Here is a 55868-nt window from a genome sequence, read left to right as displayed (position 1 = left end):
TGACGAACCCACCTCCGCGCTTGATCCTGAAATGATCAACGAAGTGCTGGATGTCATGGTTGAGCTGGCAAACGAAGGCATGACCATGATGGTGGTGACCCACGAGATGGGCTTTGCCCGCAAAGTGGCGAACCGCGTCATCTTTATGGATGAAGGCAAAATCGTTGAGGACTCGGAAAAAGAGGCGTTTTTCGATAATCCGAAATCAGAACGTGCGAAGGATTTCCTCGCCAAAATCCTGCATTAAAAGCCAGGCGCCTGCCCCAATCACGGGCAGGCGCTTTGCCACTTACGGCTCAAAAGGCCGACGCTGGAACTGATCGTGGCCGCATTTTGGGCAGCGCGGCAGCACATCCGGCGTGTAAATGGCCAGATGGAAATGGCACTTCTCACACACCAGATTCCCAAGCCCGACCACTTCGCCGCTGTGGTACACGCCATGATGGTTAAGATCCTGAAAAACCTCGCGCCACTCCAGCTGCGTTTTATCGGTAATATCCGCCAGCTCTTGCCAGATACTCTCTTTGATCACGCGGAAAAAGACGCTGTCGGTGACCTCTTCCTGGCTTTCGTTGTAACTGCGCGCGAACTCTTCGAGATCGCGACGAATAGCCCGCATCAATTCATCAATTTCCGTGCGAGTTAACTCACCGGTCTGCGAGACGCGCTCGCGCGCCTGTTCAACTAATGCGTCAATATCGCGTTCACCGTTGCGCAAGCGTTCGGTCAACGTGGCAACCAGTTCACGGTAAAAATGAGCAACCTTGTTCATCGTTTCGCCTCCCGGTTCAGTAACCCACTCTAATAATAGCCGTTAATTCACCAACACAGGACGAAAGTTACCGGCAAGACGCTGCGCCTGTTTCATTTACCGCTCACACAAAGGCTGTTTTGAGGCGGGCGTTTGGGCTATGCTATGCCATCTGAAAAACCCCCGTAACAGGCTACATTTGTAGCTGTAGCATAAACAGGACTACTGGCTGCCATGCAAGAGCAATACCGCCCGGAAGAGATAGAATCCAAAGTACAGCGCCACTGGGAAGAGAAGCGCACATTCGAAGTCACCGAAGACGAGAGCAAAGAGAAATACTATTGCTTGTCGATGCTCCCCTATCCTTCTGGCCGACTACACATGGGCCACGTCCGCAACTACACCATTGGCGATGTCATTGCCCGCTATCAGCGTATGCTCGGTAAAAACGTGCTGCAACCGATTGGCTGGGATGCATTTGGTCTGCCGGCAGAAGGGGCCGCGGTAAAAAACAACACCGCACCTGCGCCGTGGACGTATGACAACATCGCCTATATGAAAAACCAGCTCAAGATGCTGGGCTTCGGCTACGACTGGAGCCGCGAGCTGGCGACCTGCACGCCGGAATATTACCGCTGGGAGCAGAAGTTCTTTACCGAACTTTATAAAAAAGGGCTGGTTTATAAAAAAACCTCTGCGGTGAACTGGTGCCCGAACGATCAGACCGTGCTGGCGAACGAGCAGGTTATTGACGGCTGCTGCTGGCGCTGCGACACCAAAGTCGAGCGCAAAGAGATCCCGCAGTGGTTTATCAAAATCACCGCCTATGCGGATGAACTGCTTAACGATCTGGATAAGCTCGATCACTGGCCGGATACGGTTAAAACCATGCAGCGCAACTGGATTGGCCGTTCTGAAGGGGTAGAGATAACCTTTGATGTTCAGGGCAGCGATCAGAAGCTGACCGTTTATACCACCCGTCCTGACACCTTTATGGGCGCCACTTATCTTGCGGTTGCGGCGGGACATCCGCTGGCGCAGATGGCGGCAGCCAACAAACCTGAACTGGCGGATTTCATCGCGGAATGCCGTAACACCAAAGTGGCCGAAGCCGATATGGCGACGATGGAGAAAAAAGGCGTCGACACGGGCCTGAAAGCTATCCATCCGCTGACCGGAGAAGCTATCCCGGTGTGGGCGGCAAACTTTGTGCTGATGGAGTACGGCACCGGCGCGGTGATGGCGGTTCCGGGGCACGATCAGCGCGACTACGAGTTCGCCAGCAAATACCAGCTGAATATCAAACCGGTTATTCTTAACGCAGACGGCAGCGAGCCGGATCTTTCTGCCCAGGCGATGACCGAAAAAGGCGTCCTGTTTAATTCTGGCGAGTTCGACGGCCTTGATTTTACCGCCGCGTTTAACGCTATTGCCGACAAACTGGCGGAAAAAGGCGTAGGCGAGCGTAAAGTGAACTTCCGCCTGCGCGACTGGGGCGTCTCCCGTCAGCGTTACTGGGGCGCACCGATCCCGATGGTGACGCTGGAAGACGGCACCGTCATCCCGACGCCTGAAGATCAGCTGCCGGTGATTCTGCCGGAAGATGTGGTGATGGATGGCATCACCAGCCCTATCAAAGCCGATCCTGAGTGGGCAAAAACCACCGTTAACGGCCAGCCTGCGCTGCGTGAAACCGACACCTTCGACACCTTTATGGAGTCCTCCTGGTATTACGCGCGCTACACCTGCCCGCAGTATAGTGAAGGCATGCTGGATTCCAAAGCGGCCAACTACTGGCTGCCGGTGGATATCTATATTGGCGGTATTGAACACGCCATTATGCACCTGCTCTATTTCCGCTTCTTCCATAAACTGATGCGCGACGCGGGCATGGTGAACTCCGACGAGCCAGCGAAGCAGTTGCTGTGTCAGGGCATGGTACTGGCCGATGCGTTCTACTATGTGGGTGAAAACGGCGAGCGCAACTGGGTCTCTCCGGTAGATGCCATTGTTGAGCGTGATGAAAAAGGCCGTATCGTGAAAGCGAAAGACGCGGCGGGCCATGAGCTGGTCTACACCGGCATGAGCAAAATGTCCAAGTCGAAAAATAACGGTATCGACCCGCAGGAGATGGTCGAGCGTTACGGCGCGGACACCGTGCGTCTGTTTATGATGTTTGCGTCCCCGGCGGATATGACGCTTGAGTGGCAGGAGTCCGGCGTGGAAGGCGCGAACCGCTTCCTCAAACGCGTCTGGAAACTGGTTTACGAACATACCGCGCAAGGCCCGGTTGCCGCGCTGAACGTCGGTGCGCTCAACGAAGATCAGCAGGCGCTGCGCCGCGATGTGCATAAAACCATCGCGAAAGTGTCTGATGACATTGGCCGCCGCCAGACCTTCAACACCGCCATTGCCGCCATTATGGAGCTGATGAATAAACTGGCGAAAGCGCCGCAGGCGGACGAGCAGGATCGGGCGCTGATGCAGGAAGCCCTGATGGCCGTGGTACGTATGCTTAACCCGTTCACCCCGCACCTGAGCTTTACGCTGTGGCGGGAGCTGGGCGGCGAAGGAGATATCGACCTCGCGCCGTGGCCGGTGGCGGATGAGCAGGCGATGGTTGAGAACACCACGCTTGTCGTCGTGCAGGTTAACGGCAAAGTGCGCGGTAAAATCACTGTTCCGGTTGATGCAACCGAAGAACAGGTGCGCGAACGCGCGGGCCAGGAACACCTGGTAGCAAAATATCTTGAAGGCGTTACCGTGCGTAAAGTGATTTACGTACCGGGTAAACTGCTCAATCTGGTCGTTGGCTAAGCGCGGGAGGAAGCGTGCGATATCTGGCAACATTGCTGTTATCACTGGCGGTACTGGTTACCGCCGGGTGTGGCTGGCATCTGCGTAATACCACGCAGGTACCGGACAATATGAAAACCATGATCTTCGACTCCGGGGATCCGAATGGTCCGTTAAGCCGTGCAATCCGCAACCAGCTGCGTCTTAACGGCGTCACATTGCTGGATAAGAGCACGCTGCGTAAGGATGTGCCTTCGCTGCGTCTGGGCAGGGTTTCCTTCGTGAGCGATACGGCGTCCATCTTCCAGGATGGCCGCACGGCGGAGTATCAAATGATACTGACGGTTAACGCCAGCGTACTGATCCCGGGGCATGATATCTACCCTATCAGCACCAAGGTTTACCGTTCGTTCTTTGATAACCCGCAAACGGCGCTGGCGAAAGACGCCGAGCAGGAGATGATCATTCAGGAGATGTACGAAAGAGCGGCCGATCAGCTGATCCGCAAACTGCCAAGTGTGCAGGCTGCGGAAAACAGTAAAACCGCCGCGCCGGACGTCATCGCTGATACTAACGACAGTTCCCTTTCCAGCCTGCCGGGTAAATAATGCTCAGGTTGTATCCGGAACAACTCCGCGCGCAGCTTAATGAAGAGCTGCGCGCGGCCTATTTGTTGCTTGGCAACGATCCGTTGCTGTTGCAGGAAAGTCAGGACGCCGTGCGCCAGGCCGCCGCAGCGCAGGATTTCCTTGAACACCACACCTTCACCCTTGATGCCAGCACTGACTGGGACGCGATATTTTCCGTCTGCCAGGCGCTCAGCCTGTTTGCCAGTCGTCAGACGCTGCTGTTACAGCTTCCGGAAAACGGCCCCAACGCCGCCATGAATGAACAGCTGGCAAAGCTCGTTACGCTGCTGCATGAGGACATTATCCTTATTGTGCGCGGTAATAAGCTGACCAAAGCGCAGGAAAACGCGGCCTGGTTGACCCGGCTAAGCAGCGCCGTGCAGGTCAGTTGCCAGACGCCGGAGCAGGCAAACCTGCCGCGCTGGGTGGCGGCGCGCGCTAAACAGCTAAAACTGGAACTGGATGAGGCGGCCAACCAGCTGCTGTGCTATTGCTATGAAGGCAATCTGCTGGCGCTGGCCCAGGCGCTGGAGCGGCTGGCATTACTGTGGCCGGATGGCAAACTGACCCTGCCCCGCGTAGAGCAGGCGGTGAACGATGCCGCGCATTTTACACCGTTCCATTGGGTGGACGCGCTGCTGGCAGGGAAAAGCAAACGCGCCCTGCATATATTAAGCCAGCTACGGCTGGAAGCCTGTGAGCCGGTGATCCTGCTGCGTACCGTGCAGCGTGAACTGCTGTTGCTGGTAACGCTTAAGCGCCAGTCAGCGCATACGCCGCTGCGCGCGCTGTTTGATAAACACCGTGTATGGCAAAATCGCCGCGCGGCCACCACCGAGGCGCTTAATCGCCTGAGCCACGATCAGCTACGCCAGGCGGTGCATTTGCTGAGCCGTATAGAGCGGGTGGTTAAACAGGATTATGGTCAGTCGGTGTGGGCCGAGCTTGAAGGGCTTTCTCTGCTACTCTGTCATAAGGCATTAGCAGACGTATTTATTGATGGTTGATATGACTCAGTTACAGGCACTGTTTGGCGGTACGTTCGATCCTGTCCATTACGGGCATCTCAAACCGGTAGAAGCGCTGGCCAACCTGATTGGCCTGTCGCGGGTGATCATCATGCCTAACAATGTGCCGCCGCATCGCCCGCAGCCGGAAGCCAACAGCCAGCAGCGCAAAGAGATGGTCGAACTGGCCATTGCCGACAAACCGCTGTTCACCCTTGATGAGCGCGAACTTCACCGGGATACACCCTCTTACACCGCGCAGACGCTCAAAGAATGGCGCGAAGAACAAGGCCCGCAGCTCCCGCTGGCGTTTATTATCGGCCAGGACTCCCTGCTCACCTTCCCTACGTGGCATCACTACGAAACCATTCTCGACAACTGCCACCTGATTGTTTGCCGCCGCCCTGGTTACCCGCTCGCCATGGAGCAGGCTGCCCATCAGCAGTGGCTCGACGCGCACCTTACCGACAGCGTCGAAGCCCTGCATACCCTGCCCGGCGGGAAAATTTACCTCGCAGAAACCCCGTGGTTCAACATCTCCGCCACGCTTATCCGCGAGCGCCTTGAGCGCGGAGAAAACTGCGACGACCTGCTGCCCCGCGCCGTGCTGGAGTATATCAACGCCCGCGGCTTATATCGTTAAGCACCTTGCCCAGCGCGGCAATCAGCCTTTCGTTTTCGATCCGGTTGCGCACGGCAACACGATAATAGCGCTCATCCAGCCCCGGATAATTTGCACAGCTACGGATCAAAATATGCTGTTGCAGTAGCGCCCGCTGGAGTTCTACGCCCGGCGCATCGCAGCGGAAAAAGAGATAATTCGCCCGTCCTTCCCACACGGTTAACCCCGGCACCGCTTGCAGCGCCGCAAGCAGCCAGGGGCGCTCCTGCGCTAGCCAGTGCAAACTGGCCTGCTGATAATCGCGGTCCTGTAAAATGATTTCACCCGCCAGCGCAGCAAAAGCGTTAATTGACCACGGCATTTGCCTGCGGCGCATCCGCGCCACATTTTCCTCATCGCTACTGAGCAAGTAGCCAAGCCGCAGGCCAGGGATGGCGTAAAATTTGGTCAGCGAACGCAGCACCCACAGATGCGGATTGCCCGCAAGCGTTGGGATCATTCCCGCCTGGTCAGTAATAAAATCCATAAAGGCTTCATCCACCACAAGCGTAATGCCCAGCGCCTGACAACGCCGGGAAATCGCCTCAAGCAGCGCTTCGTCAGGCAACAGGCCGGTAGGATTATTCGGCGTGCACAGAAACAGGCAATCCAGATCCGCTGTCAGCGCATCAAGCAGGGCATCGGTAAGCGCCCAGCCATCTTCCTCGCGCAAACGGAACTCAACAATATCGCTTCCGACAAGCGCTAACGCCCGGCGATACTCGGCAAAACCTGGCGTAATCAGCAGGGTTTTACGCGGGGCAAGCGCAGCAACGAGCGCGAAAATCGCTTCGGTTTCACCGTTTCCGGCAAGCAGCCAGGAAGAAGGCACCTGATGATGTTGCGCCAGCGCTTGATACAGGCTGGCATACTCCACATCGGGATAACGCTCGGCAAGCTGCCAGCTATTTTGCAATGCGTGTCTAAGTGTAGCGGGCATACCGGCCGGATTGATGTTGGCACTAAAATCGAGCAGATTTTCCGGCGCGATACCGAGAACCCCGGCGGCTTCACGCGTGTTGCCGCCATGTGCGCTGTGTAACAGTGTCATCTTTTGCTCCGCGCAAAAACGGTTATCTTAAACGAAAAAAACGCGTAAACCCGGCGGCGATGATAAACTTTGCGCAGAAAGCAACACAGGAGACACTGATGCGACTTTGGTTGATACGCCACGGGCAAACCCAGGCGAACGTCGACGGGCTTTACAGCGGCCACTCCCCCACGCCCCTGACGGCAAAGGGCATCGCCCAGGCGCAGACCCTGCGCGATTTGTTACAAAACGTCCCCTTTGATTATGTGCTGTGCAGCGAACTTGAGCGCGCGCAGCAAACCGCTGACTATGTGCTGCAAGGGCGCACGCTTGAAAAGCACACCTCCCCATTGCTCAACGAGATGTTTTTTGGCGACTGGGAAATGCGCCACCATCGCGACCTGACGCGCGAAGACCCGGAAAGCTACGCCGCCTGGTGCACCGACTGGCAAACCGCCGTGCCGACCAATGGCGAAGGTTTTCCGGCTTTTTCCGCCCGAGTGGAGCAAGTTATTGACCAGCTTGCCGATATAAGAGATTACAAGCATGTGTTGCTGGTCAGCCATCAGGGCGTGCTCAGTATGTTGATAGCCCGTTTGCTCAACATGTCTGCTGCATCATTGTGGCATTTTCGCGTGGATCAGGGCTGCTGGAGCGCGCTGGATATTGAGGATGGTTTTGCCGCACTGCGCGTGTTAAACAGCCGCGCGATATGGCACGCTGACGAAGGATAATATTTCCGGGCGATTCGGTGATTGACACCCCCTCACAGACTGCTATCCTCCGCGCGCAGAAATTGTTTTACAAAATTGGCAATGCAAACGTGCGGCCGTGATGGGATGATAGCCCACTTTCTGCAGGAAGCACTTGTATCCCGGCAACCATACTGTCCGGGACGTTCGTTAACACGCTACTTTTCACTCTCTCAGGGGGAACACTTGCAGGGTAAAACTCTCCAGGATTTTGTAATCGACAAAATTGATGACCTGAAAGGTCAGGATATCGTCGCCATCGACGTTCAGGGTAAATCCAGTATCACTGACTGTATGATTATCTGTACCGGCACGTCCAACCGCCATGTGATGTCCATCGCGGACCACGTGGTTCAGGAATCCCGCGCCGCAGGCATGATGCCGTTAGGCGTGGAAGGCGAAAACGCCGCCGACTGGATCGTTGTTGATTTGGGCGATGTGATGGTCCACGTGATGCAGGAAGAGAGCCGTCGTCTGTACGAACTGGAAAAGCTCTGGAGTTAATGCGTGAAGCTGCAACTGGTCGCCGTGGGCACAAAAATGCCGGACTGGGTACAGACAGGTTTTAGTGAGTATCTGCGCCGCTTCCCGAAAGATATGCCGTTTGAACTGGTAGAGATCCCTGCGGGAAAGCGCGGCAAAAACGCGGATATTAAACGTATTCTCGACAAAGAGGGTGAACTGATGCTGGCCGCGGCTGGCAAAAACCGTATCGTCACCCTTGATATCCCTGGCAAGCCCTGGGATACGCCGCAACTGGCAAGTGAACTGGAACGCTGGAAGCAGGACGGGCGCGATGTCAGCCTGCTTATCGGCGGCCCGGAAGGGTTATCCCCCGCCTGTAAAGCGGCAGCTGAGCAAAGTTGGTCACTCTCTGCGCTAACGCTTCCTCACCCGCTGGTGCGCGTGCTGGTTGCCGAAAGTTTGTATCGCGCGTGGAGCATTACGACGAACCATCCTTATCATCGTGAATAATAACAGAGTCCTGGGTAGATTAAGCAGCGGATGAAATTACAGAATTCTTTTCGCGACTATACGGCTGAGTCCGCGCTGTTTGTGCGCCGGGCGCTGGTCGCTTTTACGGTGATTTTGCTGCTGACCGGTGTGCTTGTCGCTAACCTTTATAATCTGCAAATCAATCGCTACGCGGACTATCAGACCCGCTCCAACCAGAACCGTATCAAGCTGGTGCCGATTCCGCCAAGCCGGGGCATTATCTACGATCGTAACGGCACGCCGCTGGCGCTCAACCGCACCATTTATCAGGTTGAGATGATGCCGGAGAAGGTCGATAACGTGCAGCAGACGCTGGACGCGCTGCGCGATGTGGTCGACCTGAGTGACGACGATATTGCTAACTTTAAAAAAGAGCGCTCGCGCTCGCACCGCTTCACCTCTATTCCGGTGAAAACGAACCTCACCGAAGTGCAGGTCGCGCGTTTTGCCGTCAATCAGTACCGCTTTCCCGGCGTGGAAGTGAAAGGCTATAAACGCCGCTTCTATCCTTATGGCTCGGCATTGACCCACGTTATTGGTTATGTTTCTAAAATTAACGACAAAGATGTCGAGCGGCTGGATAAAGAGGACAAACTCGCCAACTACGCCGCCACGCATGATATCGGCAAGCTCGGCATCGAGCGCTATTACGAAGATGTGCTGCACGGCCAGACCGGCTACGAAGAGGTGGAAGTCAACAACCGTGGCCGCGTCATTCGTCAGTTAAAAGAGCAACCGCCGCAGGCAGGGCATGATATCTATCTGACGCTGGATCTGAAATTGCAGCAGTATATTGAAACACTGCTGACCGGCAGCCGCGCGGCGGTCGTGGTCACCGATCCGCGCACCGGCGGTATTCTCGCGCTGGTTTCTACGCCGAGCTACGATCCGAATCTGTTTGTGGACGGTATTTCCAGCAAAGATTATTCCGCGCTGCTTAACGACCCGAATACGCCGCTGATTAACCGCGCCACGCAGGGTGTTTACCCGCCCGCCTCTACCGTGAAACCTTATGTCGCGGTTTCTGCCCTGAGCGCCGGGGTGATCACGCGCAATACCAGCCTGTTCGATCCCGGCTGGTGGCAGCTCCCCGGCTCTGAAAAACGTTATCGCGACTGGAAAAAATGGGGCCACGGCCACCTGAATGTGACCAAATCGCTGGAGGAGTCTGCGGACACCTTCTTCTACCAGGTCGCCTATGACATGGGAATCGACCGGCTTTCCGCATGGATGAGCAAATTTGGCTACGGCCAGTACACCGGTATTGATCTGTCGGAAGAGCGCTCCGGTAATATGCCGACCCGCGAATGGAAGCTCAAACGCTTTAAGAAACCCTGGTATCAGGGCGACACCATCCCGGTGGGCATCGGTCAGGGTTACTGGACGGCAACGCCGCTGCAAATGAACAAAGCGATGATGATCCTGATTAACGATGGCGTCGTCAAAGTGCCGCATTTGTTGATGAGTACCGCTGAGAATGGCAAGCAAGTCCCGTGGAAACAGCCCACGCAGCCGCCGGTTGGCGACATCCATTCCGGTTACTGGGAAATTGCCAAAGACGGTATGTACGGCGTGGCGAACCGCGCCAACGGTACCGGCCACAAATACTTCGCCAGTGCACCGTATAAAGTCGCCGCGAAGTCCGGTACCGCCCAGGTCTTTGGTCTGAAGGCGAACGAAACCTATAACGCGCACCGTATTGCTGAGCGCCTGCGCGACCATAAATTGATGACCGCATTCGCGCCGTATGACAATCCACAGGTTGCTGTTGCGATAATTTTAGAAAACGGCGGCGCCGGTCCGGCCGTCGGGACCATTATGCGTCAGATCCTTGACCACATTATGCTGGGCGACAACAACACCGAGCTACCGGCGGAAAACCCGGCAACGGCTGCGGCGGAGGACCACTAATATGACGGATAATCCGAATAAAAAATCGTTCTGGGACAAACTCCATATCGACCCAACCCTGATGCTGATAATCCTCGCGCTGCTGGTTTACAGCGCGCTGGTTATCTGGAGCGCCAGCGGCCAGGACATCGGTATGACCGAGCGTAAAATCGGCCAGATAACCATGGGGCTGATTGTGATGGTGGTGCTGGCCCAGGTGCCGCCGCGCATCTATGAAGGCTGGGCGCCCTATCTCTATATCTTTTGCGTGATTTTGCTGATTGCCGTGGATGCGTTTGGCGCCATCTCGAAGGGTGCTCAGCGCTGGCTTGACCTTGGCGTGGTGCGTTTTCAGCCCTCGGAAATTGCGAAAATTGCCGTGCCGCTCATGGTGGCCCGCTTTATTAACCGTGATGTTTGCCCGCCGTCGCTGAAAAATACCGCCATTGCGCTGGTGCTGATTTTTGTCCCTACGCTGCTGGTCGCCGCGCAGCCCGATCTCGGCACCTCCATTCTGGTCGCGCTTTCCGGGCTATTTGTGCTGTTTCTTTCCGGCCTGAGCTGGCGTCTGATTGGCATCGCGGCGCTGTTATTGGCGGCGTTCATTCCTATTCTGTGGTTTTTCCTGATGCATGATTATCAGCGCCAGCGCGTGATGATGCTTCTGGATCCGGAAACCGATCCGCTGGGCGCGGGCTATCATATTATCCAGTCGAAAATTGCTATCGGCTCCGGCGGCCTGAGCGGAAAAGGCTGGCTGCACGGTACGCAGTCGCAGCTGGAGTTTCTGCCCGAGCGCCATACGGACTTTATCTTTGCCGTACTGGCAGAGGAGCTGGGGCTGGTGGGAATTCTGATTTTGCTGGCGCTGTATGTGCTGCTGATCATGCGTGGATTGTGGATAGCCGCCCACGCGCAGACCACGTTTGGCCGGGTCATGGCCGGTGGTTTGATGTTGATTTTATTCGTTTATGTGTTCGTAAATATTGGTATGGTAAGTGGTATCCTGCCGGTGGTGGGCGTACCGTTGCCGCTGGTCAGTTACGGGGGCTCTGCCCTGATTGTTCTGATGGCCGGGTTTGGTATCGTGATGTCGATCCATACTCACAGGAAAATGTTGTCAAAAAGCGTATAAAGAGGTGCGCAATGCAAATGCGTTGGCTTGGGATCTGCATAGCGGCAGGGTTACTGGCGGCCTGCACAAACGAGGGTGGGCAGCAGCAAACAACCGTTGCGCCGCAACCGGCGGTCTGTAACGGTCCGGTCGTTGAAATCAGTGGAGCGGAGCCGCGTTTTGAGCAGCCCGTTGCCACGGCCAATCAGGATTATCAGCGCGATGGCAAAAGCTACAAAATTGTGCAGGACCCTTCGCGCTTTAGCCAGGCGGGTCTTGCGGCAATTTATGACGCCGAACCGGGCAGCAACCTGACCGCCTCTGGCGAAGCGTTCGATCCTATGCAGCTTAGCGCTGCGCATCCAACGCTGCCCATTCCGAGCTACGCGCGCATCACCAACCTGGCGAATGGCCGCATGATTGTCGTGCGCATTAACGATCGCGGCCCCTACGGTAACGACCGCGTTATCTCCCTTTCACGCGCCGCCGCCGATCGCCTGAACACGTCGAATAACACCAAAGTGCGCATCGATCCGATTATCGTTGCGCAGGATGGTTCGCTCTCCGGCCCCGGTATGGCCTGCACCACCGTCGCACAGCAAACCTACGTGCTGCCAGCTCGCCCGGATTTGAGCGGCGGGATGGGCAGCGTATCGTCGGCCCCTGCGCCTGTTCAGCCGCAGGGAGCCATTCAGCCTATCAGTAATGGTACGCTGAAAAGCGACGATACCTCCGGCGCGCCGGTCAGCGCTGGTGGCTTCCTCGGTGCGCAGACACCGCTTGCCACCGGCGTGCTGGAGAGCAGCGAAACGCCAGCACAGCCAGCGCCAGCCGCGGCTCCGGCAGCAACGCCCGCCGCGCAGAACGCAGCGCCAGCAACCTACGCATCGCCGGTTACCGCGCCGGGTTCTACGCAGGGCAGCGGTTCACCGGCACCTGCCAGCAACGCACCGGCCGCCGCCAGCGGCAGCTATATGGTGCAGGTTGGCGCGGTAAGCGATCAGACGCGCGCGCAGCAATACCAGCAGCGCCTTGCGCAGCAGTTTTCCGTACCGGGGCGAGTGACGCAAAACGGTGCGGTCTGGCGCGTTCAGTTAGGGCCATTCAGTAACAAAGCTGAGGCCAGCGCGTTGCAGCAGCGTTTACAAAATGAGGCGCAGCTGCAATCGTTTATCACTCACGCGCAGTAATCGGGTAAGGTGTCTGGCTTTGTCAATTTATGTCAGTATGATTCACAAAGTCATGCGGAAAGTCAGATGCCTGCTGATATAGCTTTTGCTATAGTTAAGCACTTTTTTAACTCCATCACGGATGTCGTTGTTCGACCATGAAGACCACTTTCTCCGCTCGTTTTGTGCAGCGCCTTGCGCTCACCACGGCGCTGACTGCAGCCTCGCTTAGCGCTGCTCACGCCGATGACCTGAACATTAAAACCATGATCCCAGGCGTTCCGCAGATCGATGCGGAGTCGTATATCCTGATTGATTACAACTCCGGTAAAGTGCTGGCGGAACAAAATGCCGACGCACGTCGCGATCCGGCAAGCCTGACCAAGATGATGACCAGCTACGTTATCGGCCAGGCAATGAAAGCAGGCAAATTCAAAGACAGCGATCTGGTCACCATCGGTACTGACGCCTGGGCAACCGGTAACCCGGTGTTCCGTGGCTCGTCGCTGATGTTCCTCAAGCCAGGTATGCAGGTGCCGGTTTCGCAACTGGTTCGCGGTATCAACCTCCAGTCCGGTAACGACGCCTGTGTAGCGATGGCCGATTATGTCGCCGGTAGCCAGGACTCGTTTGTTGGCCTGATGAACAGCTACGTTAACGCGCTCGGCCTGAAGAATACGCATTTTCAGACCGTGCATGGTCTTGATGCTGACGGTCAGTACAGCTCCGCGCGGGATATGGCGCTGATTGGCCAGGCGCTGATCCGCGACGTGCCGAACGAATACGCTATCTATAAAGAAAAAGAGTTCACCTTTAACGGTATCCGCCAGACCAACCGTAACGGCCTGCTGTGGGACAACAGCCTGAATGTGGACGGTATCAAAACCGGCCATACAGACAAAGCCGGTTACAACCTGGTGGCGTCGGCAACCGAAGGTCAGATGCGCCTTATCTCTGCGGTGATGGGCGGTCGCACCTTTAAAGGCCGTGAGGCCGAAAGCAAAAAATTACTGACCTGGGGCTTTCGTTTCTTCGAAACCGTTAGTCCGCTGAAAGCAGGTAAAGAGTTTGCCTCTGAACCGGCATGGTTCGGCGACAGCGATCGCGCATCGCTTGGCGTGGATAAAGACGTCTACCTGACCATTCCTCGCGGTCGCATGAAAGATCTGAAAGCCAGCTACGTGCTGAATACCAGCGAACTGCATGCGCCGCTGCAAAAAAATCAGGTGGTGGGCACCATCAACTTCCAGCTGGACGGCAAAACGATTGAACAGCGCCCGCTGGTGGTATTAGAAGAAATTCAGGAAGGTAATTTCTTCGGCAAAATCATTGATTACATTAAATTGATGTTCCATCACTGGTTTGGCTAATAATTGAACACTTGAAAGTGTGATTTCTGCCCCCATATACTGTTTATCCTGAAAACTCCTGCCCTTCGCGGCAGGAGTTGTTATTTTTTACACCGGAGCTGAAATGAAAACCAATCTCAAAGAACTGCTTGAATTCCCTACCCCTTTTACTTACAAAGTAATGGGCCTGGCGAAACCTGAGCTGGTTGATCTGGTGGTGGAAGTGGTACAGCGCCATGCGCCCGGTGATTACTCTCCACAAGTAAAACCGAGCAGCAAAGGTAATTACCATTCGGTATCTATTACCATCAACGCAACGCACATTGAGCAAGTTGAAACGCTGTATGAAGAGCTTGGCAACATCGAAATTGTTCGTATGGTGCTGTAATTGTTAAAGATGCTACCTGAGCCATTCAGGTAGCGTTTCTGTGATATACTCCCCGCACTCTTTTCTCCCCCGGAGATGCCGTTTTGTCTCAGGATACAATCCTCATTCGCAACCTGGGCTTACAGCCCTACGAGCCCGTGTCCAGGGCAATGCATGAATTTACCGATACGCGCGACGATACCACCCCCGATGAAATCTGGCTGGTGGAGCATTTCCCTGTTTTTACCCAGGGCCAGGCCGGTAAAGCCGAGCATGTGCTGGCACCAGGCGATATTCCCGTGGTGCAAAGCGATCGCGGCGGCCAGGTGACTTATCACGGGCCGGGTCAGCAGGTTATGTATGTTCTGATTAACCTTAAACGGCGTAAGGTGGGTGTGCGTGAGCTGGTGACTCTGCTGGAAAATTCAGTCATCAATACGCTGGCAACGCTTGGCATCACCGCGCAGGCGCGTGCAGATGCGCCGGGTGTCTATGTTGCAGGCGAGAAAATCTGCTCGCTGGGTTTACGCATTCGTAAAGGGTGCTCGTTTCATGGCCTGGCGCTAAACATTGCGATGGATCTTGCGCCCTTTATGCGTATCAACCCCTGCGGTTATGCAGGGATGAAAATGACACAGGTCAGCCAGCTTATCAGCCCCGTATCTGTTGACAGCGTTCGGACAATTCTTATCCAGGAATTTTTAGCGCTACTAAACAATCCAGCACATAAATATATGGATGCTTAATATACTCTGTATTGTGGCCCGCATTTCGTGCGGGTCTTATTTATTTGCCCGGTTAGCGCTTTACAACAGAAGCCATATTCTCTATTTTCAAGCTACCTGCCTTGTTCTGATTAATAAGCTTTTTTGATGTTTTTCAGAACGTCGCCATTGTGCTTTTGTCCAGGCATTTTTTGAGTGCATAGTCCGGCATCGCGATGAAAAATCTACGTAATGATGGTATGAGACAGGATGTTAACTCAAATTAACAATCACTAAATAAAATAAATTCAACTATCATTCTTAATGCAAATGATTATGGAGCACTAGCGTGGATAATAATAAACTGCCGGAAAAGCGAATAACCCGGCGTCCTGATGATGATAAGCCGCAAATCTTCCGAACGCTGCGTAATATTGATCTTAACTTATTGACGATTTTTGAGGCTGTATATGTCCACAAAGGGATTGTCAACGCGGCAAAAGTGCTCAATCTCACGCCTTCTGCTATTAGTCAGTCAATTCAGAAATTACGCTCAATATTTCCCGATCCCCTTTTTATTCGTAAAGGACAGGGCGTGACGCCAACGGCGTATGCTTCACATTTGCACGAATATATAAGCCAGGGGCTGGAGTCTATTCTCGGCGCGCTGGATCTTACCGGCAGCTATGATAAGCAGCGAACGATCACTATCGGGACGCCCCCTTCGCTGGGCGCGCTGGTCGTTCCCGTGGTCTACCAGGCGATAAAAGAGAGCGCGCCGCATTTAATGATGCGCAATATTCAGGTCAATGATGTGGAAAGCCAGCTGAGCCAATTTCAGACCGACTTAATTATCGATACCCATATTCCCACTTCGCGCACGCTGAGCCATCATGTGCTCTATAGCGATCGCCTGATGCTGGTTTGCCGCAAAGGCCATCCTTGTCTGGAGGGAGCAATTAATAGCGAAGTGTTACAGCAGTATGAGCACGCGTTGCTGATGCTGGAAGGGCAAAACTTAAGTAGCCTGCGCCAGCGCATGCAGGATATCTTCCCGGAACGGCAGGTCAGTTTCACCAGCTACAATATGTTCACCATTGCAGCACTGATTGGTAACAGTGATTTGCTGGGGATTGTGCCCGCGCGTTTTTTCAAAACCTTCAGCGCCAGCTGGCCGCTGGTCGAAGTGGATTTTACCCCTGTCAGCAGCGAAACGCTGGACATTTGCTTGTATTACAATAAATTAAGCCTGCGCGACCCCGTACTGGAAAACGTGATTAACGTTATCCATCGCGCTTTTTAAGTCTTACCTGCACCGGGCCTCTGTACGCTCCTCCCCTGGGCAATTTGCACAAATCAACAACTATTTTACAATTTGCCCGGTTGCCAGGCTGCTTTCTGCCGCCTGGTAATGGTATACTGCGCATAGTCTGATTCAAAAATAGTTGATAGATACAACATTGAATTGAATTGCCTGATACGTTACCCGCAACTGGAACACGCACGCTATGAGTAAACCCATTGTGATGGAACGCGGTGTTAAGTACCGCGATGCCGATAAAATGGCTCTTATCCCGGTTAAAAACGTGGTAACAGAGCGCGAGGCTCTGTTAAGAAAGCCGGAATGGATGAAGATCAAACTCCCGGCTGACTCGACCCGTATTCAGGGAATTAAAGCCGCCATGCGCAAGAACGGGCTGCACTCAGTGTGCGAAGAAGCATCCTGCCCTAACCTCGCAGAGTGTTTCAATCACGGCACGGCGACCTTTATGATCCTCGGCGCAATCTGCACGCGCCGCTGCCCGTTCTGTGACGTGGCGCACGGGCGCCCGGTTGCGCCGGATGCTAACGAACCGCAGAAACTGGCGCAGACCATCGCTGATATGGCGCTGCGTTATGTCGTGATAACGTCTGTGGACCGCGACGACCTGCGCGATGGCGGCGCTCAGCACTTTGCCGACTGTATTACGGCTATTCGCGAAAAAAATCCGACGATTAAAATCGAAACGCTGGTTCCTGACTTCCGTGGCCGTATGGACAGAGCGCTTGATATCCTCACCGCAACGCCGCCAGACGTGTTTAACCACAACCTGGAAAACGTACCGCGTGTTTACCGCCAGGTTCGCCCGGGCGCTGATTATAATTGGTCGCTGAAGCTGCTGGAGCGCTTTAAAGAAGCGCACCCGGAAATCCCAACCAAATCAGGTCTGATGGTCGGTCTGGGTGAAACGAATGCGGAAATCATTGAAGTGATGCGCGATCTGCGCCGCCACGGCGTAACGATGCTAACGCTTGGCCAGTACTTGCAGCCAAGCCGTCACCACCTGCCGGTACAGCGCTACGTCAGCCCGGACGAATTTGACGAGATGAAAGAAGAAGCGCTGGCGATGGGCTTTACCCACGCGGCCTGTGGCCCGTTTGTTCGCTCTTCTTACCATGCCGATTTGCAGGCCAAAGGTATCGAAGTGAAGTAATACCTGCTTACAAAGCAGACAAAAAAACCGGCATTTAGCCGGTTTTTTTTCGCCTGTCGCAGCGCGGTTACTCTTTGTGAGAGAGTTTCTCAGCCGTGATTTCGCCGTCGATGTTTTTCTTCGCGCCTGCGTCATCATCATTATTCATGGCTTTTTTGAAGCCTTTGATGGCTGCGCCCAGGTCACCGCCGAGTGTACGCAATTTTTTGGTTCCAAACAGCAGAACAACCAGTGCGGCCACTACCAGCAGTTTGGTAATACTAATCTCACCCATAGATACCTTCTTTCATAATACAGCTGCGTTGCTAAGACACGATTATAACCTGAATAGATTAACGGTCATTACGTGCGCGCACACAATAGCAATCTGTAACGAGATGAATCAAGCTTTGTTGAAAAAAACATCACAACAACCGGGGTGGCGCAAAGCGTCGGTTGCGTAACACCGGCAATTTTTCCCGTGTCTGCATGACGCGCTCGCGTGCCACCTCTGCCAGAATAAGTGCTGGCTCTTCGGCGGCAGCGGCAAGGGTGACACCCTGCGGGTCGATGACACGGCTCTGGCCGATGTTTTTATTGCCACACTCACCGGCCGCAATAATATAGCAGGTGGTATCCAGCGCCCGCGCCGACAGCAGCGTCGCCCAGTGCTGCTCTTTAAGCGGGCCGCGCACCCAGGCGGCGGGCAGCACCAGCAGCTCAGCACCGCGCAGTGCCAGCGACAGCGCCAGCTCCGGAAAACGCAGATCGTAGCAGGTCATCAGCCCGACCTTCATCCCTTCCACCTCAATCAGCGGCGGCTCGCTTGCCCCCGCATCCACATACGCCGACTCACGCATGTTAAACGCATCATAGAGATGCAGCTTGGCATACTGCGCAATAATTTTTCCGCCACGCAATACCACCAGCGTATTCACCGCCCTGCCATCGGAGGACGGAACATGTACCGTCAGCACTGTCGTCAGGGTATTGTGGCGGCTCTCTTCGCAAAGGCGCTGTATAAAGCCGCCATCGAGCCGCTGAGCAGACTTCACCGACAGTTGCGGGTCGTTATCATCTCGTGCCAGTAAAGCTTCTGGCAGTACCAGTAATGACGCATGGCGCTGTGCGGCTTGTGCCATTAACGTTATGCAGGTGCGCGCGTTGGTTTGCCAGTCTGGTGTCACGGCAAATTGTCCACAAGCAACATTCATCTCTTTCTCTCCCGGCCAGGCGTAGCCATCAAGCAGCGACGGCGTTAAACTCGAATACATTAATAAATCAAATAGCAGGAATTCACCGTGTTACAACTTGCATTAGCCGTTTTTATTGGCGGAGGCACAGGGAGTCTGGGGCGCTGGTTGTTAAGTATGCGCCTCAACCCAACGCATCAGCTGATCCCGATAGGCACATTAACCGCGAACCTGATGGGCGCGTTTATTATTGGTCTCGGGCTGGCGTGGTTTAACCGTATGACGCATATTGATCCGGTATGGAAAGTGCTGCTGACGACCGGGTTTTGTGGCGGTCTGACTACATTTTCAACATTTTCGGCGGAGGTGGTCTTTTTGCTGCAGGAAGGGCGCATTAACTGGGCGTTGCTGAACGTGGCGCTAAACCTGTTCGGTTCATTTGCCATGACGGCGCTTGCTTTCTGGCTGTTCTCGTCGGCCAGTGCAAACTGAGGAGATAAAAAAAACCCGCCGTGGCGGGTTTTGGGATTCTTGCTGACGCGCTGAATTAAACAGGCATTACGTTAGCAGCAGAAGGGCCTTTGGCACCGTTAGTGATTTCAAACTCTACACGCTGACCTTCAGCCAGAGTTTTGAAACCGTTGCTCTGGATCGCAGAGAAGTGTACGAACACGTCTTTGCTGCCATCTTCCGGAGTAATGAAACCGAATCCTTTGGATTCATTAAACCACTTAACGTTACCTTTAATCTTAGACATCAAAATTACCTTTACATGAAAAATCGACACAAATGCTGTGTCGGATACCAGTACAACAATTGTGAGCGGTTTTGTCCAGTCGTTATTCGCTAAAAAGTGATAAATGTCGCGAAGTTTTTTTCGGTTGACGGTTTATTCCACTATTTATCAGCTGGTTAATAAATAAACGCTTCGTCAACCTACAAACTTTAGCTAAAACTGAAAACGTAACCACGCGAAATAAACGTTGCCGTTGTTATATGTACCGGGAATGTATGTCATCTGGAATGTTGCCGGCCCATAGCCAACGGACGCCAACGGCAGCAGAACCGGTATGGGAATGTACTTCCAGTTATCCCGCGCGGTCACGCCAGCGGTGTAGCCCAGGCCCAGACGAAACGCATCATCGCTCAGCGGGCGCCAGGTCTTCTCCCAGCCATAGCCACCGATGGGTTCCCACTTGTTATAGGAGTCTTTAAAAGCCATCAGAAACAGGCCGTGCCAGTTGCCCTTTTCATCCCAACGATCCTGACCAAAACCGGCCCCCCAGGGACGCTCATTGTAGCGGTCGGTTTTATCTTTATCGTAGGCAAAGCGCGCATGCCAGGTGATGGCAGGTACATATAACTCATAATGTTCCGGTTGCTGCCAGGTTTGCTTCACATTATGGGTGAAATTATCGAACCAGGACTTTTCTTGCGCCTGTAGCATAAATACCGGTAAAAACTGGCTAAATAAAGCCAGAAAAATTGCAACGCACTTATTCTTAAAAAACACCACGTTTATTCCATTCTATAAATACGTTCATATTATCTAATATTTTACCTGAATGATTCCTTAACAAAATCTGATTAATTCTTAAAAAAACAGTGAGAATAATTTGATATGCGAAGCATCGCCCTGAATTATGTAAAGTGATGCGCTCCGTTACCGAAGCGCATATTGATTAATGTTTACGATGCAATAGTAAGTAGGCGGCAGGGATCACAAACATCGACAGCAAAGGCGCGGTCACCATCCCCCCAATCATCGGCGCAGCAATACGGCTCATCACCTCGGAACCACTGCCGCCGCCCCACATGATAGGCAACAGCCCGGCCATAATGGTCGCCACCGTCATCACTTTCGGGCGCACACGCAGCACGGCACCTTCATGAATTGCGCGCATCAATGCGCTATTTCCCTCATTATTTTGTGGTTGCTTGTATTTATCCCACGCCTGGTTGAGATAGAGCAGCATAATAACGCCGAACTCTGCCGCGACCCCCGCCAGGGCAATAAACCCCACAGCGCTGGCGACCGAAAGATTATAACCCAGCAGCCACAAGAGCCAGACGCCGCCAATCAACGAGAAAGGTAATGTCCCCATTATTAACAGGGCATCCGCAACCCGTTTAAAAGTAATAAACAATAAGATAAAGATAATCATTATCGTTACCGGCAATACCAGCTTTAATTTTGCCGTCGCACGTTCCAGGTATTCAAATTGCCCGGACCAGGAAAGCGTTACCCCTTGCGGCAGTTGCACTTGCTGCGCCACCCGCTGCTGCATCTCTTCAACGGCGGATTTCAAGTCGCGGCCACGTAAATCCACGTAGATCCAGTTCGACAGGCGGGCGTTTTCGCTTTTCAGCATCGGCGGGCCTTGCGTGATGTTTATCTCTGCCAGGTCGCCAAGCGCTATCTGGCTCCCGTTTGCGGTCACGACCGGGAGCGCGCGCAACGCGCCGATATTATCCCGCAGTTCGCGCGGGTAACGCACATTGATGGGGTAACGTTCACGGCCTTGTAATACCTCACCAATATTTTCCCCGCCCACCAGCGTGGCGACCAGCGATTGCAGCTCTTTGACCGAAACACCGTAACGCGCGGCCTGCGGGCGATTAATAGCAATATCAACATAACGCCCGCCCGCCAGCCGCTCGGCAAGGGCCGATGTCACGCCCGGCACACTTTTCACCACCTGCTCAATTTGCTGCGCCACCCGCTCGATATCGGCAATATTATTACCGTTCACCTTTATGCCCACCGGGCTTTTAATGCCCGTCGCCAGCATATCCAGGCGGTTACGAATGGGCGGTACCCAGACGTTCGCGATCCCCGGCAGGCTGACGGTTTTATCCAGCTCTTCAACAAGTTTTTCTTCGGTCATTCCGGGACGCCACTGTTCGCGGGGTTTAAAACGAATGGTGGTTTCAAGCATGGTCAGCGGCGCAGGATCGGTGGCGCTTTCCGCACGCCCGGCCTTGCCAAACACACTTTCTACTTCCGGCACGCTTTTGATTAGCCTGTCGGTTTGCTGTAACAACCGTGTGGCTTCGCGCGCAGACACGCCCGGCAAGGTCGAAGGCATATAGAGCAAGTCTCCCTCGTTAAGCGCAGGCATAAACTCGCTGCCCAAACGGCTTAACGGCCAGAGTGTTGCCAGCAGCAGCAGAAAAGCGAGCGCCAGCGTGCTCTTTGGCCAGGCCAGCACCTTGTCCAGCAGCGGCTCATAGAGACGGATTAAAAAGCGGTTGATTGGATTGGCTTTCTCATCAGGAATATTGCCGCGAATAAATAGCCCCATCAGCACCGGCACCAGCGTGATGCCTAACCCTGCCGCGACCGCCATCGCCCAGGTTTTGGTGAACGCCAGAGGAGAAAACATTCGCCCCTCCTGCGCTTCGAGGGAAAACACCGGAATGAAAGAGAGCGTGATGATAAGCAGGCTGCAAAACAGCGCAGGCCCGACCTCAATCGCCGCCTGCTCCGAAAAGCGCCAGTAGTCTGCGCCCGCGGGTTTGCGCCCGGGATTTTCGTGCCGCCACTGCTCCATCACTTTGTGCATGTTCTCAATCATCACGATCGCCGCATCCACCATCGCGCCAATGGCGATAGCGATACCGCCAAGCGACATAATGTTGGCGTTGATGCCCTGATAGTGCATGACAATAAACGCCCCCAGAATCCCCAGCGGCAAAGAGACAATGGCTACCAGCGCCGAGCGAAAATGGAACAAGAACAGCGTACAGACCAGCGCGACCACGATAAACTCTTCGATAAGCTTATGTGTTAGCGTTTGCACGGCGTGCTCAATCAATGTCGAGCGATCGTAAACCGGGACGATTTCCACTCCGGCAAGTAACGTTTTTTGTATCTCCGCAAGCTTCGCTTTTACCGCATTAATGGTTTGCAGCGCGTTTTTACCGTAGCGCATCACAATAATGCCGCCCGCGACCTCCCCTTCCCCGTTATATTCCGCCACGCCCCGGCGCAGCTCCGGTCCGAGTCGTACGGTTGCCACATCAGAAAGCATCACCGGTACGCCGTCGCGGCTGGCTATCACCACCTGGCGAAAATCCGCCAGCTGGCGCAGATATCCCGTGGTGCGCACCATAAATTCTGCCTCCCCCATTTCAAGCAATGCTCCACCGCTCTCCTGGTTCGCCGCCTGTACCGCCGCGACAATCTGCTCGTGGGTGATGTTCAGCGCCCGCATCCGCGCCGGGTCAGGCACTATCTGATACTGGCGAACCATCCCCCCGACGCTGGCAACCTCGGCCACATCCGGCACGGTTTTTAACTCAAACTTGAGCGTCCAGTCCTGTAGCGCCCGCAGATCCGCCAGATTATGTTTACCGCTTCTGTCCAGCAGCGCATATTCGTAGATCCACCCCACGCCGGTAGCATCCGGCCCAAGACCGACGCTCACACCGGCAGGCAGCGAGGACTGGATCTGGCTGAGGTTTTCCAGCACCCGCGAGCGCGCCCAGTACAGATCCGTATCATCCTCAAACAGGACATAAACATACGCGTCGCCAAACATCGAGTAGCCGCGCACGGTTTTCGCACCCGGCACCGACAGCATCGCGGTCGTGAGCGGGTAGGTGACCTGGTCTTCAATAATTTGCGGTGCTTTCCCCGGATAACTGGCACGGATAATCACCTGCACATCCGAGAGATCCGGCAGAGCATCGAGCGGAGCGCGTTGTACTGCCCATAACCCCCATCCGGTGAGCACGAGCGCCGCCAACAAGATAAGCAGGCGGTTACGCAACGAGGCGCGAATGACAGCTGCAATCATTTCATGCCCTCCTGCTGCGCCATCAGGTGAGTTATCACCGCACCTTCTTTATCATCCAGCGTGAAACTAAACATGACCTTATCGCCCGGCGCGATCCCGGCGATGGGCTGTTTTAAGGCAAAATCCATCGTCATCGCCCCCCAGTTCAGCGCCGGGATAGGCTGATGCGACAAGGTGATACTGCCCTGCCCGATAGCTTTCACCACGCCGGTTGCCTGGTATGTCTGCCTTTGTTGCGCAGCCGGTTGCTGTTCAGGCAGCGCGCTCCGTAAGCTGGCTTCTGAATCGATCAGGAACTGCCCGGAGGTCACCACGCGGTCGCCCTCCTGAAGCCCCGACAGGACTTCGGCAAAGCCCTGCGCAGTGCGACCCACAGAAACATTCACTGGCCGGAAGTGGCCCTCGCCTGTCGCCACCAGCACGCGGCTTGTCTCGCCAGTATCGATAAGCGCTTCTTCCGGGATGGCCAGCACGGCGGGTTGCTGTTGCGACGGCGGCAGGGTAACGGTCAGAAACATACCGGGCTTGAGTTTTTGTTGCGGGTTATCCAGCACGATACGTGCTTTCAGCGTCCGGGTGGTGGTTTCCAGCTGCGGCAGTAGCTCACTGACGCGACCATGAAACAGCTCGCCAGGCAACCCTGCCAGGGTCGCAATGACGTCGCTTCCCACAGCGAGCGCCTGCGCCTGAGTTTGTGGGTAATCAATCACTAACCACACCGGGTCAAGACTTGCCAGCTCAAGCAAGGTTTGCGTAGCCGCGACCTGCGCGCCTTCGCGGGCATCCAGCTTCACCACATAACCATCGCTATTCGCACGCAGCGTGAGCCGGGTTTGCGGTTTCCCGCTGCGCTCCACCGCGCGGATAATTGTTTCAGGCATAAATTGCAGCCCAAGGCGTTCACGGGCTGCGCGAGTCAGCGCGCTATCACCCAGTTGGCGGACCGCGAGAAATTCCTGCTGAGCGGTCGTCCACTGAGGAACCCAGAGTTGCACCAGCGCATCGCCTTTTTTCACCCATTGCTGCGGCGCGCGAACGAACAATTTTTCCACCACGCCAGCCGCAGGCGCAGGCACGCTCTGAATGCTGCGCTCATCCGTCGTTACCGTGGCAAAGGCGCGAAAGTCGCTTGCCAGCACACGTTTTTCCACTGCTGCGGTGGTCATGCCGAGGTTTTGCTGCTGCCGGGCGCTGACGCTTACGCCCCCGCTGGCAGGCGTCTCGTCGGCATAGCGCGGTACCAGTTGCATATCCATAAAAGGCGATTTGCCCGGCTTGTCAAAGCGCTGGTCGGGCACCATCGGGTCATACCAGTAGAGGACAGTGCGCTGCTGCGCCGGATGCGGCGTGGGCTGCTGTTGCCCGGCAAAATACCCGGCTGGCGCTGCAATACAGGCCGTTATCAGTACGGCTAAAACCGTTTTTTTCATTGATTTAACTCCTGAGGGATCAGCCAGCGGATCGCGGCCCAAATCCGCGCCATCTCTTTCTCGGCCTGGTAGGCGGCCAGCTCGCTGTCGAGCACACTACGACGCGCGTCCAGAACTTCTGTTAGCGCAGACTGCCCGGCACGGTACTGTGCCGCCAGCAACGTCGCGCGGCTGCGAACCAGCGGTAGCACCTCATCATGCTGTCGCGCCCACAGAGTTTGTGCGGCGTTATATTGGGCAATCAGCGTGCGCACCAGCGCCAGATGATCGCGCGTTGTCAGCGCCAGTCGATCGTTGGCTTGCAGAGTGCGGGAGACATCGGCAGCGTGGTCTTTGTCCTGGCGCCTGGACTGGAACAGCGGCAGATCAACCGTGAACATCACGCCTGCCATATCCTCATAACCTTCAGCGCGTCGGCCATACCACACCTCGACCTCCACATCCGGGATCGCGGCAATAGCAGACTGCGCCGATCGCGCTTTGGCACTGTTCGCTTCGCTTGCCGCCGCCACTATGTCGGGATGGCGGGTGATGGCCTGCTCCAGCGTTTTTTCATCGGCTGGCAGGCGTTGATAGTGAGGAAGTTCGCCAGACACGGCGGTGACATTTTGCCCGGTCAGTTGCATCAGGCGGGTCTGCGCAAGTTGCACATCTCGCCTGGCAAGCGTGACGTTATCGCGCATAGCAATCAGCGCAATGCGAAACGCCAGCACGCTATCCGCTGGTGCATTGCCCGCCGCGACGCTGGCATGCTGTGCCCCCTGCTGTCGCTCGGTTTCTGCCAACAGGCGGTTGGCCGCACGCAGCGCCTTTTCAGCGAGCGCTAAATCGAGCCATGCCTGGGCCGCATCACGCTGCAAATTAGCGCGCACGGCAGTTGATTTGGCGTTGATACTGCGCGCTTCGGCAAGCAGGGTGTCGGCTTTGCGATCGCGTTTTTCGGCGCTGACATACTGCTGCATGATGCCAATGCGCTGCATGGTCATGCCCTCGCGGGTCAGGCGGCGACCGTTGCCGCCCTGAACCGGAACATTATCGAGACCAAATTTCAGCTTCGGGTCCGGCAACTGGCGGGCGGACTCCGCCATCGCGTTCAGCGCGCGGGCCTCGTTCTGGTTTGCGGAAAGTTCAGCAGAGTAGCGCTCTGCGGCGGCCAGAGTTTGCGTCAGCGTGAGGGACTCCGCCTGGGCGGCGGAGCAGATCAAACCGAGCACAATCCCACCGAGCCGCAAGCTCAGTGTGTTTCGTTTCATTGCGCCCCCCTTATTCAGCAGGCGTCAATGAAACTATCTGATAACCCTCTTCATCCTGGATAAAGCTGAAGTTGACCTTATCCCCCACCTTCACCGGCGGCAGGTTGTTGCCTTGCGCTAAGCTGAATTGCATGGTCATTGGCGGCCAGTTTAGCGCCGCAATCGCCTGGTGCGCGATGGAAAGAGAGGTTGGGGAGACGTTTTTAATCACCCCCTGGCTGTGCCAGATTTGCGCGTGCATCGCGCTGTGCTGCGACATATCGTGCGCGGGGTGCATATTTTGCGCCTGAGCGGCAGAAAAAGAGAAAAGCAGCACGCCTGAGAGCATGCAGAGAAGATAAGAACGCATGATAAAACTCCTGTTAATCGTTAATTGATAAATAAATTCAATGGATTAACAGTTTTTTATTCACGAAACCGGCAAAAACGGATCGTTGCCGGCGGTCCTGCGGCGGGAGGGGTTAAAGACCAGCGTTCACGGGAAAGCGGCGCACAGACAGGTTTTGCCACCGCAAGCGTCGCGGAAACAGGCAGCGCAACCAGCGGCTGATGATCGCCCTCTTTTTGCGCCATATCCGGCACGCAATGTTTCGCGCAGAGCGGCGTTTTCATCTCAGCCGTCTGGGGCGCCTTTTCCGCCATCATCATGTGATTCATATGCTGAACCACCCGGCTTTCCTGCAACGACGGCAGCGCGCAATCATGCGAGGCGATCGCCACCTGACTCTGGATCAGCAGCCAGCCGAACGCAACCAGCAGCACCGCAAGGTGACGCCGGATAAAGCGTAATCGGTACAGCCAGGCTGCATGCATAAAAAGCCCTGATAAGCGAAGGGAGACACCCTGAGTATAGGGCGCACTTTTTTTAAACCAAAAGGCTTTTTAAACTACTTTACGCCCGGCGCGAAAATGAGACTTTAATGAAACAAATCATTAACTAAAGGGAAACAGATTTCCCTGAGCAGCGCATTCATAATTCACGATAATTATCAAATAATCACTGTGTATTTTGTAGCGTGATAACAATTTCAGGTGATTAATTGCTAAACGTAATGCTTTGTTGATTTTAATCAGCTATCCCGCTGGCGGAATTCGGCACATTGCGTCTCTTTCTTTTTTCGCGTTTGCTGCGCAACCTCAGGGTCAAATAATGCTTTTAATTTTGCTTGAATTACTGATAGGAACAGCGGTGATTGTTGGCGTCGCACGCTACATCATCAAAGGTTACTCCGCGACCGGCGTGCTGTTTGTTGGCGGGCTTGCGTTATTAATTATTAGCGCATTGCTGGGTCATAAAATTCTGCCGGGCAGCGCCACAAGCACAGGTTACAGCGCGACCGATATTGTTGAGTACGTTAAAATCCTGCTGATGAGTCGCGGTGGCGATCTCGGCATGATGATCATGATGCTGTGCGGGTTTGCGGCGTATATGACGCATATCGGCGCGAACGATATGGTGGTCAAACTGGCCTCCGGGCCGCTGCGCTTTATCAACTCGCCTTATATATTGATGATTGCGGCCTACTTTGTCGCGTGCCTGATGTCGCTGGCGGTCTCTTCTGCCACAGGTCTTGGCGTATTGCTGATGGCAACCCTGTTCCCGGTGATGGTGAACGTCGGCATCAGCCGTGGCGCGGCGGCGGCGATTTGTGCGTCTCCGGCGGCCATTATCCTCTCCCCTACTTCTGGCGACGTGGTGCTGGCGGCAAAAGCCGCTGAAATGCCGCTGGTGGATTTTGCCTTTAAAACTACGCTGCCCATTTCTATCGCGGCGATTGTTGCGATGGCGATTGCGCACTTTTTCTGGCAGCGCTATCTGGATAAAAAAGAGCAGATCGTCAGTGAAATCCTCGATGTGCAGGCCATCACCACCACAGCACCAGGCTACTACGCTATCCTGCCCTTTACACCGATTATCGGCGTGCTGATTTTCGACGGCAAATGGGGGCCGGAGCTGCACATCATTACGATTCTGGTTATCTGTATGTTGCTGGCGGCGCTGCTGGAGTTTGTGCGCGGCTTCAATACGCAAAAAGTGTTCGACGGCTTGGATGTCGCCTGGCGCGGCATGGCGGATGCATTTGCCGGGGTGGTGATGCTGCTGGTTGCCGCCGGGGTGTTTGCCCAGGGGCTGAGCACCATTGGCTTTATTCAAAGCCTGATATCCATTGCTACTTCGTTCGGTTCGGCGAGCATTATTTTAATGCTGGTGCTGGTGATTCTGACGATGCTGGCGGCGGTGACGACCGGTTCCGGCAATGCGCCCTTTTATGCTTTTGTGGAGATGATCCCAAAACTTGCGCACGAATCCGGCATCAATCCGGCTTATCTCTCCATACCAATGCTGCAAGCCTCCAACCTCGGGCGCACCATTTCACCGGTTTCAGGTGTGGTCGTTGCGGTGGCCGGAATGGCGAATATCTCGCCCTTTGAAGTCGTTAAACGCACCTCGGTGCCGGTCATGGTCGGGCTGGTGGTAGTGATTGTCGCCACCGAATTGCTGGTGCCAGGCAGCACGGTGCAGTAAATCTGAATCGACTAGCCGCTGATAAAAAGCACCTGAGCGGTGCTTTTTTTTATGCTTTAATTACCTGACGAAATTATCTAACTTCATTCATCAGGAATAGAAATGTTAAAACAGGGACTTGCCACTCTCCTCTGTGCCGCCCTGTGCTGGTTTTCGACCGCCAGCGCCGCACCGTTGCAACCCAAGCAGTATGGCGACTTCACAAGCTATGTGCTGGCGCTCTCCTGGCAAACCGGTTTTTGCCAGAGCCAGCATGAAAATGGCCGCAACGAGCCGGACGAATGTCGCCTGCAAAAAGAGCTGGACCAGAAGGCCAACTATTTAACCGTGCATGGTCTGTGGCCCGGCTTGCCAAAATCTATCGCCGCGCGGGGTGTCGATGAGCGCCGCTGGATGCGTTATGGCTGCGCCACGCGCCCTGTCCCGAATATGCCCGAAGTGAAAGCCAGCCGAAAATGCGCCGCTGCGGAAACGGGCCTGTCGCTGGAAATGGCCAACCGTCTTAATGAGGTGATGCCAGGCGCCGGGGGAACATCCTGCCTTGAACGTTATGAATACGCCAAACATGGCGTCTGTTTTGGTTTCGATCCCGATGATTATTTCAACACGATGGTGCGCATGAATAAAGAAATCAAACAGAGCGCGCTGGGGCGATTCCTGGCGGATAATTACGGTAAAACGGTGTCGCGCAGCGCGTTTAACGCCGCCGCAACCGCCGCTTTTGGCCCACAAGGCGCAAAAGCGATAAAACTGACCTGTAGCGGGAATCCGGCCTGGCTGACGGAGATGCAAATTGCAATCAAAGCAGACGCCATCAACGCGCCGCTATCAGCGAACTCCCTGCTGGCGCAGCCGCATCCTGGCAATTGCGGGAACCTGTTTGTGATAGACAAAGCCGGTTACTGACCCGTAAATCATCAGAAGATTCACAATTACGGCAAATGTGCGCCTCATCACTTCACAGTCCGGGGTGCTGCCAGTATCATCATGAGTAGACAAACCCTTGCTGCCAGACGGCGAGGGTTTTTCTTTGGATTAATCGGGCGCAAGCGCCGTTAAACGACATGGAGTAATAAATGTCCAGACCTGCCATTATTATTAATGAGCGAGACGCCGCGCGCCTCGACCAGCTGCTGGAGCAACCCGCTCACGCCAGCTTGCCGGTCGCGGATGCGCTAAATGAGGAACTCGATCGCGCCCAGATGTGTGCGCCAGAGGCGATGCCTGCGGACGTGGTGACAATGAACAGCACGGTCAGATTCCGTGAGCTAAAGAGCGGTGAAGAGCGTGTGCGTACGCTGGTTTATCCGTCGCAAATGACGGACAGCGCCAAAGAGCTGTCGGTGCTTGCCCCCGTCGGTGCCGCTCTGCTCGGTTTACGCGTCGGCAATACTATCCACTGGGAATTGCCCGGCGGAACCACCACCGACCTCGAAGTGCTGGAACTGATTTACCAGCCGGAAGCCGCAGGGGATTATCAGCGCTAACACGCCGCTGCTAATTTGTGCAGAGGATGCTCTGGCATCCTCTTTATGACAGTTTTAATTCCAGATTTTGCCAGCCAGACAGCAAAAAAACGCGCCCTTTTGTGGTTTAATTAGCATGACATAATCCACAGGGAGAAGCGTTTATGTATCAGACTATTATTATGCCGGTCGATGTGTTTGAAATGGAACTCAGCGACAAGGCTGTTCGCCATGCGGAGTTCCTGGCGCAGAGTCAGGGCGTTATCCACCTGCTGCACGTTTTACCCGCCTCCGCGAGCATGAGCCTGCACCGTTTTGCCGCCGATTTGCGCCGCTTCGAAGAGCATTTGCAGCAAGAAGCGCAAACGCGTCTGAGCACCATGACAACGCATTTTTCTATCGATCCTTCGCGGGTGCATATTCACGTGCGTTTCGGTAATGTTCGCGATCAGGTCAATGAACTGGCCACGGAGCTCAATGCCGACATGATTGTGATTGGCTCGCATAACCCGACCATCTCCACCCATCTGCTGGGGTCGAACGCCTCAAGCGTGGTGCGCTATGCGCGCATTCCGGTGCTGGTCGTGCGGTAAAAAAAGAGGCTGCCCTTCGGCAGCCTCTGTCACATTGCAGGTTTATTGTCTTGCTTTTTATTTGGAGCGAATCAGGTAATCAAAGGCGCTCAGTGACGCTTTTGCCCCTTCGCCGGTAGCGATAATAATCTGTTTGTACGGTACGGTGGTGCAATCGCCCGCCGCAAACACGCCTTTCACGCTGGTTTCGCACTTCGCATCAATAATGATTTCGCCCATGCGGTTGCGCTCAAGCGTGCCTTCCAGCCAGTTAGTGTTCGGCAGCAGACCAATCTGAACAAAAATCCCCGCCAGCGCAATCTGGTGCACGTCACCGCTAACACGGTCACGATACTCAAGGCCGGTCACTTTGCTGCCGTCGCCTTTCACTTCGGTGGTTTGCGCGTTCAGGATGATATCGACATTGCTCAGGCTGCGAACTTTATCCTGCAAGACCTGGTCTGCTTTCATCTCTGGCGCAAATTCAAGCAGAGTCACGTGCTCAACAATCCCCGCCAGATCGATAGCCGCTTCGACACCGGAGTTACCGCCGCCGATGACCGCAACGCGTTTGCCTTTAAACAGCGGGCCATCGCAGTGCGGGCAGTAGGTCACCCCTTTGGTGCGGTACATGTCTTCGCCCGGCACGTTCATATTGCGCCATTTCGCACCGGTCGCAATGATAATGCTGCGTGCTTTCAGCACCGCGCCGGAGGCGGTTTCAATCTGGTGCAGCCCGCCTTCGCTGGCCGCTGGGGTCAGTTTGCTGGCGCTCTGGCTATCGATAACGTCCACTTCATAATCAGAAACGTGCGCTTTGAGCGCGCCCGCCAGTTTCTGCCCTTCGGTTTTCGGTACAGAGATATAGTTTTCAATATCGACCGTATCCAGAACCTGGCCGCCGAAGCGCTCGCCCATCAAACCGGTACGAATGCCTTTACGCGCGGAGTAGACCGCCGCCGCCGCACCCGCCGGGCCGGAGCCAACAATCAGCACGTCGTAAGCATCACGTTTGTTCAGCTCTTCTGCCGCACGTTTTTCCGCGCCGGTGTCGATTTTGGCGACAATTTCCGTCAGCGTCATACGGCCCTGGCCAAACTCTTTACCGTTGACGAAGACCGCCGGAACACCCATCACGTTGCGATCGGTGATTTCGTTCTGGAAGGTACCGCCATCAATAGCCGTATGCTTGATGCGCGGGTTCAGCACCGCCATCAGGTTCAGCGCCTGCACTACGTCCGGGCAGTTGTGGCAGGAGAGTGAGTAGTAGGTCTCAAACTCAAAATCGCCATCGAGGTCGCGGATTTGCTCCAGCAGCGCCTGGGCTTCTTTTGACGGATGCCCACCGGTCCACAGCAGCGCCAGCACCAGTGAGGTAAACTCATGGCCCAGCGGCGAACCGGCAAAGCGCGGCCCGGTAGTGGAGCCCGGATTGGTAATCAAAAATGACGGCTTACGCACTGGTAAGCTGTTGTCTTCTTTAAAGGAGACCTTGTCCGACAGTTCAGCTATCTCCGTCAGCAGTTCTTTGATTTCTACAGATTTGGCGCTGTCATCCAGCGTCGCAATCAACTCAACAGGCTTTGTCAGTTTCTCAAGATAGGCCTTGAGTTGGGTTTTCATAGTAGTGTCGAGCATGGTTCTCCCCTTCTTAAAACATCATCATGCAAGCCGAATTAGCGAGGGCTGCATCAATGCAACTTGCATCATGGTGCTGAATAAAACGGGTGCCTGAAAAGCACCCGTATTTAAGGCTAATTCCTGAGTATTTCTTGTCAGAGCAAGGCGGCAAACTGATGAATCCCCGGGAGCTTACATCAGTAAGTGACCGGGTGAGTCAGCGCCGCCAACGCACCTGTAACGCGAAAAACGCAGCGAATTTTTAGATTTTACCAACCAGATCCAGAGACGGAGCCAGCGTAGCATCACCCTCTTTCCACTTAGCCGGGCAAACTTCGCCTGGGTGAGAAGCAACATACTGAGCCGCTTTCACTTTACGCAGCAGGTCAGATGCATCGCGGCCGATGCCTTCAGCGGTCACTTCGATAGCCTGGATGATGCCCTGCGGGTCAACGATAAAGGTACCGCGATCTGCCAGACCTTCGTCTTCACGCATGTTTTCGAAGTTACGGGTCAGGGCACCAGTCGGGTCGCCGATCATCGCATATTTGATTTTGGCGATGGTTTCAGAGCTGCTGTGCCATGCTTTGTGGGTGAAATGGGTGTCGGTAGATACGGAGTAGATATCCACGCCCAGTTTCTGGAACTCTTCGTAGTGATCCGCTACGTCGCCCAGCTCAGTCGGGCAAACAAAGGTAAAGTCAGCCGGATAGAAGAAGAATACGCTCCAGCGACCTTCGGTATCTTTCTCGGTGACTTCAATAAATTCACCGTTTTTGAACGCCTGGTTTTTGAAAGGTTTGATTTTGGTATTAATTAAGGACATCTATACTTCCTCCGTGTTTTCGTTGAGGTGTAAGTTAACGAAATTTTCCTGACAGGGCTAATGCGTTTACATTATCAAATCAATAAGTGTTAACTAACAACCCCTGCCTGATGAATTCGTGAACGATCAAATTGCGGACAATAAAAAGGCCACCAGACCGGTAGCCTTGATACCTGAAAAACGTTCAGGTGACTTCTGTGCCAGCAAACTGGCGATGTGCTGCACTCAAAGCACCTTTAATTACACCATTCCCGGCAGGCAGGAACAATGCTGCTAACCCTGGGTCTTACCTATGACTGTGATAGGTTTGCCCGTCAATTCAAATTTTTATAAGGATTTATATGTTTAAGCGCCTGTTAATGCTGACGTTGCTGCCGCTGACACTGCATGCCGAAGAGCTGCCCGCACCGGTAAAAGCCATTGAAAAGCAAGGCATAACCATCCTTAAATCGTTTGATGCGCCGGGCGGCATGAAAGGCTATCTCGGCAAATACCAGGAGATGGGCGTCACCATTTACCTCACGCCGGACGGCAAACATGCCGTGTCGGGCTATATGTACGACGCGGCGGGTAATAATTTAAGCGAGAAATTGATAGCCAAAGAGATTTACGCGCCCGCGGGGCGCAAGCTCTGGCAGGAGATGGAAAAAGCGGACTGGCTGCTTGATGGCAAAAAAGAGGCGCCGCGCGTGGTGTATGTGTTTGCCGATCCTTACTGCCCTTATTGCAAGCAGTTCTGGCAGATGGCGCGCCCGTGGGTGGAGTCCGGCAAAGTGCAGCTTCGCACGCTGCTGGTCGGGGTTATCAAACCGGAAAGCCCGGCGGCAGCGGCGGCTATTATGAGCGCGAAAGATCCGGCGCAAAGCTGGAACGAGTACGAAAAGAGTAACGGCAAAATGGCGCTTGAGCTGCCGAAATCCATCCCGCCGGAACTGATGAAAAAGCTCAATATCAATCAAAAAATCATGGATGAGCTGGGGGCTAACGCGACGCCCGCTATCTATTACATGAATGAGGACAATGTGTTACAGCAGGAAGTTGGCCTGCCGGACGCGCAAAAGCTAAAAACCATTATGGGCGAGAAATAGCCCGCGCCGCCGTGCAATATTACAGCACACATAGCCGCTTCGCGGCGGCCAGCAGCGTCGCCTCCTGTTTCGCAAAACACAGGCGAATCAGCTTATGCGGAAAGGGTTCGGCGCAAAAAACCGACAGCGGAATCGCCGCCACACCGACCTCTTTGGTCAGCCACTGGCAGAAACTCACATCATCAAGATCCGAGATAGCGCTGTAATCCGCCAGCAGAAAATAGGTGCCCTCGCAAGGCAACAGCTTCAGCTTGCTGGAACTTAATGCATCAATCAGCACATCGCGCCGGGCGCGGTAAAAATCCGGCAGCTCGCGATAATGCTGCGGCTCGGCGCGCAGCATATCTGCCAGCGCCAGCTGCGCCGGGGTATTGACGGAAAATGTCAGATACTGATGCACCTTACGCAGCTCCGCGCTGATGTACGCCGGAGCGATGCAGTACCCCACTTTCCAGCCAGTCATATGGTAGGTTTTACCAAACGACGACACAGCCACCGCCCGCTCGCGCAGCTGCGGATGTGCCAGTACGCTGGCGTGCCCCTCCTCGGCAAAACAGATGTGCTCGTAAACCTCATCGCTCAGCACAACGATCTCACGCCCGGCAATCGCCTGCCACAGCGCGGCAAAATCCTCTTTACGCCAGACCGTTGCCGACGGGTTATGCGGCGTATTAATAATCACCAGCCGGGTGCGATCGCTAAGCGTTGCGGCAAAAGCCTGCCAGTCGACGCGAAAGTGCGGCGGCTGTAGAGCAATACGTTTCAGCACGCCGCCGGACAGCGCCACCGCAGGCGCATAGCTGTCATAGCTGGGATCAAAACAGACCACTTCATCGCCCTGGCGCACCAGCGCTGTAATCGCGCCGTAGAGTGCTTCTGTCGCCCCTGCCGTCACCGTAATATCGCTGTTCACATCCGGTCTGTAGCCATACAGATCGGCGGTTTTATCCGCGATCGCGTCGCGAAGTGCCTGTACGCCGGTCATCGGCGCGTACTGATTTGCACCCTGCGCAACATGATACGCCAGGCGCTCCTGCAAATAGCGCGGGCCATCAAAATCGGGGAAGCCTTGCGACAGATTAATAGCCTGATGCTGCTGCGCCAGCGCGCTCATCAGGGTAAAAATCGTGGTGCCGGAGTTGGGAAGTTTACTTTGCAAAATCAGCGGATTACTACTCATTGTTGCGTGCCTGCTTGTAATACTTATGTTGCTGCCACTATAACATGATGCTAGCATTTAGCAATCAAGACGCTTAGACGTCTATACAATAACGATATGCTTCTCTACAGGAAGACTATGATCAATAACCTGCAACTCCACGCGCTGGTTGCCGCCTGTCACTGGATTGGCGCAAAAGGCTGGGCGCCGGCCACCGGCGGCAATATGTCTGTTCGCCAGGATGCCGACTGGTGCTGGCTAAGCGAGTCCGGCAAAGATAAAGGCAGCCTTACCGCTGAAGATTTTTTGCAGGTTGCCATTGCTGATAACCATGCGCCATCGGGGCGAAAACCCTCGGCGGAAACCGCCCTGCATACGCTTATCTACCGTCTCTATCCGCAAGCGGGTGCCGTGCTGCACGTGCACACCGTCAATGCCACCGTGTTGTCACGCGTAGAAAAAATGGCGGAGCTGCATCTTCACGGCTACGAAATGCAAAAATCTCTGCGCGGGCAGAGCAGCCACCTTGATACGGTACCGGTAGCGATTTTTGATAATGACCAGGATATCGACGCGCTGGCCAAACGCATCGAAAGCTGGGCGCAGCGCACTCCGCTACGCTATGGTTTTCTGTTGCGTGGCCACGGGCTTACCTGCTGGGGGCGCGATGTGGCCGAAGCCCGCCGCCATCTGGAAGGGCTGGAGTTTTTATTTGAATGTGAATTGCAGCGCCGCCTGCTGGAGAAATTATGATCCGCGCGATTGTCACCGATATTGAAGGCACCACCAGCGATATTCGCTTTGTGCATAACGTTTTATTTCCCTATGCCCGCGAGCGGCTGGCTAAGTTTGTCAACGCTGAGCAATACAACGAACCGGTGAGCACGATTTTACAGAATCTGCGCGAAGAAACAGGCCAGGCGCAAGCCAGCACGGAGGCGCTCATTGAGGTGCTGTTTGCGTTTATGGATGAAGATCGTAAATCGACAGCGTTAAAAGCGTTGCAGGGGATTATCTGGCGCGACGGCTATGTGAATGGCGACTTTACCGGTCATCTCTACCCGGACGTGCTGCCGCAACTGGAAAAGTGGAAAGCGCAGGGTATTGATCTCTATGTTTATTCCTCTGGCTCTGTCGCCGCGCAAAAATTGTTATTTGGCTACAGCGACGAAGGTGATATTACACATTTATTCAGCGGCTATTTTGACACGCGGGTCGGGGCAAAACGCGAGGTGCAATCCTACCAGACGATTGCCGCGCAGATTTGGCTGCCACCTTCCGCCATTCTGTTCTTGTCCGATATTCATCAGGAGCTGGACGCCGCAGAGCAGGCCGGGTTGCATACCCTGCAGTTAATTCGTGGTGAAGAAGACGCCGCCAGCCATCACCATCAGGTTACCTCTTTTTGCAACATTAAGCCGGAGCAACTTTATTCATGAGCGCACTGACTATCTATACCGATAACGACGCCAGCACCCCGGTGTGGCACAGTAGAGAAGCGCGTGAAATTCAGCAAAAGCTGAATGCGAAAGGCGTGCGCTTTGAGCGCTGGCAGGCCGACCGGGATCTGGGCGCGAACCCTGGCGCGACGGCAGTTATCACCGCCTACCAGCACGCTATCGACAAACTGGTCGCTGAAAAAGGCTACCAGAGCTGGGATGTGATTAGCCTGCGCGCGGATAACCCGCAGAAAGAGGCAATGCGGGCAAAGTTTCTCAATGAACATACCCACAGTGAAGACGAAGTGCGTTTTTTTGTGGAGGGCGCCGGGCTGTTTTGCCTGCATATTGGCAGCGAAGTCTACCAGGTGCTGTGCGAGAAAAATGACCTGATCTCTGTCCCTGCGGGCACACCGCACTGGTTTGATATGGGTTCTGAACCGAATTTCACCGCGATACGGATTTTTGATAATCCTGAAGGCTGGGTGGCTCAGTTCACCGGCAATGATATCGCGAGCGGCTACCCCAGGCTGGCATAAATAAATCCCCCGAATGTCTGTAAGCGATATTCGGGGGATTTTTACCGTTGCCTCACGGCCCTGCGTCTTTATTATGCTTACGGTAACGCCATGCTTTAAAACAAATGACCGGCGGCTGAAAAAACCAGACCACCAGCAGCATCAGCAGCAGCGAAACGCCCGCCGAAACAACCTGATTCGGCTGCCCGAACAAAATAACCGCGACAAAAAGCACCACAGCACCTACGCTCACGCTTATCACCATACGAAAGCGGTTTGCCAGTTCAAAGACCACATCCTGCACTGTGCGGCCATAGCGCGGGACATTTCTGTGCAGATACTGTATCTCTTTTGCGCTAAAACCTGATTTAACCAACGCCGCCTCGAAATCAGCCGTCTGTTTTTTCATCTCGCATTCCGCTCCGGTTATTAAGCCGTGGATAATACTTGTTTTCGCCTCTTAAAAGGACAATTGCCGGAGGCGCTTTACTGGCCTATCATGTGCGCTTGCGACAGATGTTCAATCAGCGCCGCGATAGTCGGTGGCACCGGTCGGATAGGTAAACGCAGTAAATGCATCGGGCGCTCAGGCGGCGTGTAATCCGGCAGCACGCGGATCAGTTTGCCTGAGAGGATATCGGCCTCGAGGATCACGGCAGAATTAAACGCGATGCCCAGCCCGGTCAGCGCCGCCTGACGCACCGCGTCACCCGAATTCACAATCAGGCGCGGAATTATCTCGACCTCATAACGCCCGCCCGGCCCTTCCATCTGCCAGAAATGGTTGGATTGCCATTGGGTAAAGCTGATGCAGTTATGCTTTGCCAGATCTTCCGGGCGCTGCGGCGTGCCGAACTGCTCAAGGTACGCAGGCGAGGCGGCCAGCATCATTCTGTACGGCGGCATCGGCAGCGCAATAAGCCCTTCGTCACGCACGCTACCGATACGAATAGCAATCTGAAAACGCTCCTCAATCAGATCGACGCGCCGGTCGGTCAGCACTAAATCAATATTCACTTCAGGATAATGCAAAAGAAACGGCGTCAGCACCGGTGTAAGGACACGGTTGCCAAAGGCGACCGGCGCGCTGATGCGCACATCCCCCGCCACCTCATCATTCATACGATGAACAATAGTATCCGCCTCATGGACGGCGGAAAGAATTTGCAGGCCATGCGCATAAAAGCGTTGGCCCGCGCTGGTCAGCCCCTGGCGGCGCGTGCTGCGATGAATAAGCTGGCAGCCGAGGCGCTTTTCCAGCTCGCGGATATGCTTTCCCACCATCGCTGGCGTAATGCACATCACCTCCGCCGCCGCCGTAAAGCTCCCCTTATCTGCTGACAGGATAAAGGCTTCGACACTTTTCAGATAATCCATTTTGCTGCTCCCGCCATAGATAATCCATGATTATAAACTGTGGGTAATAAATCAATAAAAAGAATGACTATTTATCCCGTGCCATTTTTTATCGGATAATTCTTGCAGCACAAAATGGCATAGCGTTTTAGCAATAGCTCATGGATGGCACATTCTGTCACTGTCCGCAGTGACCTTCACCATTATCGGTTAGGGTAAGGCGCATGAGTAAATTTGTAATATTTAATGGCAGCTCTCGCTATGCGGGCAACTGTGCCGCCGTGGTCGAAAAAGTATTTAGCGGCTTCGATGCAGAAGAATTCCGACTAAAAGATTTCGCCATCACGCAATATGAAGACTACCGGGAAACATCCCTGAAATATAAATCAGTTAGCGACGATTATGATTATTTAATCAATCGTTTTTTACTTGGCGAAGTCATTGTATTTATTTCACCGGTCTACTGGTACGGCATTTCCGGGACCATGAAGGTATTTATCGATCGCTTTTCTGAATCATTAAAAAAGATCCCAGACTTTCGCCTGCGTTGTCAGGGTAAAAACATAGTCCTTATCGTTATCGGCGGGGATAACCCGGAAACCAAGGCTGATATTATCACTACGCAGTTTCAGTATATTTGTGATTTTTTAGGAATGTCGCTGTGCCAGACATTTAAAGGCGCGGCCGAACGCTCCGGTGACATTCTTAAGCAGCCCGACTTTGTTTTATCTATAAAGAATTACCTCGAAAGTAATTTTTCTATTTAAACGATATAAAGGGATTCATTATGAAAGCATTTAAATGCCTGACCTGCTCGTCTTCAATTACTGTAAGTGATGATATTTTAACTGGCGAAATTGTCGAGTGTGGTGCTTGCGGGCAGGAGCATGAATTAATAAATGACGGTCAAAACTACCGTCTTGAGTTTGCCCCAGAGGTCGAAGAGGACTGGGGAGAATAATGGCAAATAATGACGCCGTTTTATTGTTTGTCACCAAACTCCGGGAAGAGGAAAAACGCATTGTCGGTTTTTTAAAAGATCTCAATGCAAGCGTGGAAATTATTTCCGAACAATCTTCATGGAACCTACAGGATTTAAAAAACTTCGATATCGCGTTAGTCCGCTGCCTGTCGCAAAGTAAAGCGCTGGCCCGCGCGAAATATATTGAAGCAGCAGGCGTGAAGGTCATTAACTCGCGCCGGGCTATTGAAATCTGTACTGACAAAGGATTGCAGTCAATATTATTGTCCCGACATGAAGTGCCGGTTCCGGCTTACCGGGTTATTCACCAGTATAGCGAGCTGGATGGCCTGCTGGCGCAGTTTGGCGGCCGGTTTGTGATAAAACCGGTCAACGCCTCCTGGGGCCGCGGCGTGACGTTGATTGAGAGTCCAGCCAGTCTCGCCGTCTGGCTGGCGGCCAGAGAATCGGTCGATGTGCAGGGCAAACATTTGCCCGTGCTGGTGCAGGAATATATCGAAAAAGATAATTTTGACGTCAGAGTGGTCATTGTTGGCAAACAGCCCGTTGTGGCATTTAAACGGGTATCCGACGATAACTGGAAAACCAATACTCACCTTGGCGCGCATATTATTCCTGTCGCTATCGATAAGGCTATTTGCACTCTGGCAGAACAGGTTATTCATGTTCTTGGGGAAGGGATCTACGGGCTGGATTTAATGCTCAACACCCGTACCGGACAATATGTTGTTTGCGAAGTCAATCAGAACCCGGAGTTTGCTAACTCATGGAAAGTTCATCAGGTTGATATCGCCGCGCTTATCGCCAGATACACCGTCAACTCTATTGAGTAAATAAGGTGGATTTATGTCGTCGCACCAAACGCATGATGTATCAACACAGCATTTTCAGGTCTCATTTGTATTAGCGCGCGTGCTTACCTCCGGCGTGATAATGAGTATTGAGAAAAATGAAAGCGAACTGAAAGGACTGGAGAATTGTTTAAAAAAATCGGCGAATAAGCAACATGCCGTGACCTATAACAGTATCAGCGGCGCGGTTATTGGCGCATTGTGGGGGCAGGATATTGTTTATGGCAGCAAAACCAATCAGCACCATCTGGATAATCAGCAAGAGAAATTACTGAAGTGGCTCGGTATTGGCCACAGCGCTGCATTACCGCAGCCGTATAATGTGCATCAAATAAACTGGCAAAATCTCCACCAGGCGGGAGAATTACCCGCCAATGACTCGCTGGTGAATATTCTTGATTTTTCCGCACTCGGTTTTGGCCCTTGCGCCGTGCTGCTTACGGATGACGAAAACATTTATAAAAAGGCTGAACGCCTGAAAATATTCGGTGCTTTTGATTTACGCACCATGTGGACCCAGCACGAAACAGAAAAAGAAATCCAACCCGGTCTGCAATTTAATTTTCGTCTCAGCCCGCTCGTCGGCGCTTGCATAAAAATGGCGCTGCTCAAGGCAGGAGTAAATAAATGAAAACTGATTTTATGATGACTCCGCTGGCCATGCCGGATGATAGCGTGGCGGATAAACGGCTGGCGGTTGATGGCGACACGCCCGTTATTCCAAAAAACAATCGTAAAACCATTTTCCCGAATATCACTAAAGAAGACGTGTTTCAGATGATGATTTCTGTGCAGCAATCCCCCGATGAGGTGATAGCTGAATTTGCAGAAAAATATCGTCAGCGCGTGGGTGCCGCTTACGCGATCCCAACGGCCAGCGGCACCTCCAGCCTGCATCTGGCGCTGGTGGGCGCAGGCGTCAAACCCGGCGATGAAGTGCTGGTTCCGGCCTTTACCTTCATCGCCACCGCCCAGGCGATTGTCGCGGCTAAAGCGATTCCGGTGTTTGTGGATATCACGCCTGGCACCTGGTGTCTTGACCCGGCGCAACTGAAGAAAAAACTGACGCCGCGCACCAAAGCGGTCATGCCGGTGCACGTCCACGGTTTGCCTGCGGATATCGAGGCGCTCACGGCGTTTTGCCAGAAAAATAACCTGTTGTTAATCGAAGATGCCTCGCACGCACACTCCGCCAGCTGGCAGGGACGTTACTGCGGCACCTTCGGCGACGCCGCCGGGCAAAGCCTGATGGCAGACAAAAATTTCCCCCTGGGCGGCGAGGCAGGGATCGCCTTTTTCAGGGAGCGCGAAAGCTATGAACGCGCCCAGGGGTTTCTTAACGAGTCCGGGCTCGACTACAGCATGTCCTGGGTTGCCGCCGCTTTTGGCATCAGCCAGCTTGCCCGCCTGGACTATTACGACGAGATCCGCCAGCGTAACGCCCTGCACCTGATTGACGAGCTGGCCACCACGCGGCTGTTTCGCGGCCCGGTTATCCCAAAAGGGGCGAAGCACAGCTTCAATATGTTCCGTATCACCATCAATACTGACCTGCCGGAGCTACAGGGCATTGCGGAACATAACGTCAAGCAGGCGCTGCAACAGGCTCTGAATGAAGAAGGTGTGTTTGCCCGCGAGTGGCAAAACACCCTGCTGCCCTTCCATCTTCCCTTCCGCAATCAAAAAGGGTTTGGCAACGGTTTTCCGTTCTTTCTCGATGAGCGCAAAGAGTACCAGTACGAGGATTTCCCCAACGCTATCGCTATGCTGCGCAGCACGCTGGTGTTGTGTCGCGAGTTGCGCTCACCGGTAGAGTACGAAAAGCTTCGCGCCTATGTGCTGGCATTCAAAAAAGTCGACAAAAACATTGCACGCATCGCGGAAATTGCTCGTTCCATTGAGGCGGTTCCCCCTTATGAAAAGGATGCGCGACTGGGATGAAAACCACCTACTCTGCCGCCATTCTTGGCGGTTCGGGATTCGTCGGCGGCGAGCTGTACCGCCTGCTGAGTATGCACCCGCACATTGACGTACAGTTTGTCTCTTCGGAGTCGAAAAAAGGGCTGGCGGTCGAGCGCCAGCTGCGCAGTTTCCGCCATCACAATGACAAGCCAGGTCTTAAATTTTCTTCGCTCAGCGAGCTGAAAAATAGCCATTTCGACCTGGTTTTTTCCTGCCTGCCAAACGGTAAGTTACCGCAAATCATCTCGCCGCTGAGCGAGCGCTGCACCCGCTTATTTAATCTCAGCGGCGACTACCGCTTTGCCGAAGACGAGATAAACCAGGCGCATTATCCCGCCACGCCCGGCAGCCTGCCGCCGCAGATGGTCAGCCAGTATTTTGTGCCGGAGTTCACGGCGCAGGACAGCACCGCACGGCTGATTAATCTGCCGGGGTGCATGGCGGTGGCGTCACTGTATGCCCTCTATCCGCTGGTCAAAAATGAGCTGGTGTGCGGGCGTATCTTTGTGGATGCCAAAACCGGCTCCAGCGGTGCCGGGAAAAGCAGCGCGGAAACGCACGCCGAGCGGGCGAACAACTTTCGCCTGCATAAAGCGTTTGCCCATCGCCATGCGCCGGAAATTGAAAAATTGCAGCAGCTGAGCCGCGATCCGCTGGCCCTCACCTTCGCCGCCTTTAGCCTCGATACTGCCAGAGGCATCTACGTCAGCGCTTATAGCACGCTCAAACCTGGTCTCACGGCAGCCGATGTGCGCCAGGCCTTCTTTAGCGAATACCAGCACGCGCCTTTTGTGCATTACCTGAAAAATGGCCAGGTTCCGATGCTGAAAACCGTCTGCGGCACCAATCATGCCGAAGTTGCAACGCTTGTGGAGGGCGATACCTGCCTGAGCCTCTGCTCGCTGGATAACCTCATCAAGGGCGCAGCAGGCCAGGCGGTGCAGGCCGCCAATCTCTACCTGGGTCTGGAAGCGATATGTGGTCTGCAACAACTCAACGAAGCCGGGTGGCCGTGATGGATAATCTCTACATTATTAAAGCCGGAAGCAGCACCCTCTACAGCGACGGCGGTTTCTTTCGCGAAGTGCTGGAGATCAGCCGCAAGGGTGGAAAAGTACTGGTGGTCTGCGGTGGCGCAAAAGCCATTGATAAGGAGTATCAACACCAGGGCGAGCAGGTGGAATATTTATCGCTCGCCAATGGCGACCAGGTACGCTACTGCAACGCCCGGCATATGTCATTGATTCTTCGCGCCTATAACAAGCGTATTGGCGGGTTGATAAAACTCGCCGCCCAGGCGCTGGGGTTTTCCGCGTATTACCAGGCTGCGGGCGATAACCAGCTGGTGTGCGGCACGCTGGGTAAACCGCTGAAGGTCAGCGCCAACGGGCGCAGCCGCATTGTGCGCGACTCGCTCTATGGCACCTTTAGCCACGCGAAGTGCGAGGTGCTGCGCACGCTGCTTAATAGCTACGATATTGTGTTTCTCTCGCCACCCATTTGGGAAAATGATGCACAGCAGTACATCAATATCGATGCAGATATGCTGGCGGCGCATCTGGCGGTGCAATTGCAGGCGAACCACTTACGCTTTGTCACCGGCACGGCGGGCATACTGCGTGATATCAACGATCCCGCCAGTACCCTGCAAGACGTTTACGCGCAGGACGCACTGCCCGTTGCCGGGCGCATGAAGCAGAAGGTGCGCGCCTGCAAGCTGGCGCTGGCGCAAGGCGTTGCTGATATTGCCATCAACGGCCCGCACACGCTCTGCGGCGCGGCGAGCTGGTTCTGGCGCGGCGCGGACGTCAGCAAACCCATGCGTTTACTGAATATGATGGTCAATATCTCCTCAATCTCCGGCGATGAATCGGTACTGGCGCAATTTATCGCCCGTCGCCTGGCCGGGACAGAGATCAACACCAGCATCGATCTGGCGGGCAACCTGGTGCTGAGCAAAGGGCACGGACCGCACACTTTGTTAATGCTTGGGCATCTGGACACCGTGCCGGGGCTGTGGCAGGCGGATGCCAATGCTGAGTTGATTCGCGGTCGCGGCTGCGTGGATGCGAAAGGTTGCCTGGCGAATTTTATCGACGTGCTGCAACACATTGAAGTGCCGCCCCACGCCCGGCTGATGGTTATCGGAGCTACGGAAGAAGAAGTCTCTTCGTCGAAAGGCGCCTATTACGTGCGCGACCATTATCCGGCAGATGCGGTAATCATTGGCGAACCCAGCGGCGTCACGCAGGTGGCAATGGGTTATTACGGCCTGCTGAAAATCAGCGTCACGGTGCGCAAAAGTATGGAGCACACCGCCGCCCGCGATGCGAAAACGTCGATTGAACACGCCTACGAACAGGTCAGCAGCCTGCGGGCAATCATGAATGATTTTGATAATAACAACCTGTCAAACATCATCAGTATCAATCACCGCCATGCGCTGGCCTATGAAGAGTCGCAGCTGATTATTAATTTTCGCGTCTCGCCCGAAGCGCGCACCGGCTATATCGCGCCGCTGGTTGCGCTCGGCGGTGAAGGTGTTTGCATCGAGATCCTGCGCAGTACGCCCGGGCATAAATCCTCCCGCGCCAATCCGCTCTATCGCGCGTTTAACCAGGCTTTCAATAACGTCCTGCCGGACACGCCGCTGCGCGCGGTAGTGAAAAAAGGCACCTGCGATATGAACACGCTTGCCACCACGTGGCGCAACGTACCGTTTATCGCCTATGGCCCTGGCGACTCGGCGCTGGATCACACCGATAAAGAAGTGATTCACACGCAGGATGTGCTGCTGGCGCGCCGCGTTCTCAAAGAGACCGTCAGTAACTGGATGCAGCGCGTTCAGGAGGGAAAAAATGACCTCGCTGAATGAATTACCCGCGCTGGCGCGCCAGGCGCGTGAAGTGATTATTGATATCGCCGCCAGCGACACCGGCTGCCATATCGGCGGCTCGCTGTCGGTGATTGATATTCTGCTCTACACCCTGAACCGTTTTCAGCCGGACCCGCGCAACTGCGTGGTGCTCAGCAAAGGGCACGCAGCGGCGGCGCTCTACAGCGCGCTGTATGTGCTCGGCTACAGCGAGCGCAACCCGGCGCTGGAGTATGGCCGCAGCGACTCTCTCTATACCGGTCATCCGAATCATCACATCCCCAACATTCGCTTTGCCACCGGCAGCCTCGGTCACGGGGTAGGCTACGCCGCAGGATGGGCGCTGGCGCAACGTCAAGGCAACAGTTCAGGCATCGCTGTCGCCATCGGCGGCGATGGCGAGTTGCAGGAGGGCCTGTGCTGGGAAGTGCTGCAAGTTCTCTCGGCCAGGGAAGCGGGGAATTTTATCTACGTCATTGATAACAACGGCGCGCAGAACGACGGCTATGTGCGCGATATTTCGCCGATTGCCGATATCAAGGCCCGCTTTGCCTCTTACCACATGGATGTGGTGGAGATTGACGGTCACGATTTCGCTCAGCTCGAACAGGCGTTTAATGCGCGGCAGAACCGGGGGCTGATCATTATCGCCAACACCCTGAAGGGCAAAGGCGTTCCTGAACTGGAAGGCCATCCTTCGTGCCATTACGCAAAAATCAAACTCCATCAGGCTATCAAATGGAAAAGGAGGCTTCACGATGCTGTCAGCCAGAGAGGCATGTAAAGACGAGCTGGTGAAATGTGCGCAGGAAGACGCCAGCATACTCTGTGTGGAAGCGGATCTTGGCGGGCGCAACCATGTGTTTGCGCAGCGTTTCCCGGAGCGCTTTTACAACCTCGGCATCGCGGAGATGGCGGCGATGGACATCTGCACCGGGCTTGCCGCCGCAGGGTTCAAACCGTTTTTCACCACCTTTGCGCCTTTTGCCGCCCTGCGCTGCGCCGAGTCCCTCAAACTTTCGATGGGCTATATGGGCCATCCGATAACGGTCATCGGTGCCTATGGCGGCACATCGGGCGGCTGGTTTGGCACCACCCATCACAGCCTTGAAGATATCGGCGCGGTACGGCTGTTTCCGGGTATCCGCATCGCCTGCCCTTATGGCGAAGCCGAAACGCGCGAGGTGCTGCGCGACGCGGCCCGCGCCACGATGCCTTGCTATATCCGCGTGGGGCGCAACGAAACCTACCCCGATATGGTGCGGGACGCGGCGTTCAGCACGCTGAAAATGGAGCAGGGTTACAGCCAGGAATACCCCGTCACGCTGGTGTCCGTCGGTGAAAAAGCAACACAGCTGTGCATAAGCGCAAAACAGCAGTCTGGCAACGTGAACCATTTACACCTGTGTTATGTGGACAACACATCATTACAGCTGATGATGCCGGAGATCGCGCAACTGCCCGGCGCGCTGATTGTGGTTGAGGAGCATCGCCGCGCGGGGTGCGTCGCGGCGGAGCTGGCGCTCAGTCTGCCAGGCAAGCAGGTTCACGCTTTTACCCCTAACGATGACTGGCCGAAGTTTGGCGGCTCACAGGATGACGTTCTGGCAAGCCTGCGCTTTTCGCTGGAGACGTTACTCACCTTTATAAAAACAACTCTCAGTACGAAGGAGCATGTATGAGCACAAGCTTTGCCATTTTAAAAGACCAACGCTTTCGACAGTTTTTTATCTCTGACATTGTGTCAGGGTTTGGTGTCGGGATGGCGACCATTGGCGCTAACTGGTTTGTGCTGATGCAAACTGGCTCGAATAAATATGTGGGCATTTTGCTGGCGATAAACGTGATTGCGGGTTTTGTCGCCTCGCTATTTTCCGGCGTGATCACCGATAAATACGATCGCAAAAAAGTTATCTTTTTCACCCATGCGATTCGGGCGTTTTTTTTACTGTTGCTGTTTGCCGCGTTAACGCAGCTCGATTTCAGCATTTATTATCTCTACGCCTTCGCCATTATTAATGGTATTGGCTGGACGGTTTATATGTCTGCATCACGCAGCTTCTTACAGGAAATTATCGATGAGAAGACCTATGTTAGCGGCAACTCCCTGCTGGAAATCAGCCTGCAAGTGGGTATGTTCCTCGCCGCCGCGGCCTCTGGTTTTATATATAAATATTTCTCCTTCAACGCCATCCTGTTCGTAAACGCCCTGATGTTTATTTGCAGCGCCGTGTTTATCGCGCGCATTAAATACCAAAGCGTACAGCACAGCACCGACAGTGAAAACTACACCTTAATGCTGCGCCGTGGCTGGGCCTTTTTATATGATAACAAAGCGATATTTATCCTCGGTGTCGTGTCGATTATTCCGCTGATCGTCACCATGATTTATAACGTCGTCCTGCCGGACTACGTGAATAACACGCTGCAAAGAGACAGCGTCACCTTTGGCTTTGCCGATATGTCATACGGTATCGGCGGGTTGTTATCCGGCATCATGATGTCATCGCTGGTGCTGAAATTAGATGCGCGAAAACTGATCGGCGTCTTCTTTATTCTGGCGTGCATTAACCTGCTGTTTTTAAGTCAGAACACCTTTGTTTTTAATTTATATCTGTGCAGTTTGCTGCTTGGCCTGTGCAACTCATCGCTGCGCATTCTGATGAACTCTGTATTAATGCACACCGTCCCGAAAGATTATATGGGCCGTTCGATGGCGGTATGGATTGGTATTTCACTGATCTGCCAGTGCCTGTTTTCGTTGTTTATCGGATCGTATCTCGATAAACACGGCGCAACGGTTGGCATTGCCATTATGGCGCTAATGATGGGCGCAGGTTTTGTTCTCTTTATTCTTAATCAGCTGTTGCTCGCAAAAAAGCATCCTGAAAACTTACAGGGGTAACGATTATGTCTGAGAAAAAAGTGATTTTTTTGGTTGAGCCAAGCTTTTTCGGCGTCAGCTTTGCGCGTGAAGCGCATAAATTAGGTTTATTTGTGGTCGCTCTGGTGTCGGAAAAAACGAACCCGCAGCTTTATGGCTACGAGGGCGAATATGACGATTTAATCGTCTGTGACATTCGCGATGCAGAGTCGATTTATACGGCTATTCATACCAGCAAATACAAAAAAATCGATGCCATGATCGCCGCAACCGATTACGCCATGGCAACCGCCGCCGATGCGGCACAGCGGCTGAATATACCGGGCATCAGTTTTGAAACCGCGACACTCGCGCGTAATAAAGATTTAGCCCGTATTCGTTACAGCGAACGTGGCGTGCCCGGCGCGCAATTTAAAATCGTTAATACGCCAGGCGAAGCGCAGGATGCCGCCGCAACCATTGGCTACCCTGTTGTACTGAAGCCGACAAATACCGCCAGCAGCCAAAACGTTTTCTTTATTAATGACCCGCAGCAGCTACAGCACGCCTTTAAACTGATGGAGCGCTTTACCACCAGCTATATGGGCTTTAGCGTGCGCAAAGAATATTTGGTTGAGGAATATCTTGATGGCCCGGAATTTAGCATCGAGATCTTTTTGACCAAAGGCGAAATAGCTTTTGCCGAAGTCACCGAAAAAGTCACCTCGCCGCTGCCTTATTTTGTTGAGATGTACCATATTTTTCCCACCTCGGTGCTGGAAGATAAAAAGCAGCAAATGATTGATGTCGCTTTTCAGGCGCTGAACGCCATCGGCTTTACGGATGGCCCGGCGCATGTGGAAGTGAAATATACGCAAAGCGGGCCGCGCATCGTTGAGGTTAATGGTCGACCAGGCGGCGATAATATTACCTCCGACCTGATCCCTGGCGCGTATAAAATTAATATTTTCCGCCAGGCCGTGCTCAATGCGCTCGGTATGCCGGTTGATTTCACCGTCGAAAAACCGGCCAGTTGCGCGGTGGGTTATTTGTGCGCTGACCGGGACGGCATCCTGGACTCTATTCAGAATCTTGCCAGCGTCCAGCTCGATCATAGCGTTATTCGCTCAGCGATTAATGTCCGCCCCGGCGATCGCGTGGCGGTGCCGAAAAGTTCCGACGACCGGCTGGGATATTTTATCGTCAGAGCCGAAACTCCGGCGCTGGCTAAAACAAAAGTTGTCGAAATTATCAATCGTTTAAAAATCGTCTACCGCAAATCATAAAACAATGTCGGAGCCGTTTTTTGCGGCTTCGACGATTTTTATGTCTACCCTTAATAAGCACGCTTGTGGCTGGAGTCGTGGTCACTTCCCGATCAAGAGTTCAATTAAGGAAAGACCCATGCAAAATACCTTTGGACAATCGCGCGCTGCGCTGGCGATTTATGAGCTATTAAATCCTGTGCCGCTGGGCTTTTTTGTGGCTGCCTGGATTTTCGATATTCTCTATCTCAAGTCATACCAGATAATGTGGACCGAAGCGGCAAGCTGGCTTATCGCTATCGGACTGGTGATAGCCATTATTCCCCGCCTGATTAACCTCGTGCAGGTCTGGTTTACGCAGCGACGCCTCGCGACACCTGCGGTGAAAATCCACTTCTGGCTCTATCTTGTTGCCATTATCGTCGCCATTGTGAATGCTTTTGTTCACAGCCGCGATGCGTACGCTGTGGTGCCGCTGGGCGTCATACTCTCCACCATCGTGGTTGTTTTGTTGTTGATTGCTAATGTCCAGCTCGCGGTTCGCCCGGCTGTTGTTCAGGGAGAAACCCTATGAAAATGGCTTACCGCACCGTCCTTGCCGCTGCCCTGACTGCCCTGCTTGCTGGCTGTGACCAGGGCGCAACCGTCGATCCGATGAAGCAGGTCGGCCCGAACCCTGAGCTACCCAAAGCGCAAAACTTTCTGATGCCGCCTATGCAGGTGCCTGAAGGCGTCGCGTGGAAAGAAGGCGAAATGCCGAAGGTGGCGCAGGGGCTGAAGATAGAAAAAGTGGCTGATGGCCTGCAACATCCGCGTCAGCTTTATGTTCTGCCCAATAATGACATCCTGGTTGCTGAAGCAAACGGGCCAGCTAAACCCACTACCCGGCCAAAACAACTCATTATGGGCGTGGTGCAACAAGCGTCCGGTAAAGGCGGGCCTGGTGGCAACCGCATAAGCTTGCTGCGCAATGTGAACGGTAAGTGGGAGAAACATAAATTTATCGAAAATCTGCACTCGCCGTTTGGTATCCAGCTCATCGGCAACACGCTCTGGGTGGCGAACGCCGACAGCCTGGTCAAATTCCCCTATCAGGAAGGCGAGACAGAAATCCGCACGCCGGGCGAAGTAGTCACTGAACTTCCCGGCGGGCCGATTAACCATCACTGGACGAAAGCCCTGCTTGCCAGCCCGGATGGCAGCAAACTGTACGTCGGCGTTGGCTCGAACAGTAATATCACCGAAAACGGTATCGGCGCCGAGTACCGGCGCGCCGCCGTGCTGGAAGTGGACGCCGCCACGGGTGCCAGCCGCATCTATGCCAGCGGTTTGCGCAACCCCACCGGGTTACAGTGGGAACCGCAAAGCGGCGCGCTGTGGGCCATCGTTAACGAACGCGATGAAATCGGCTCCGATCTGGTGCCGGATTACATGACCTCGGTGCAGGAGAACGGTTTCTACGGCTGGCCCTACAGCTATTTTGGTCAGAACGTGGATGAGCGGGTCAAACCGCCGCGCCCGGATTTGGTGAAGCAAGCCATCAAACCTGATTACGCGCTCAGTTCGCACGTTGCGCCGCTGGGGCTGCTGTTTTATACCGGCGATAATCTGCCGCGCTACCAGGGCGGGGCGTTTATCAGCGAGCATGGGAGCTGGAACCGCACACCGCTCAATGGTTATCAGGTGGTGTGGGTCGAGTTTCAAAACGGTAAACCGGTGGGGCAACCGCAGCCGGTCGTCACCGGTTTTCTGAGCGACGATCAGAAGCAGGTGCGCGGATTGCCGGTCGGGCTGGCGATGGACAAAGAAGGTGGTGTGTTAATTGCCGACGATGCGGGCAATACCATCTGGCGGGTAAGCGCCGAATAATAGCCCAACCCCTCTCCAGCATTGCCTGTGGAGAGGCGTTTATTCGCTGGCCGCTGCCGTCAGCCCGTCGATAATTACCTGTTTCACCCCTTGCGAGCATGGCTCCACGCGCCCGCGCACGCCATACACCTGCGCAAGGGTTTCACTGGTTATCACTTCATCTGGCGCGCCGTTCGCTATCAATTCACCGTTTTTCAGGATCAACACATGATCGCCGTGACGCAGCGCGATATTAATATCATGCACCACCACCACGGTGACGATATTGCGCAGGCGGGTTTCCCGGCGCACTAAATCCATCACATGAAACTGGTAATTGAGATCCAGCGCGCTCAGGGGTTCGTCAAGCAGCAGCAGCGAAGGCTGGCGAATGAGCGACTGCGCAAGCCCAACCAGCTGTTTTTGCCCGCCGGAGAGTCTGTCGAGAAAGTGCAGCGCCAGATGCTCAATCCCTAACTGGCGCAGCAGCGTCATCACCTCAGCCTGGCGCGCCGTGCTGTGTAGCCCGCCAGCGGCGCGTTGCGCCACAATGATGGATTCCAGCACATGCAGATGCACGCCTGCCGGCAGCGACTGGGGCAGATACACCACCTGTTGCGCGCGTTGGGCGAAGGGCTGCGCCAGCAGGTTTTTATTATCCAGCAGGATCTCACCCTGGGCGCTATTCAGCCCGGCAATTGCGCGCAGCAGCGTCGATTTACCGCTACCGTTTGGCCCCAGCAGAATGGTCACTTTACCGCGTGGCAGCGTATCAATCGTCAGGTTATTAATAATCTGGCGCTTATGATAGCCCGCGCTAAATTCGCGCAAGCGCAGACCGGATGGCTCGCTCATACACTCCCCCGATGGCGCACAATAATAGTGATGAAAAACGGTACGCCGACCAGCGATGTCACGATGCCGACCGGAATAATCACACCATCAATCAGATTCTTCGACATGATTGATGCCAGTGATAGCACCAGCGCGCCGAGCAATGCGCTTGCCGGGAGATAAAAGCGGTGATCTTCACCAAATAGCATGCGCGCAATATGCGGCGCCACCAGTCCGATAAAACCGATAGGGCCAACAAAGGCAACCGAGAGCGCGGAGAGAATACTGATCCGCAGCAGCGTTGTCAGGCGCAGGCGACGCACATTGATACCAAAACTTATCGCGCGATCTTCACCCAGGCGCAGCGAGGTCAGCTTCCAGGAACTCAGCAAAGAGAGCGGCATAATCACCGCCAGCGCCAGCAGCAGAATGCCGAGCTTCTCCCACGACGCGCGGGCGATACTGCCCATCGTCCAGAACACCAGCCCCTGCAACGTATCCTCGTTGGCGATAAATTGCAGCATCGATACCAGCGCGTTAAAGGTGAACACCAGCGCGATACCAAACAAAATCACCCCGGAGGTCGCCACCTGTGTCCAGCGCGTGATGCCGTCAAGCAGCAACGCCGCAAGCAGCGCGAAGATAAACGCATTCGCCGAGATGAACCACTGCGCCGGGATGCCGGGAATACCGATGCCCAGCACAATCGCTAACGCTGCGCCAAACGCCGCCGCTGACGATACGCCAAGCGTAAAAGGGCTGGCAAGCGGGTTATTAAGGATGGTTTGCATCTCTGCCCCGGCAAGGCCCAGCGTCATGCCTACGACGATGGCCATCAGCGCATACGGCAGGCGAATATCCCAGACAATAACCCGGATGGCAGGGTTCGCGCTGGCCGGATCGGTCAGGGTTTGCCACAGCACATCCAGCCCTAACCCTGACGGCCCAAGCGTGAAGTCCAGCAGCATCGATGCGAGGATCAGTAAAACCAATAGCGCCAGCAAACCGATACGCCGACGGATAATGCGCCGATAGCTGTGTATTAGCGCTGGCGCATCATCATATTCAAGGGCTGTATTCATGCGCTTAGTTGCCCGGCTGCCAGCTAAAGACAAAATCCGCGTCCGGCAACTGGGTGAACTGCTGAATAATCGCGTGGTACGTCGCATCCGGGTTGAGATCGGCGAACGCCTGCGGATAGATATCCTTTGCCAGATACTCCATGCCCACAATGTTGTATGGGTGGTTATAGAAGTGGTGATAGATGCCAAAGACATGGTTTTTTGCCACCGCCGGGATCTGGCTTATGCCCGCGCGTTGCAATAATTTCGCGCCCTGCGCATTCACGTCTTGTTGCGAAACCGCAAGACCCAATGGCAGCACCTGGCTGTTGCCGCGTTTAGAACCGGTCATAATATAGACATCCGGCTTGTCGCTGAGGATTTTTTCCAGCGCAATAAAGCCCGATGCGCCGGGCAACAGCTCAGACCCCATGTTTTTGGCCCCGACCCCCTCAACCAGCCCGCCCCAGCCATTATGCCCGTGGGTAAAGCAGCAGGTGTCCGTATTGCCTGCCAGCGCCTCGACAAACACCTTCGCCTTTGGCTCGATGGCCGCCGTTTTCTGCGCTATCGCCTGCAAATGCTGGCGGTAAAAAGCGCTGTACGCCGCGGCATGGCTCTCCCGGTTGAGGACTTTCCCTAGCAGATCGATACTCGGCGCGGTGTCTTTTGCCGGGTTGATTTCGTAATCAATAAACACCACCGGGATCGCAAGCGCGGTCAGTTTCGCCAGCACGCCGCTGTCGGTCAGCGCCGGTTTGGCCCGCAGTTGAGCAATCATCAGATCCGGCTGCTTTGCCAGCACGCTTTCAAGGTCAACATTGCCTTTATCGCTAAACCCCATGTCCAGAATGTCAGCCGCTTGCGGCCAGCGGGTTTTCAGCATCTGCCAGGTCGCGATATCCTGCTTTTTCGCCAGATTGTTCCACGCCACCAGTCGGGCAAAAGGATTATCACGATCGAGCAGCGCCATCGCCATGATGTCCCGGCCATCCTGCAAAATAATGCGTTGTGGCTCATGCTCAACGGTGACCTGTCGGCCAGCGAAATCGGTGATAGAGAGGGGATATTGTGTGGCATTACCCAGCATCGGCAGGATAAGAAACGCACAGGCGAAAAACGCCCGGAGAGTAGATCCGTACATAAAACAGCCTTACTGCGGAAGTATAATGATTTTGATAATTATTATCATGTTAACGTAAATGAAACATATACAAAATCAATAAATCACCGCATGGAGGCGATTTTTTTAACATTATGATTCGCTTTATGTTTCAATGAAATATGTTTTTACGGGCAATTTTTAGCCGGGTTTATTACCCTGTAAACGCCTCAGCCACCCGGAAAAACGCCATGAAACATTTACTGCTGTTATTACTTATCGCTGCATCAAGCGTACAGGCCGACGAAGCGGTCAAACTCACCTGCCCCACGCGCGGCCCGTTGACGGTGTCGTTTTTTAATTACAGCCTGATAACCATGAAATGGGGAGACCACTTTCAGGTCGCCGCCGGTAAACATAAAAACCAGACCAAAACCGGGGTTCCCTTCTGGACGACCCGCTTTGGCAACGGCGACGATCTTGCCTTTTTCCCCAATGCGGACCAGTACTACCTTTTCTACGCTGGCGCAGAAGAACCGGAGCTATGCAGCGAAGTCGGCAGTTTTGTCTATCCGGTCATCACCCCGCCGCGCTACGAAAAAAAACCTGATGGGATATCACAGACGCAAACCAGCGCCACAGACGACACGGTTATTTTATCGCGGCCGCCGGTTTAAGCTTTTCTCTCCTTTTATTGCCCGCTTTCCAACCTGCGCCCCGCTCACTTCGTTTAAGCGATTTAAACAAGACCCCCCTGCTTTGCGGTCATAAAATGAACAAATTATCTGACAAAACAGGGCTGATGGATGTCAGCTTAACCACAGGATGTGAAAATTATGCCAGGGATAACACCGAATTATCAGCAGCATCGACAGGTAGCAGGAAACCATTCACGCTGGCTGGACAAACACCAGCCTGATCAACAGGAATTTGCTTGCAGAGTGCACGCATTAGCTAAAAATCCGGGCGCGCATTCAGGAAACCAGGGGCGACAGGAGCGCGCGCTGGCGATGTTGCAGCTTATTACCTTACTGAGCGCGGTGAGCAACAACGATCCTCAGCCGGTGATCAGTGCTGCGAAAGCCGATGCCTCTCCTTTTGGCGAGCCGCTTGCGCTGGCCGAAAACGTGCAGAGCAGCAGCATAAGCGGCTTTTCCACGCTGTATAACAAGGTCAGCGGTGCGCTTGAGCACGTGGGGAAATTTATTGTTGATAATGATCCGTTAACCTTCCCTGGCGTGGATGCGCGTTCAGCACAGGCGCAGCAACCCGCGCCAGCGGTGCAATTTGTTGGCAAAAATAAGGATG

Annotated in this window: 59 protein-coding genes (2 of these 59 cut by a window edge); 40 read left to right on the top strand and 19 right to left on the bottom strand. The window is 54.4% G+C overall.

Annotated features, from left to right (window positions below; genetic code table 11):
• On the top strand, positions 1–247 hold the final stretch of the coding sequence (locus tag ACTU3N_RS20620) for an amino acid ABC transporter ATP-binding protein (RefSeq protein WP_443088003.1). It extends 479 nt beyond the left edge of the window; only the last 247 of its 726 coding nucleotides appear in the window; its start codon lies beyond the left edge, outside the window; its stop codon occupies positions 245–247.
• A 42-nt stretch (positions 248–289) separates the two neighbouring features.
• On the opposite strand, the gene ACTU3N_RS20615 is transcribed toward ACTU3N_RS20620, so the two are convergent.
• The gene (locus ACTU3N_RS20615) at positions 290–772 is read right to left on the bottom strand and encodes a zinc ribbon-containing protein (RefSeq protein WP_443088002.1); all 483 of its coding nucleotides are present in this window, start codon (positions 770–772) and stop codon (positions 290–292) included.
• A gap of 213 nt (positions 773–985) precedes the next feature.
• On the opposite strand from ACTU3N_RS20615, the gene leuS reads away from it, so the two are divergent.
• The 4 genes from leuS to nadD are packed head-to-tail and all read left to right on the top strand — an operon-like array spanning position 986 to position 5826.
• Positions 986–3568, top strand: a complete 2583-nt coding sequence (leuS, locus tag ACTU3N_RS20610; protein ID WP_443088001.1) for a leucine--tRNA ligase — start codon at positions 986–988, stop codon at positions 3566–3568.
• Positions 3569–3582: 14 nt separating this feature from the next.
• Positions 3583–4155, top strand: coding sequence for an LPS assembly lipoprotein LptE (gene lptE / locus ACTU3N_RS20605; RefSeq protein ID WP_443088000.1), 573 nt, complete (start codon positions 3583–3585; stop codon positions 4153–4155).
• Positions 4155–5183 carry a DNA polymerase III subunit delta gene (gene holA, locus ACTU3N_RS20600; RefSeq protein WP_443087999.1) on the top strand — a complete coding sequence of 343 codons (1029 nt, stop codon included), beginning with the start codon at positions 4155–4157 and terminating at the stop codon, positions 5181–5183. Before lptE ends, holA begins: the two co-directional genes overlap by 1 nt.
• Positions 5176–5826 carry a nicotinate-nucleotide adenylyltransferase gene (gene nadD / locus ACTU3N_RS20595; protein WP_443087998.1) on the top strand — a complete coding sequence of 217 codons (651 nt, stop codon included), beginning with the start codon at positions 5176–5178 and terminating at the stop codon, positions 5824–5826. The genes holA and nadD overlap by 8 nt, the downstream gene beginning before the upstream one ends.
• Here the strand turns inward: nadD and cobD are convergent.
• On the bottom strand, positions 5801–6895 hold the full coding sequence (gene cobD, locus ACTU3N_RS20590) for a threonine-phosphate decarboxylase CobD (RefSeq protein WP_443087997.1): 1095 nt from the start codon (positions 6893–6895) through the stop codon (positions 5801–5803). The two genes, nadD and cobD, sit on opposite strands and share 26 nt — an antisense overlap.
• 98 nt (positions 6896–6993) lie before the next feature.
• On the opposite strand from cobD, the gene ACTU3N_RS20585 reads away from it, so the two are divergent.
• The 11 genes from ACTU3N_RS20585 to lipA all read left to right on the top strand — a co-directional run bounded on the left by ACTU3N_RS20585 (position 6994) and on the right by lipA (position 17689).
• Positions 6994–7608: an adenosylcobalamin/alpha-ribazole phosphatase gene (locus ACTU3N_RS20585; RefSeq protein WP_443087996.1), complete on the top strand. Its 615-nt coding sequence runs from the start codon at positions 6994–6996 to the stop codon at positions 7606–7608.
• Positions 7609–7812: 204 nt separating this feature from the next.
• Positions 7813–8130: a ribosome silencing factor gene (gene rsfS, locus ACTU3N_RS20580; RefSeq protein WP_443087995.1), complete on the top strand. Its 318-nt coding sequence runs from the start codon at positions 7813–7815 to the stop codon at positions 8128–8130.
• A 3-nt stretch (positions 8131–8133) separates the two neighbouring features.
• Positions 8134–8601, top strand: coding sequence for a 23S rRNA (pseudouridine(1915)-N(3))-methyltransferase RlmH (rlmH, locus tag ACTU3N_RS20575; protein ID WP_443087994.1), 468 nt, complete (start codon positions 8134–8136; stop codon positions 8599–8601).
• Between the two features lie 30 nt (positions 8602–8631).
• Complete coding sequence (gene mrdA / locus ACTU3N_RS20570; protein WP_443087993.1) at positions 8632–10533, top strand: peptidoglycan DD-transpeptidase MrdA; 1902 nt, start codon at positions 8632–8634, stop codon at positions 10531–10533.
• Between the two features lies 1 nt (position 10534).
• Positions 10535–11647: a peptidoglycan glycosyltransferase MrdB gene (gene mrdB, locus ACTU3N_RS20565; RefSeq protein ID WP_443087992.1), complete on the top strand. Its 1113-nt coding sequence runs from the start codon at positions 10535–10537 to the stop codon at positions 11645–11647.
• 11 nt (positions 11648–11658) lie between these two features.
• The gene (rlpA, locus tag ACTU3N_RS20560) at positions 11659–12816 is read left to right on the top strand and encodes an endolytic peptidoglycan transglycosylase RlpA (RefSeq protein ID WP_443087991.1); all 1158 of its coding nucleotides are present in this window, start codon (positions 11659–11661) and stop codon (positions 12814–12816) included.
• Positions 12817–12953: 137 nt separating this feature from the next.
• Positions 12954–14165 carry a D-alanyl-D-alanine carboxypeptidase DacA gene (gene dacA / locus ACTU3N_RS20555; protein WP_443087990.1) on the top strand — a complete coding sequence of 404 codons (1212 nt, stop codon included), beginning with the start codon at positions 12954–12956 and terminating at the stop codon, positions 14163–14165.
• A gap of 103 nt (positions 14166–14268) precedes the next feature.
• On the top strand, positions 14269–14532 hold the full coding sequence (ybeD, locus tag ACTU3N_RS20550; RefSeq protein WP_017455881.1) for a DUF493 family protein YbeD: 264 nt from the start codon (positions 14269–14271) through the stop codon (positions 14530–14532).
• A gap of 83 nt (positions 14533–14615) precedes the next feature.
• Positions 14616–15257 carry a lipoyl(octanoyl) transferase LipB gene (gene lipB / locus ACTU3N_RS20545; RefSeq protein WP_443087989.1) on the top strand — a complete coding sequence of 214 codons (642 nt, stop codon included), beginning with the start codon at positions 14616–14618 and terminating at the stop codon, positions 15255–15257.
• Between the two features lie 307 nt (positions 15258–15564).
• Complete coding sequence (locus ACTU3N_RS20540; protein ID WP_443087988.1) at positions 15565–16518, top strand: YbeF family transcriptional regulator; 954 nt, start codon at positions 15565–15567, stop codon at positions 16516–16518.
• Positions 16519–16723: 205 nt separating this feature from the next.
• Positions 16724–17689: a lipoyl synthase gene (gene lipA, locus ACTU3N_RS20535; protein ID WP_443087987.1), complete on the top strand. Its 966-nt coding sequence runs from the start codon at positions 16724–16726 to the stop codon at positions 17687–17689.
• A 67-nt stretch (positions 17690–17756) separates the two neighbouring features.
• Here the strand turns inward: lipA and tatE are convergent, their stop codons facing one another.
• Together tatE and ACTU3N_RS20525 are read right to left on the bottom strand one after the other, a co-directional pair.
• Positions 17757–17963, bottom strand: coding sequence for a twin-arginine translocase subunit TatE (gene tatE, locus ACTU3N_RS20530; protein WP_443087986.1), 207 nt, complete (start codon positions 17961–17963; stop codon positions 17757–17759).
• A 130-nt stretch (positions 17964–18093) separates the two neighbouring features.
• Positions 18094–18942 (bottom strand): deaminated glutathione amidase, encoded by an 849-nt coding sequence (locus ACTU3N_RS20525; protein WP_443087985.1) that lies wholly within the window; start codon positions 18940–18942, stop codon positions 18094–18096.
• Between the two features lie 27 nt (positions 18943–18969).
• Between ACTU3N_RS20525 and crcB the strand changes: the two genes are divergently transcribed.
• Positions 18970–19353, top strand: coding sequence for a fluoride efflux transporter CrcB (crcB, locus tag ACTU3N_RS20520; protein WP_443087984.1), 384 nt, complete (start codon positions 18970–18972; stop codon positions 19351–19353).
• A 55-nt stretch (positions 19354–19408) separates the two neighbouring features.
• Here the strand turns inward: crcB and cspE are convergent, their stop codons facing one another.
• The 7 genes from cspE to ACTU3N_RS20485 form a co-directional block, all read right to left on the bottom strand.
• On the bottom strand, positions 19409–19618 hold the full coding sequence (cspE, locus tag ACTU3N_RS20515) for a transcription antiterminator/RNA stability regulator CspE (RefSeq protein ID WP_007373839.1): 210 nt from the start codon (positions 19616–19618) through the stop codon (positions 19409–19411).
• A 192-nt stretch (positions 19619–19810) separates the two neighbouring features.
• Complete coding sequence (gene pagP, locus ACTU3N_RS20510) at positions 19811–20374, bottom strand: lipid IV(A) palmitoyltransferase PagP (RefSeq protein ID WP_443088020.1); 564 nt, start codon at positions 20372–20374, stop codon at positions 19811–19813.
• A gap of 169 nt (positions 20375–20543) precedes the next feature.
• Positions 20544–23663, bottom strand: coding sequence for an efflux RND transporter permease subunit (locus ACTU3N_RS20505; RefSeq protein WP_443087983.1), 3120 nt, complete (start codon positions 23661–23663; stop codon positions 20544–20546).
• A complete protein-coding gene (locus ACTU3N_RS20500) occupies positions 23660–25093 on the bottom strand; it encodes an efflux RND transporter periplasmic adaptor subunit (RefSeq protein ID WP_443087982.1) in 1434 nt (477 codons plus the stop codon). The genes ACTU3N_RS20505 and ACTU3N_RS20500 overlap by 4 nt, the downstream gene beginning before the upstream one ends.
• The gene (locus ACTU3N_RS20495; RefSeq protein WP_443087981.1) at positions 25090–26346 is read right to left on the bottom strand and encodes a TolC family protein; all 1257 of its coding nucleotides are present in this window, start codon (positions 26344–26346) and stop codon (positions 25090–25092) included. The genes ACTU3N_RS20500 and ACTU3N_RS20495 overlap by 4 nt, the downstream gene beginning before the upstream one ends.
• A gap of 10 nt (positions 26347–26356) precedes the next feature.
• Complete coding sequence (locus ACTU3N_RS20490) at positions 26357–26695, bottom strand: copper-binding protein (protein ID WP_443087980.1); 339 nt, start codon at positions 26693–26695, stop codon at positions 26357–26359.
• Positions 26696–26751: 56 nt separating this feature from the next.
• The gene (locus tag ACTU3N_RS20485) at positions 26752–27159 is read right to left on the bottom strand and encodes a hypothetical protein (RefSeq protein ID WP_443087979.1); all 408 of its coding nucleotides are present in this window, start codon (positions 27157–27159) and stop codon (positions 26752–26754) included.
• Between the two features lie 337 nt (positions 27160–27496).
• On the opposite strand from ACTU3N_RS20485, the gene dcuC reads away from it, so the two are divergent.
• The 4 genes from dcuC (at position 27497) to uspG (ending at position 30932) form a co-directional block, all read left to right on the top strand.
• A complete protein-coding gene (gene dcuC / locus ACTU3N_RS20480) occupies positions 27497–28873 on the top strand; it encodes an anaerobic C4-dicarboxylate transporter DcuC (RefSeq protein ID WP_443087978.1) in 1377 nt (458 codons plus the stop codon).
• A gap of 102 nt (positions 28874–28975) precedes the next feature.
• The gene (gene rna / locus ACTU3N_RS20475) at positions 28976–29779 is read left to right on the top strand and encodes a ribonuclease I (RefSeq protein ID WP_443087977.1); all 804 of its coding nucleotides are present in this window, start codon (positions 28976–28978) and stop codon (positions 29777–29779) included.
• 170 nt (positions 29780–29949) lie between these two features.
• Positions 29950–30360 (top strand): nucleoside diphosphate kinase regulator, encoded by a 411-nt coding sequence (gene rnk, locus ACTU3N_RS20470; protein WP_443087976.1) that lies wholly within the window; start codon positions 29950–29952, stop codon positions 30358–30360.
• A 143-nt stretch (positions 30361–30503) separates the two neighbouring features.
• Entirely contained in the window at positions 30504–30932 is a 429-nt protein-coding gene (gene uspG, locus ACTU3N_RS20465) for a universal stress protein UspG (RefSeq protein WP_443087975.1), read from the top strand.
• 57 nt (positions 30933–30989) lie between these two features.
• Here uspG and ahpF read toward each other — a convergent pair whose 3' ends face one another.
• Positions 30990–32549, bottom strand: a complete 1560-nt coding sequence (gene ahpF, locus ACTU3N_RS20460) for an alkyl hydroperoxide reductase subunit F (protein ID WP_443087974.1) — start codon at positions 32547–32549, stop codon at positions 30990–30992.
• 244 nt (positions 32550–32793) lie between these two features.
• Positions 32794–33357, bottom strand: coding sequence for an alkyl hydroperoxide reductase subunit C (ahpC, locus tag ACTU3N_RS20455; protein WP_443087973.1), 564 nt, complete (start codon positions 33355–33357; stop codon positions 32794–32796).
• Positions 33358–33698: 341 nt separating this feature from the next.
• Between ahpC and dsbG the strand changes: the two genes are divergently transcribed.
• Positions 33699–34445: a thiol:disulfide interchange protein DsbG gene (gene dsbG / locus ACTU3N_RS20450; RefSeq protein WP_443087972.1), complete on the top strand. Its 747-nt coding sequence runs from the start codon at positions 33699–33701 to the stop codon at positions 34443–34445.
• Positions 34446–34464: 19 nt separating this feature from the next.
• Here the strand turns inward: dsbG and ACTU3N_RS20445 are convergent, their stop codons facing one another.
• Positions 34465–35625: a pyridoxal phosphate-dependent aminotransferase gene (locus ACTU3N_RS20445; RefSeq protein ID WP_443087971.1), complete on the bottom strand. Its 1161-nt coding sequence runs from the start codon at positions 35623–35625 to the stop codon at positions 34465–34467.
• A gap of 117 nt (positions 35626–35742) precedes the next feature.
• On the opposite strand from ACTU3N_RS20445, the gene ACTU3N_RS20440 reads away from it, so the two are divergent.
• From ACTU3N_RS20440 to ACTU3N_RS20430, 3 genes are read left to right on the top strand one after another with little or no spacing between them, the layout of a single operon-like run.
• Positions 35743–36357: a methylthioribulose 1-phosphate dehydratase gene (locus ACTU3N_RS20440; protein ID WP_443087970.1), complete on the top strand. Its 615-nt coding sequence runs from the start codon at positions 35743–35745 to the stop codon at positions 36355–36357.
• Complete coding sequence (gene mtnC / locus ACTU3N_RS20435) at positions 36354–37043, top strand: acireductone synthase (protein ID WP_443087969.1); 690 nt, start codon at positions 36354–36356, stop codon at positions 37041–37043. Before ACTU3N_RS20440 ends, mtnC begins: the two co-directional genes overlap by 4 nt.
• Positions 37040–37582 (top strand): 1,2-dihydroxy-3-keto-5-methylthiopentene dioxygenase, encoded by a 543-nt coding sequence (locus ACTU3N_RS20430; protein ID WP_443087968.1) that lies wholly within the window; start codon positions 37040–37042, stop codon positions 37580–37582. The genes mtnC and ACTU3N_RS20430 overlap by 4 nt, the downstream gene beginning before the upstream one ends.
• A 52-nt stretch (positions 37583–37634) precedes the next feature.
• Here ACTU3N_RS20430 and ACTU3N_RS20425 read toward each other — a convergent pair whose 3' ends face one another.
• Positions 37635–37970, bottom strand: coding sequence for a hypothetical protein (locus ACTU3N_RS20425; protein WP_443087967.1), 336 nt, complete (start codon positions 37968–37970; stop codon positions 37635–37637).
• A gap of 77 nt (positions 37971–38047) precedes the next feature.
• Complete coding sequence (locus tag ACTU3N_RS20420; RefSeq protein WP_443087966.1) at positions 38048–38938, bottom strand: LysR family transcriptional regulator; 891 nt, start codon at positions 38936–38938, stop codon at positions 38048–38050.
• Between the two features lie 203 nt (positions 38939–39141).
• Between ACTU3N_RS20420 and ACTU3N_RS20415 the strand changes: the two genes are divergently transcribed.
• The 13 genes from ACTU3N_RS20415 to ACTU3N_RS20355 all read left to right on the top strand — a co-directional run bounded on the left by ACTU3N_RS20415 (position 39142) and on the right by ACTU3N_RS20355 (position 51584).
• Complete coding sequence (locus ACTU3N_RS20415) at positions 39142–39684, top strand: flavodoxin family protein (protein WP_443087965.1); 543 nt, start codon at positions 39142–39144, stop codon at positions 39682–39684.
• Positions 39685–39704: 20 nt separating this feature from the next.
• Positions 39705–39878, top strand: a complete 174-nt coding sequence (locus tag ACTU3N_RS20410) for an alpha-aminoadipate/glutamate carrier protein LysW (RefSeq protein WP_443087964.1) — start codon at positions 39705–39707, stop codon at positions 39876–39878.
• A complete protein-coding gene (locus ACTU3N_RS20405) occupies positions 39878–40732 on the top strand; it encodes an ATP-grasp domain-containing protein (RefSeq protein WP_443087963.1) in 855 nt (284 codons plus the stop codon). The genes ACTU3N_RS20410 and ACTU3N_RS20405 overlap by 1 nt, the downstream gene beginning before the upstream one ends.
• Before the next feature lie 13 nt (positions 40733–40745).
• Complete coding sequence (locus ACTU3N_RS20400; RefSeq protein ID WP_443087962.1) at positions 40746–41381, top strand: degT/DnrJ/EryC1/StrS aminotransferase; 636 nt, start codon at positions 40746–40748, stop codon at positions 41379–41381.
• Positions 41378–42691 carry a DegT/DnrJ/EryC1/StrS aminotransferase family protein gene (locus tag ACTU3N_RS20395; protein ID WP_443087961.1) on the top strand — a complete coding sequence of 438 codons (1314 nt, stop codon included), beginning with the start codon at positions 41378–41380 and terminating at the stop codon, positions 42689–42691. The genes ACTU3N_RS20400 and ACTU3N_RS20395 overlap by 4 nt, the downstream gene beginning before the upstream one ends.
• A complete protein-coding gene (gene argC, locus ACTU3N_RS20390) occupies positions 42688–43728 on the top strand; it encodes an N-acetyl-gamma-glutamyl-phosphate reductase (RefSeq protein WP_443087960.1) in 1041 nt (346 codons plus the stop codon). The genes ACTU3N_RS20395 and argC overlap by 4 nt, the downstream gene beginning before the upstream one ends.
• On the top strand, positions 43689–45587 hold the full coding sequence (locus tag ACTU3N_RS20385) for a M20/M25/M40 family metallo-hydrolase (protein WP_443087959.1): 1899 nt from the start codon (positions 43689–43691) through the stop codon (positions 45585–45587). Before argC ends, ACTU3N_RS20385 begins: the two co-directional genes overlap by 40 nt.
• Positions 45571–46371 carry a 1-deoxy-D-xylulose-5-phosphate synthase N-terminal domain-containing protein gene (locus ACTU3N_RS20380; RefSeq protein WP_443087958.1) on the top strand — a complete coding sequence of 267 codons (801 nt, stop codon included), beginning with the start codon at positions 45571–45573 and terminating at the stop codon, positions 46369–46371. Before ACTU3N_RS20385 ends, ACTU3N_RS20380 begins: the two co-directional genes overlap by 17 nt.
• On the top strand, positions 46346–47269 hold the full coding sequence (locus ACTU3N_RS20375) for a hypothetical protein (RefSeq protein ID WP_443087957.1): 924 nt from the start codon (positions 46346–46348) through the stop codon (positions 47267–47269). Before ACTU3N_RS20380 ends, ACTU3N_RS20375 begins: the two co-directional genes overlap by 26 nt.
• On the top strand, positions 47266–48492 hold the full coding sequence (locus ACTU3N_RS20370) for an MFS transporter (protein ID WP_443087956.1): 1227 nt from the start codon (positions 47266–47268) through the stop codon (positions 48490–48492). The genes ACTU3N_RS20375 and ACTU3N_RS20370 overlap by 4 nt, the downstream gene beginning before the upstream one ends.
• Positions 48493–48497: 5 nt before the next feature.
• Positions 48498–49736, top strand: coding sequence for an ATP-grasp domain-containing protein (locus ACTU3N_RS20365; protein ID WP_443087955.1), 1239 nt, complete (start codon positions 48498–48500; stop codon positions 49734–49736).
• A 118-nt stretch (positions 49737–49854) separates the two neighbouring features.
• A complete protein-coding gene (locus ACTU3N_RS20360) occupies positions 49855–50289 on the top strand; it encodes a DUF2231 domain-containing protein (protein WP_443087954.1) in 435 nt (144 codons plus the stop codon).
• Positions 50286–51584 (top strand): PQQ-dependent sugar dehydrogenase, encoded by a 1299-nt coding sequence (locus ACTU3N_RS20355; protein ID WP_443087953.1) that lies wholly within the window; start codon positions 50286–50288, stop codon positions 51582–51584. Before ACTU3N_RS20360 ends, ACTU3N_RS20355 begins: the two co-directional genes overlap by 4 nt.
• 39 nt (positions 51585–51623) lie before the next feature.
• On the opposite strand, the gene ACTU3N_RS20350 is transcribed toward ACTU3N_RS20355, so the two are convergent.
• The 3 genes from ACTU3N_RS20350 to ACTU3N_RS20340 are packed head-to-tail and all read right to left on the bottom strand — an operon-like array spanning position 51624 to position 54602.
• On the bottom strand, positions 51624–52418 hold the full coding sequence (locus ACTU3N_RS20350) for an ABC transporter ATP-binding protein (protein ID WP_443087952.1): 795 nt from the start codon (positions 52416–52418) through the stop codon (positions 51624–51626).
• A complete protein-coding gene (locus tag ACTU3N_RS20345) occupies positions 52415–53479 on the bottom strand; it encodes a FecCD family ABC transporter permease (protein ID WP_443087951.1) in 1065 nt (354 codons plus the stop codon). Before ACTU3N_RS20345 ends, ACTU3N_RS20350 begins: the two co-directional genes overlap by 4 nt.
• A 4-nt stretch (positions 53480–53483) precedes the next feature.
• Positions 53484–54602 (bottom strand): ABC transporter substrate-binding protein, encoded by a 1119-nt coding sequence (locus ACTU3N_RS20340; protein WP_443087950.1) that lies wholly within the window; start codon positions 54600–54602, stop codon positions 53484–53486.
• Positions 54603–54811: 209 nt separating this feature from the next.
• On the opposite strand from ACTU3N_RS20340, the gene ACTU3N_RS20335 reads away from it, so the two are divergent.
• Positions 54812–55237: a hypothetical protein gene (locus ACTU3N_RS20335; RefSeq protein ID WP_443087949.1), complete on the top strand. Its 426-nt coding sequence runs from the start codon at positions 54812–54814 to the stop codon at positions 55235–55237.
• A gap of 159 nt (positions 55238–55396) precedes the next feature.
• Positions 55397–55868, top strand: partial view of a dermonecrotic toxin domain-containing protein gene (locus ACTU3N_RS20330; RefSeq protein ID WP_443087948.1) — the beginning only. The gene runs 3020 nt beyond the window's last position; the window shows 472 of its 3492 coding nt (coding positions 1–472); the start codon lies at positions 55397–55399; its stop codon lies off the right edge, out of view.

Source organism: Vagococcus sp. WN89Y (assembly GCF_052220145.1).
Lineage (GTDB): Bacteria > Pseudomonadota > Gammaproteobacteria > Enterobacterales > Enterobacteriaceae > Kosakonia.
Note: the sequence above shows the minus strand (reverse complement) of the source record. Positions and strands in the feature narration are given on the sequence as shown.

Excerpts from the sequence above, each read along its gene's own strand:
- ACTU3N_RS20355 (WP_443087953.1), top strand. The coding sequence starts at position 50,286 with ATGAAAATGGCTTACCGCACCGTCCTTGCCGCTGCCCTGACTGCCCTG.
- ACTU3N_RS20430 (WP_443087968.1), top strand. The coding sequence starts at position 37,040 with ATGAGCGCACTGACTATCTATACCGATAACGACGCCAGCACCCCGGTG.
- ACTU3N_RS20525 (WP_443087985.1), bottom strand. The coding sequence starts at position 18,942 with ATGTATTCGAGTTTAACGCCGTCGCTGCTTGATGGCTACGCCTGGCCG.
- ACTU3N_RS20410 (WP_443087964.1), top strand. The coding sequence starts at position 39,705 with ATGAAAGCATTTAAATGCCTGACCTGCTCGTCTTCAATTACTGTAAGT.
- nadD (WP_443087998.1), top strand. The coding sequence starts at position 5,176 with ATGGTTGATATGACTCAGTTACAGGCACTGTTTGGCGGTACGTTCGAT.
- rna (WP_443087977.1), top strand. The coding sequence starts at position 28,976 with ATGTTAAAACAGGGACTTGCCACTCTCCTCTGTGCCGCCCTGTGCTGG.
- rlpA (WP_443087991.1), top strand. The coding sequence starts at position 11,659 with ATGCAAATGCGTTGGCTTGGGATCTGCATAGCGGCAGGGTTACTGGCG.
- leuS (WP_443088001.1), top strand. The coding sequence starts at position 986 with ATGCAAGAGCAATACCGCCCGGAAGAGATAGAATCCAAAGTACAGCGC.
- cobD (WP_443087997.1), bottom strand. The coding sequence starts at position 6,895 with ATGACACTGTTACACAGCGCACATGGCGGCAACACGCGTGAAGCCGCC.
- ACTU3N_RS20445 (WP_443087971.1), bottom strand. The coding sequence starts at position 35,625 with ATGAGTAGTAATCCGCTGATTTTGCAAAGTAAACTTCCCAACTCCGGC.
- ACTU3N_RS20335 (WP_443087949.1), top strand. The coding sequence starts at position 54,812 with ATGAAACATTTACTGCTGTTATTACTTATCGCTGCATCAAGCGTACAG.
- ACTU3N_RS20345 (WP_443087951.1), bottom strand. The coding sequence starts at position 53,479 with ATGAATACAGCCCTTGAATATGATGATGCGCCAGCGCTAATACACAGC.
- ACTU3N_RS20380 (WP_443087958.1), top strand. The coding sequence starts at position 45,571 with ATGACCTCGCTGAATGAATTACCCGCGCTGGCGCGCCAGGCGCGTGAA.
- argC (WP_443087960.1), top strand. The coding sequence starts at position 42,688 with ATGAAAACCACCTACTCTGCCGCCATTCTTGGCGGTTCGGGATTCGTC.
- holA (WP_443087999.1), top strand. The coding sequence starts at position 4,155 with ATGCTCAGGTTGTATCCGGAACAACTCCGCGCGCAGCTTAATGAAGAG.
- uspG (WP_443087975.1), top strand. The coding sequence starts at position 30,504 with ATGTATCAGACTATTATTATGCCGGTCGATGTGTTTGAAATGGAACTC.
- ACTU3N_RS20405 (WP_443087963.1), top strand. The coding sequence starts at position 39,878 with ATGGCAAATAATGACGCCGTTTTATTGTTTGTCACCAAACTCCGGGAA.
- mrdB (WP_443087992.1), top strand. The coding sequence starts at position 10,535 with ATGACGGATAATCCGAATAAAAAATCGTTCTGGGACAAACTCCATATC.
- ACTU3N_RS20495 (WP_443087981.1), bottom strand. The coding sequence starts at position 26,346 with ATGAAACGAAACACACTGAGCTTGCGGCTCGGTGGGATTGTGCTCGGT.
- ahpC (WP_443087973.1), bottom strand. The coding sequence starts at position 33,357 with ATGTCCTTAATTAATACCAAAATCAAACCTTTCAAAAACCAGGCGTTC.
- cspE (WP_007373839.1), bottom strand. The coding sequence starts at position 19,618 with ATGTCTAAGATTAAAGGTAACGTTAAGTGGTTTAATGAATCCAAAGGA.
- ACTU3N_RS20360 (WP_443087954.1), top strand. The coding sequence starts at position 49,855 with ATGCAAAATACCTTTGGACAATCGCGCGCTGCGCTGGCGATTTATGAG.
- ACTU3N_RS20370 (WP_443087956.1), top strand. The coding sequence starts at position 47,266 with ATGAGCACAAGCTTTGCCATTTTAAAAGACCAACGCTTTCGACAGTTT.
- ACTU3N_RS20415 (WP_443087965.1), top strand. The coding sequence starts at position 39,142 with ATGAGTAAATTTGTAATATTTAATGGCAGCTCTCGCTATGCGGGCAAC.
- ahpF (WP_443087974.1), bottom strand. The coding sequence starts at position 32,549 with ATGCTCGACACTACTATGAAAACCCAACTCAAGGCCTATCTTGAGAAA.
- ACTU3N_RS20505 (WP_443087983.1), bottom strand. The coding sequence starts at position 23,663 with ATGATTGCAGCTGTCATTCGCGCCTCGTTGCGTAACCGCCTGCTTATC.
- ACTU3N_RS20350 (WP_443087952.1), bottom strand. The coding sequence starts at position 52,418 with ATGAGCGAGCCATCCGGTCTGCGCTTGCGCGAATTTAGCGCGGGCTAT.
- ACTU3N_RS20400 (WP_443087962.1), top strand. The coding sequence starts at position 40,746 with ATGTCGTCGCACCAAACGCATGATGTATCAACACAGCATTTTCAGGTC.
- ACTU3N_RS20500 (WP_443087982.1), bottom strand. The coding sequence starts at position 25,093 with ATGAAAAAAACGGTTTTAGCCGTACTGATAACGGCCTGTATTGCAGCG.
- ACTU3N_RS20340 (WP_443087950.1), bottom strand. The coding sequence starts at position 54,602 with ATGTACGGATCTACTCTCCGGGCGTTTTTCGCCTGTGCGTTTCTTATC.
- mrdA (WP_443087993.1), top strand. The coding sequence starts at position 8,632 with ATGAAATTACAGAATTCTTTTCGCGACTATACGGCTGAGTCCGCGCTG.
- tatE (WP_443087986.1), bottom strand. The coding sequence starts at position 17,963 with ATGGGTGAGATTAGTATTACCAAACTGCTGGTAGTGGCCGCACTGGTT.
- ACTU3N_RS20585 (WP_443087996.1), top strand. The coding sequence starts at position 6,994 with ATGCGACTTTGGTTGATACGCCACGGGCAAACCCAGGCGAACGTCGAC.
- ACTU3N_RS20615 (WP_443088002.1), bottom strand. The coding sequence starts at position 772 with ATGAACAAGGTTGCTCATTTTTACCGTGAACTGGTTGCCACGTTGACC.
- ACTU3N_RS20420 (WP_443087966.1), bottom strand. The coding sequence starts at position 38,938 with ATGGATTATCTGAAAAGTGTCGAAGCCTTTATCCTGTCAGCAGATAAG.
- ACTU3N_RS20490 (WP_443087980.1), bottom strand. The coding sequence starts at position 26,695 with ATGCGTTCTTATCTTCTCTGCATGCTCTCAGGCGTGCTGCTTTTCTCT.
- dsbG (WP_443087972.1), top strand. The coding sequence starts at position 33,699 with ATGTTTAAGCGCCTGTTAATGCTGACGTTGCTGCCGCTGACACTGCAT.
- ACTU3N_RS20440 (WP_443087970.1), top strand. The coding sequence starts at position 35,743 with ATGATCAATAACCTGCAACTCCACGCGCTGGTTGCCGCCTGTCACTGG.
- ACTU3N_RS20375 (WP_443087957.1), top strand. The coding sequence starts at position 46,346 with ATGCTGTCAGCCAGAGAGGCATGTAAAGACGAGCTGGTGAAATGTGCG.
- ACTU3N_RS20395 (WP_443087961.1), top strand. The coding sequence starts at position 41,378 with ATGAAAACTGATTTTATGATGACTCCGCTGGCCATGCCGGATGATAGC.
- lipA (WP_443087987.1), top strand. The coding sequence starts at position 16,724 with ATGAGTAAACCCATTGTGATGGAACGCGGTGTTAAGTACCGCGATGCC.
- mtnC (WP_443087969.1), top strand. The coding sequence starts at position 36,354 with ATGATCCGCGCGATTGTCACCGATATTGAAGGCACCACCAGCGATATT.
- ybeD (WP_017455881.1), top strand. The coding sequence starts at position 14,269 with ATGAAAACCAATCTCAAAGAACTGCTTGAATTCCCTACCCCTTTTACT.
- ACTU3N_RS20385 (WP_443087959.1), top strand. The coding sequence starts at position 43,689 with ATGTGGTCTGCAACAACTCAACGAAGCCGGGTGGCCGTGATGGATAAT.
- dcuC (WP_443087978.1), top strand. The coding sequence starts at position 27,497 with ATGCTTTTAATTTTGCTTGAATTACTGATAGGAACAGCGGTGATTGTT.
- dacA (WP_443087990.1), top strand. The coding sequence starts at position 12,954 with ATGAAGACCACTTTCTCCGCTCGTTTTGTGCAGCGCCTTGCGCTCACC.
- ACTU3N_RS20485 (WP_443087979.1), bottom strand. The coding sequence starts at position 27,159 with ATGCATGCAGCCTGGCTGTACCGATTACGCTTTATCCGGCGTCACCTT.
- ACTU3N_RS20365 (WP_443087955.1), top strand. The coding sequence starts at position 48,498 with ATGTCTGAGAAAAAAGTGATTTTTTTGGTTGAGCCAAGCTTTTTCGGC.
- rnk (WP_443087976.1), top strand. The coding sequence starts at position 29,950 with ATGTCCAGACCTGCCATTATTATTAATGAGCGAGACGCCGCGCGCCTC.
- ACTU3N_RS20425 (WP_443087967.1), bottom strand. The coding sequence starts at position 37,970 with ATGAAAAAACAGACGGCTGATTTCGAGGCGGCGTTGGTTAAATCAGGT.